The sequence below is a fragment of the Nocardia africana NBRC 100379 genome, assembly GCF_001612635.1.
Lineage (GTDB): Bacteria > Actinomycetota > Actinomycetes > Mycobacteriales > Mycobacteriaceae > Nocardia > Nocardia africana.
This window is the reverse complement of record NZ_BDAV01000006.1, coordinates 625,339-683,009: the sequence shown is the minus strand read 5'-3', so window position 1 is coordinate 683,009 and position 57,671 is coordinate 625,339. Positions and strand designations below refer to the sequence as shown.

The 57,671-nt window shown below is 68.7% G+C and carries 48 protein-coding genes, 2 tRNA genes and 1 pseudogene (2 of these 51 only partly in view); 24 read left to right on the top strand and 27 right to left on the bottom strand.

Annotated features, from left to right (window positions below; genetic code table 11):
• From NA3_RS11340 to NA3_RS11310, 7 genes are all read right to left on the bottom strand, one after another.
• A protein-coding gene (locus tag NA3_RS11340; RefSeq protein ID WP_062963459.1) for a YciI family protein crosses the window boundary here: on the bottom strand, positions 1-258 show its 5' portion. It extends 159 nt beyond the left edge of the window; only the first 258 of its 417 coding nucleotides appear in the window; its start codon is at positions 256-258; the stop codon falls past the left edge of the window.
• Positions 259-397: 139 nt separating this feature from the next.
• Positions 398-913: an anthrone oxygenase family protein gene (locus tag NA3_RS11335; RefSeq protein ID WP_062963458.1), complete on the bottom strand. Its 516-nt coding sequence runs from the start codon at positions 911-913 to the stop codon at positions 398-400.
• A 105-nt stretch (positions 914-1,018) separates the two neighbouring features.
• Complete coding sequence (locus NA3_RS11330; protein ID WP_062963457.1) at positions 1,019-1,978, bottom strand: LLM class flavin-dependent oxidoreductase; 960 nt, start codon at positions 1,976-1,978, stop codon at positions 1,019-1,021.
• Positions 1,979-2,035: 57 nt separating this feature from the next.
• Complete coding sequence (gene narI, locus NA3_RS11325) at positions 2,036-2,773, bottom strand: respiratory nitrate reductase subunit gamma (RefSeq protein ID WP_062963456.1); 738 nt, start codon at positions 2,771-2,773, stop codon at positions 2,036-2,038.
• On the bottom strand, positions 2,770-3,519 hold the full coding sequence (gene narJ / locus NA3_RS11320; protein WP_084491487.1) for a nitrate reductase molybdenum cofactor assembly chaperone: 750 nt from the start codon (positions 3,517-3,519) through the stop codon (positions 2,770-2,772). The genes narI and narJ overlap by 4 nt, the downstream gene beginning before the upstream one ends.
• A gap of 11 nt (positions 3,520-3,530) precedes the next feature.
• Positions 3,531-5,234 (bottom strand): nitrate reductase subunit beta, encoded by a 1,704-nt coding sequence (narH, locus tag NA3_RS11315; RefSeq protein ID WP_084491442.1) that lies wholly within the window; start codon positions 5,232-5,234, stop codon positions 3,531-3,533.
• A gap of 1 nt (position 5,235) precedes the next feature.
• The gene (locus tag NA3_RS11310; protein ID WP_062963637.1) at positions 5,236-8,988 is read right to left on the bottom strand and encodes a nitrate reductase subunit alpha; all 3,753 of its coding nucleotides are present in this window, start codon (positions 8,986-8,988) and stop codon (positions 5,236-5,238) included.
• Between the two features lie 424 nt (positions 8,989-9,412).
• Here NA3_RS11310 and NA3_RS11305 point away from each other — a divergent pair, with 424 nt between their 5' ends.
• Positions 9,413-9,859, top strand: a complete 447-nt coding sequence (locus NA3_RS11305; protein WP_062963455.1) for a hypothetical protein — start codon at positions 9,413-9,415, stop codon at positions 9,857-9,859.
• Between the two features lie 120 nt (positions 9,860-9,979).
• Positions 9,980-11,137 (top strand): FG-GAP repeat domain-containing protein, encoded by a 1,158-nt coding sequence (locus tag NA3_RS11300; RefSeq protein ID WP_062963454.1) that lies wholly within the window; start codon positions 9,980-9,982, stop codon positions 11,135-11,137.
• A gap of 12 nt (positions 11,138-11,149) precedes the next feature.
• Here NA3_RS11300 and NA3_RS11295 read toward each other — a convergent pair whose 3' ends face one another.
• The 5 genes from NA3_RS11295 to NA3_RS11275 all read right to left on the bottom strand — a co-directional run bounded on the left by NA3_RS11295 (position 11,150) and on the right by NA3_RS11275 (position 17,280).
• The gene (locus tag NA3_RS11295) at positions 11,150-13,447 is read right to left on the bottom strand and encodes an arylsulfatase (protein ID WP_062963453.1); all 2,298 of its coding nucleotides are present in this window, start codon (positions 13,445-13,447) and stop codon (positions 11,150-11,152) included.
• Positions 13,448-13,563: 116 nt separating this feature from the next.
• Positions 13,564-15,297, bottom strand: a complete 1,734-nt coding sequence (locus NA3_RS11290; RefSeq protein ID WP_084491440.1) for an NTP transferase domain-containing protein — start codon at positions 15,295-15,297, stop codon at positions 13,564-13,566.
• A gap of 102 nt (positions 15,298-15,399) precedes the next feature.
• Positions 15,400-16,137: a VOC family protein gene (locus tag NA3_RS11285; RefSeq protein WP_062963452.1), complete on the bottom strand. Its 738-nt coding sequence runs from the start codon at positions 16,135-16,137 to the stop codon at positions 15,400-15,402.
• Between the two features lie 91 nt (positions 16,138-16,228).
• Positions 16,229-16,528, bottom strand: coding sequence for an MGMT family protein (locus tag NA3_RS11280; RefSeq protein WP_062963451.1), 300 nt, complete (start codon positions 16,526-16,528; stop codon positions 16,229-16,231).
• A complete protein-coding gene (locus NA3_RS11275; protein WP_062963450.1) occupies positions 16,528-17,280 on the bottom strand; it encodes an alpha/beta fold hydrolase in 753 nt (250 codons plus the stop codon). Before NA3_RS11275 ends, NA3_RS11280 begins: the two co-directional genes overlap by 1 nt.
• Positions 17,281-17,666: 386 nt before the next feature.
• Here NA3_RS11275 and NA3_RS11270 point away from each other — a divergent pair, with 386 nt between their 5' ends.
• Together NA3_RS11270 and NA3_RS11265 are read left to right on the top strand one after the other, a co-directional pair.
• Positions 17,667-21,179 carry an ATP-dependent helicase gene (locus NA3_RS11270; RefSeq protein WP_062963635.1) on the top strand — a complete coding sequence of 1,171 codons (3,513 nt, stop codon included), beginning with the start codon at positions 17,667-17,669 and terminating at the stop codon, positions 21,177-21,179.
• The gene (locus tag NA3_RS11265) at positions 21,176-24,934 is read left to right on the top strand and encodes an ATP-dependent helicase (RefSeq protein ID WP_084491439.1); all 3,759 of its coding nucleotides are present in this window, start codon (positions 21,176-21,178) and stop codon (positions 24,932-24,934) included. The genes NA3_RS11270 and NA3_RS11265 overlap by 4 nt, the downstream gene beginning before the upstream one ends.
• A 13-nt stretch (positions 24,935-24,947) precedes the next feature.
• Here the strand turns inward: NA3_RS11265 and NA3_RS11260 are convergent, their stop codons facing one another.
• Positions 24,948-25,340 carry a DoxX family protein gene (locus NA3_RS11260; protein WP_062963449.1) on the bottom strand — a complete coding sequence of 131 codons (393 nt, stop codon included), beginning with the start codon at positions 25,338-25,340 and terminating at the stop codon, positions 24,948-24,950.
• A gap of 276 nt (positions 25,341-25,616) precedes the next feature.
• Here NA3_RS11260 and NA3_RS11255 point away from each other — a divergent pair, with 276 nt between their 5' ends.
• A complete protein-coding gene (locus tag NA3_RS11255) occupies positions 25,617-26,642 on the top strand; it encodes a potassium channel family protein (RefSeq protein WP_227995352.1) in 1,026 nt (341 codons plus the stop codon).
• A 57-nt stretch (positions 26,643-26,699) separates the two neighbouring features.
• Positions 26,700-27,626 (top strand): NAD(+) diphosphatase, encoded by a 927-nt coding sequence (gene nudC, locus NA3_RS11250; RefSeq protein ID WP_062963447.1) that lies wholly within the window; start codon positions 26,700-26,702, stop codon positions 27,624-27,626.
• A 20-nt stretch (positions 27,627-27,646) separates the two neighbouring features.
• Here nudC and NA3_RS11245 read toward each other — a convergent pair whose 3' ends face one another.
• The gene (locus tag NA3_RS11245) at positions 27,647-27,898 is read right to left on the bottom strand and encodes a mycoredoxin (protein WP_305781562.1); all 252 of its coding nucleotides are present in this window, start codon (positions 27,896-27,898) and stop codon (positions 27,647-27,649) included.
• 102 nt (positions 27,899-28,000) lie between these two features.
• Between NA3_RS11245 and NA3_RS11240 the strand changes: the two genes are divergently transcribed.
• The 5 genes from NA3_RS11240 (at position 28,001) to NA3_RS11220 (ending at position 32,585) form a co-directional block, all read left to right on the top strand.
• Positions 28,001-28,438, top strand: a complete 438-nt coding sequence (locus tag NA3_RS11240) for an SRPBCC family protein (RefSeq protein ID WP_062963445.1) — start codon at positions 28,001-28,003, stop codon at positions 28,436-28,438.
• Positions 28,439-28,479: 41 nt separating this feature from the next.
• On the top strand, positions 28,480-28,932 hold the full coding sequence (locus NA3_RS11235) for an EVE domain-containing protein (protein ID WP_062963444.1): 453 nt from the start codon (positions 28,480-28,482) through the stop codon (positions 28,930-28,932).
• On the top strand, positions 28,929-29,399 hold the full coding sequence (locus NA3_RS11230) for a MarR family winged helix-turn-helix transcriptional regulator (protein WP_062963443.1): 471 nt from the start codon (positions 28,929-28,931) through the stop codon (positions 29,397-29,399). The genes NA3_RS11235 and NA3_RS11230 overlap by 4 nt, the downstream gene beginning before the upstream one ends.
• Positions 29,400-29,503: 104 nt before the next feature.
• Positions 29,504-31,654, top strand: coding sequence for an ATP-dependent DNA helicase UvrD2 (locus NA3_RS11225; RefSeq protein ID WP_372464271.1), 2,151 nt, complete (start codon positions 29,504-29,506; stop codon positions 31,652-31,654).
• Between the two features lie 619 nt (positions 31,655-32,273).
• Entirely contained in the window at positions 32,274-32,585 is a 312-nt protein-coding gene (locus NA3_RS11220) for a WhiB family transcriptional regulator (RefSeq protein WP_308189552.1), read from the top strand.
• Positions 32,586-32,700: 115 nt separating this feature from the next.
• On the opposite strand, the gene NA3_RS11215 is transcribed toward NA3_RS11220, so the two are convergent.
• Positions 32,701-34,044, bottom strand: a complete 1,344-nt coding sequence (locus NA3_RS11215) for an ABC1 kinase family protein (RefSeq protein ID WP_062963633.1) — start codon at positions 34,042-34,044, stop codon at positions 32,701-32,703.
• Positions 34,045-34,286: 242 nt separating this feature from the next.
• Here NA3_RS11215 and NA3_RS11210 point away from each other — a divergent pair, with 242 nt between their 5' ends.
• Genes NA3_RS11210 through NA3_RS38545 form a run of 4 tightly spaced genes read left to right on the top strand, consistent with a single transcriptional unit; the run spans position 34,287 to position 38,431 of the window.
• Positions 34,287-35,306 (top strand): J domain-containing protein, encoded by a 1,020-nt coding sequence (locus NA3_RS11210; protein WP_062963442.1) that lies wholly within the window; start codon positions 34,287-34,289, stop codon positions 35,304-35,306.
• A 5-nt stretch (positions 35,307-35,311) separates the two neighbouring features.
• Positions 35,312-36,292 carry a hypothetical protein gene (locus NA3_RS11205; protein ID WP_062963632.1) on the top strand — a complete coding sequence of 327 codons (981 nt, stop codon included), beginning with the start codon at positions 35,312-35,314 and terminating at the stop codon, positions 36,290-36,292.
• Positions 36,293-36,328: 36 nt separating this feature from the next.
• Complete coding sequence (locus NA3_RS11200; RefSeq protein WP_062963441.1) at positions 36,329-37,591, top strand: adenylosuccinate synthetase; 1,263 nt, start codon at positions 36,329-36,331, stop codon at positions 37,589-37,591.
• 9 nt (positions 37,592-37,600) lie between these two features.
• Entirely contained in the window at positions 37,601-38,431 is an 831-nt protein-coding gene (locus tag NA3_RS38545; protein WP_062963631.1) for an NUDIX hydrolase, read from the top strand.
• 86 nt (positions 38,432-38,517) lie between these two features.
• Here NA3_RS38545 and NA3_RS11190 read toward each other — a convergent pair whose 3' ends face one another.
• Positions 38,518-39,423 carry a TOMM precursor leader peptide-binding protein gene (locus NA3_RS11190; protein WP_084491436.1) on the bottom strand — a complete coding sequence of 302 codons (906 nt, stop codon included), beginning with the start codon at positions 39,421-39,423 and terminating at the stop codon, positions 38,518-38,520.
• Positions 39,424-39,659: 236 nt separating this feature from the next.
• Here NA3_RS11190 and NA3_RS11185 point away from each other — a divergent pair, with 236 nt between their 5' ends.
• Positions 39,660-40,640 (top strand): FAS1-like dehydratase domain-containing protein, encoded by a 981-nt coding sequence (locus NA3_RS11185; RefSeq protein ID WP_062963439.1) that lies wholly within the window; start codon positions 39,660-39,662, stop codon positions 40,638-40,640.
• A gap of 33 nt (positions 40,641-40,673) precedes the next feature.
• On the opposite strand, the gene NA3_RS11180 is transcribed toward NA3_RS11185, so the two are convergent.
• Positions 40,674-42,179, bottom strand: coding sequence for a zinc-dependent metalloprotease (locus NA3_RS11180; protein ID WP_084491435.1), 1,506 nt, complete (start codon positions 42,177-42,179; stop codon positions 40,674-40,676).
• 50 nt (positions 42,180-42,229) lie between these two features.
• On the opposite strand from NA3_RS11180, the gene NA3_RS11175 reads away from it, so the two are divergent.
• Positions 42,230-43,255, top strand: a complete 1,026-nt coding sequence (locus NA3_RS11175) for a YlbL family protein (protein ID WP_218021802.1) — start codon at positions 42,230-42,232, stop codon at positions 43,253-43,255.
• Here the strand turns inward: NA3_RS11175 and NA3_RS11170 are convergent.
• Positions 43,252-43,899 (bottom strand): PPA1309 family protein, encoded by a 648-nt coding sequence (locus NA3_RS11170; protein ID WP_265337395.1) that lies wholly within the window; start codon positions 43,897-43,899, stop codon positions 43,252-43,254. The genes NA3_RS11175 and NA3_RS11170 overlap by 4 nt on opposite strands.
• A gap of 134 nt (positions 43,900-44,033) precedes the next feature.
• Between NA3_RS11170 and NA3_RS11165 the strand changes: the two genes are divergently transcribed.
• Positions 44,034-47,048 carry a UPF0182 family protein gene (locus NA3_RS11165; RefSeq protein WP_084491433.1) on the top strand — a complete coding sequence of 1,005 codons (3,015 nt, stop codon included), beginning with the start codon at positions 44,034-44,036 and terminating at the stop codon, positions 47,046-47,048.
• A gap of 92 nt (positions 47,049-47,140) precedes the next feature.
• Here NA3_RS11165 and NA3_RS11160 read toward each other — a convergent pair whose 3' ends face one another.
• Positions 47,141-47,692, bottom strand: coding sequence for a transglycosylase family protein (locus NA3_RS11160; RefSeq protein ID WP_062963436.1), 552 nt, complete (start codon positions 47,690-47,692; stop codon positions 47,141-47,143).
• Between the two features lie 643 nt (positions 47,693-48,335).
• Between NA3_RS11160 and NA3_RS11155 the strand changes: the two genes are divergently transcribed.
• A tRNA-Met gene (locus NA3_RS11155) sits at positions 48,336-48,409 on the top strand.
• 60 nt (positions 48,410-48,469) lie between these two features.
• On the opposite strand, the gene NA3_RS11150 is transcribed toward NA3_RS11155, so the two are convergent.
• Positions 48,470-49,285 carry an NADPH-dependent oxidoreductase gene (locus NA3_RS11150; protein ID WP_372464244.1) on the bottom strand — a complete coding sequence of 272 codons (816 nt, stop codon included), beginning with the start codon at positions 49,283-49,285 and terminating at the stop codon, positions 48,470-48,472.
• A 176-nt stretch (positions 49,286-49,461) separates the two neighbouring features.
• Here NA3_RS11150 and NA3_RS11145 point away from each other — a divergent pair.
• Positions 49,462-49,535 (top strand) — tRNA-Met (locus NA3_RS11145).
• Between the two features lie 76 nt (positions 49,536-49,611).
• Here the strand turns inward: NA3_RS11145 and NA3_RS11140 are convergent.
• Complete coding sequence (locus NA3_RS11140; protein ID WP_062963435.1) at positions 49,612-50,346, bottom strand: nuclear transport factor 2 family protein; 735 nt, start codon at positions 50,344-50,346, stop codon at positions 49,612-49,614.
• Between the two features lie 76 nt (positions 50,347-50,422).
• Here NA3_RS11140 and NA3_RS38540 point away from each other — a divergent pair.
• Positions 50,423-50,542 (top strand): annotated as a pseudogene (locus NA3_RS38540) (TetR family transcriptional regulator); the annotation flags it as partial.
• A gap of 44 nt (positions 50,543-50,586) precedes the next feature.
• On the opposite strand, the gene NA3_RS11135 reads toward NA3_RS38540, so the two are convergent.
• A complete protein-coding gene (locus tag NA3_RS11135; RefSeq protein ID WP_084491432.1) occupies positions 50,587-52,182 on the bottom strand; it encodes an FAD-dependent monooxygenase in 1,596 nt (531 codons plus the stop codon).
• 254 nt (positions 52,183-52,436) lie between these two features.
• On the opposite strand from NA3_RS11135, the gene NA3_RS11130 reads away from it, so the two are divergent.
• Positions 52,437-53,030: a TetR/AcrR family transcriptional regulator gene (locus NA3_RS11130; RefSeq protein ID WP_174561065.1), complete on the top strand. Its 594-nt coding sequence runs from the start codon at positions 52,437-52,439 to the stop codon at positions 53,028-53,030.
• A gap of 42 nt (positions 53,031-53,072) precedes the next feature.
• Here NA3_RS11130 and NA3_RS11125 read toward each other — a convergent pair whose 3' ends face one another.
• The 4 genes from NA3_RS11125 to cynR all read right to left on the bottom strand — a co-directional run bounded on the left by NA3_RS11125 (position 53,073) and on the right by cynR (position 55,706).
• Positions 53,073-53,573, bottom strand: coding sequence for a nucleoside deaminase (locus NA3_RS11125; protein WP_062963434.1), 501 nt, complete (start codon positions 53,571-53,573; stop codon positions 53,073-53,075).
• A 38-nt stretch (positions 53,574-53,611) separates the two neighbouring features.
• Positions 53,612-54,082, bottom strand: coding sequence for a cyanase (cynS, locus tag NA3_RS11120; protein ID WP_062963433.1), 471 nt, complete (start codon positions 54,080-54,082; stop codon positions 53,612-53,614).
• Positions 54,083-54,131: 49 nt separating this feature from the next.
• Positions 54,132-54,722 (bottom strand): carbonic anhydrase, encoded by a 591-nt coding sequence (locus NA3_RS11115; protein WP_062963432.1) that lies wholly within the window; start codon positions 54,720-54,722, stop codon positions 54,132-54,134.
• A 99-nt stretch (positions 54,723-54,821) separates the two neighbouring features.
• A complete protein-coding gene (cynR, locus tag NA3_RS11110) occupies positions 54,822-55,706 on the bottom strand; it encodes a transcriptional regulator CynR (RefSeq protein WP_062963627.1) in 885 nt (294 codons plus the stop codon).
• A 115-nt stretch (positions 55,707-55,821) separates the two neighbouring features.
• Between cynR and NA3_RS11105 the strand changes: the two genes are divergently transcribed.
• Entirely contained in the window at positions 55,822-56,292 is a 471-nt protein-coding gene (locus NA3_RS11105) for a nucleoside deaminase (RefSeq protein WP_062963431.1), read from the top strand.
• Positions 56,293-56,305: 13 nt separating this feature from the next.
• Here the strand turns inward: NA3_RS11105 and NA3_RS11100 are convergent, their stop codons facing one another.
• Positions 56,306-57,202 (bottom strand): cation diffusion facilitator family transporter, encoded by an 897-nt coding sequence (locus NA3_RS11100; RefSeq protein ID WP_062963430.1) that lies wholly within the window; start codon positions 57,200-57,202, stop codon positions 56,306-56,308.
• Between the two features lie 141 nt (positions 57,203-57,343).
• On the opposite strand from NA3_RS11100, the gene NA3_RS11095 reads away from it, so the two are divergent.
• On the top strand, positions 57,344-57,671 hold the beginning of the coding sequence (locus NA3_RS11095) for an NAD(P)H-binding protein (protein WP_062963429.1). The gene runs 518 nt beyond the window's last position; the window shows 328 of its 846 coding nt (coding positions 1-328); its start codon is at positions 57,344-57,346; the stop codon falls past the right edge of the window.

Sequence of the window (57,671 nt, the reverse complement as noted above, 5' to 3'; positions counted from 1 at the left end):
GGCGACGTTGAGCAGGTAGAACCCGCCGAACAGTTCCTTGGTCTCGCCGTACGGACCGTCGGTGACGACCGGGGTTTCGGAGTCGTAGTCGACCACCACACTGTCGGCGGGGTCGAGCCCCTCGGCCGCGAGCAACACGCCCGCCCGGATCAACTCGTCGTTGAACTTGCCCATCGTCTCCAGCACAGTGTCGAAATCGACCTCGCCCATGCTCGCGTAGGCCTCGTCCGTGGCGCGCATGATCAGCATGTACTTCATGGTGTGTCTCCTTCGTCTCGCGGATCCCCTCCGGACCCTCTCACCCCAAGGTCGAACGGCACCCACTATGGATCGACACGGCAGCCGAAATTTTTCGAAAGTTTTTTCCGGCCCGGATTATGGCAGGTAGGCGGGGTCCTCACCCCTTGTTCGTGGTGCGCAGGGCCCAGGCGAGGACGCCGAGGGCGCCGGTGTTGGCGAGGGCTCGCAGGATGTTGAGGGTGATCCAGGGGCCTTCGAACTGGTGGCGCAGGGTGGCGAAATCGCCGGAGGAGGTGTCGGCGAGCTGGTTGTTCAGGGGCACGTTGCCGCCCGAGGTGATGAGGAAACTGATCACGTTCAGGGCCAGGGCGAGCAGCACCCACCACAGCACGGTGCGCTGATCGGTGCGCCAGTACAGCACGGCGGCGAGGCCGGTGAAGGCGACCGAACCGAGGAAGCTCAGCATGAAGACCGGATTGACGATGACGGTGTTGATCCGGTTCATCACGTCCACGAAGGTGCGGTCGTCGAGCTGACGCAGCGCGAGCATCACCGAGCTGGCGTAGGCGTAGAAGACGCCGGCCAGCAGGCCGGTGGTGACGGTCGCGCCGATCAGGGAGCCGGTCGCGAAGCCGGAGGTGGTCGAGGTGGCGGTGGCGGTGGTCGCTGTCATGCACTCAGTACACCGGGAAACGGTGAGCGTTCCCATGGTCGGAACGCTCGCTCCCATACGCGAGCGTCCACGAATGCGGTGGACCGGCCTGAGAGAAGGGGTTGCTCAGTGCGCGAGGGCGTCCAGGGTCGGGCGGATGATGTCGTCGGCGATCCGGTGGGCGACTCGGTCCGGGTACGGGGCGGGCGGGTTCAGTACCAGGTGGGTGAATCCGGCTTCGATCAGTTCGAGCAGCGTTTCGCGTACGCGGCCGGGGTCGTCGTAGGAGATGGGCAATTGTGCCGAACGGGTGATGTCGGCGGGGTCGCGGCCGATCGCCGCGCAGTGGTCGTCCAGTGCCCGGCTGCGTGCGCGCAGCGTGTCGACGCCGGTCAGCGGCGGTCCGATCACATTCCACAGATCGGCGTGAGCGGCGACGATCGGCAGGGTGGACGCGCCCGAACCGGCGAGCAGGATCGGCGGATACGGCCGCTGGACGGGTTTCGGATCGCATTGGGCGCCGGTGAGAGGGAAATGGTCGCCCGGGAAATCGAACACCTCCTCGGTCCACATCCGCCGGATCAGGACGCAGGCCTCGTCCAGTCTGCTCACCGCATCGCTCCAGGTGCCGACCGGAATTCCGTACGCCGCGTATTCGGGCGCCACCATCGTCTCGAAGCGGGGATCGTTGCGCGGAAACCCGCCGACGCCGATCCCGAAATCCAGCCGGCCGCCCGAGATCACGTCGACGGTGGCCGCCATCTTCGCCGACAGCGCGGGATGGCGAATCCTGTTGTTGGCCACCAGCAATCCGAGCCGGAGTCGTCGCGTCTGCGCCGCCAGCGCCGCCAGCAGTGTCCAGCCCTCGAGGACCGGCCCCGCCGACCGAAGTCCTTCCCGCGGCACACCGTCGTGTCCCGGCAGCCCGACCGCCGCCCGCGGCAGCAGATGGTCGTACAGCCAGGCGTGCTCGATCTCCGGTATGCCGTCGGCCTCCAGCCACACCCGCAGGATGTCGGCATAGCCGACGTGCGCGGGTGTCGTCTTGATGCCGAAACTCGGTGTGGGCCTGCCCGAATCGCTCATACCGGCGAACCTAGACCGTGGAGTGCTCTCCAGGTCAAGGGCTGCCCAACAGCCGAATCAGCGCGACGGCGGTAGTACCGGGCTCTGCCAGGCGCGGGCGTACTTCTTCTTGTTCGCCACATCGACGGGTTTGCTGCGGTACACCACGTAGGGGCGGACCAGATAGCCGACGGGTGCGCTGAACATGTGGACCAACCGCGTATAGGGCCAGACGGCGATGAGCGTCAGCACGATGAGCCCGTGCGCCTGGAAGGTCCAGGGTGTGCCGACCATCAGGTCCGGTTGCGGATGCGCCGTGAAAAGGCTTCGGAACCACGGTGATACGGTCTCGCGGTAGTTGTAGGTGCCCCACAGCAGATTGCTGCCCACGGTATTGAGCAGCCCGGTGATCAGCGCGGCCGCGAGCAACACGTACATGAACGTGTCGTTGGTAGTGGTGGCCTTGCGGACGGCCGGGACACGCACGCGACGATAGGCGAGGATCGCGATACCGGCGATCACCGCCACGCCCGCCACCGTGCCCGCGGAGACCGCGATCAGGTGATAGAGGTGTTCGGATATGCCCACGGCATCGGTCCAGGACTCCGGAATCAGGACGCCCAGAACGTGTCCGCCGATCACACCGAGCATGCCGAAGTGGAACAGCGGACTGCCCAGCCGCAGCAGCCGCGACTCGTAGATCTGTGAAGACCGTGTGGTCCAGCCGAATTGGTCGTTGCGATAGCGCCACAGGTGGCCCAGCACGAACGAGGTGAAGGCGATGTAGGGCAGGGTCGCCCAGACGGTGGATGTCATCGTCGGTCTCCGGATCCGGCGAAAAGCCCTGCGGTGGACGAGTTCCCGGCGGCGGGCGGGGAGTACAGGTCGGGGTTCATGGCGGGATGCATCGGCTCGCCGTTCAGCGAATACGGTTCCAGCCCGACGTCCTCGTCCGGCGGGCCCTGCGCGGCCAGTTCGGCGATCCGGCGACGATCCGCCGTGGTGGGCGGGGGCAGGGTGGCGAGGACGGCGGCCAGGGCTCCGGCATACGGCGAATCGCTGTCGGTGAGCGACAACCGCAACATCTCCAGTACCGGGACGTGTTCGCCGAGCAGGCGTTCACCGCCGATCGGGTCGACGGTGGCCGCGAACTCCAGCAGCACCGGAAGATGATCGGGCAGTTCGCGATCCGACAACTCCGCCCCGGCGTGCCGATAGGCGTGCTTGAACCGCAGCAGCGCCATACCGCGCTTGCGGGTGTCACCGTAGGCGTAATAGGTCAGATGCAGACTGGCGCGCCGGCGCAGGTCGAAGGTTTCGACGTAGTCGCGCGCCAGGGTGAGCGGTGCGGTGCCGGACAGGTGGGTGAGCGGCCGGAGGAGATCGGTGCGCACCGGCTCCGGGAGGGCGGCCGCCGCCTCGGAGAGGTCGGCGAGGATGGCCAGGGTGTCCTCGCCGGGGTAGTCGAGCACGAGTGCCGCGATACGCCAGACCAGCCGGCGATCACGGTCGGACATCTCGACCACGGGTGTGGGCCGGCGTCTCAGGGTCAGTAGTCCCACGGTGAGCTCCCTCATCGGCTCGCCCCGGTCGGCTCGGGCAGCGTATCGTCGGCCACGTCGTGTGCGGGATCGCCGTCGTGCCCGTTCGTCTCAGGATGCCCGTTCGCGGCACCCTTTCCGTTGCGTTCCGGCACCAGCCCCTCGGTGGACCCGCCGTCCCAGTTCAGCAGATTGATCCGCGACGACTTCTGTTCCGGCGCAGCGGAATTGGCGTCTACGAGGGCGAACTTCTCCGATGTCACATCGAAGGCGGTCATTCCGGGTCCGCCGTCGCCGTCGAGGCTGCATCCTGTCGCCAGCGAATCCAGTTCGTGTGCTCGGGATGTCGCGCCCGAGGGAATCACGTACCGGTGTTCGTATTTGGCGATGGCCAGCAGCCGGTACATCGCCTCGATCTCCTCCGGTTCCAGGCCCACGGCTGCGGGGATCGTCAGGTCGGGTTCCTGGCCGAGGTTGATCGAGCGCATGAAAGACCGCATCCCGGCCAGCCGCTGCAACGCCGCACGGACCGGTCCGACATCCCCGGCGGTGAACAGTTCGGCCAGATACTCCACCGGGATCCGCAGTGAATCGATGGCGCCGAACAGATTCCGATGGTTCTCACCGTCGTGTCCGGTCTCGGCCAGCACATCCACCACCGGCGACAGCGGCGGCACGTACCAGACCATCGGCATGGTCCGGTACTCCGGATGCAACGGCAGCGCGATCTTGTAGTCGACGATCAGCTTGTAGACCGGCGAATCCTGCGCCGCGGCAATCCATTCCGGGGAGATCCCGGCGCGTTCGGCCTCGGCGATCACCCGCGGATCGTGCGGGTTGAGGAACACACCCAGCTGCGACGGATACAACTGCTGCGGATCGGTGACCGAGGCCGCCTCCAGGACCGCGTCGGCGTCGTAGAGCATCACGCCGATGTAGCGCAGTCGCCCCACACACGTCTCCGAGCAGACGGTCGGGATACCGACCTCCACACGCGGGTAGCAGAACGTGCATTTCTCGGCCTTGCCGGTCTTGTGGTTGAAGTAGATCTTCTTGTACGGGCAGCCGGTGACGCACTGCCGCCACCCGCGGCACTTGTCCTGATCGACCAGCACGATGCCGTCCTCGGCGCGCTTGTAGATCGCCCCCGAGGGGCAGGACGCGCCGCAGGACGGGTTGAGGCAGTGCTCGCAGATACGCGGCAGATAGAACATGAAGGTCTGCTCGAACTCGAGCTTCACCTGCTCCGACAACCTGGCCAGCAACGGATCCCGGCCGACCTGCTCCGGTCCCGAGCCGAGGTCGTCGTCCCAGTTCGCGCCCCAGGTGACCTTCGTATCCTCGCCGGTGATCAGCGATTTCGGCCGCGCCACCGGAGTGGTGTCCATGGCCGGCGCCGACAGCAGAGTGTCGTAGTCGTAACTCCACGGGTCGTAGTAGTCCGACACCGTCGGCAGATCCGGATTGGCGAAGAGGGTGAGCAGCCGCTTCCAGCGTGACCCCGACTTCAGGGTGAGGCGGCCGCGGCGGTCCAGCGTCCACCCGCCCTTCCACTTCTCCTGATCCTGGTACTGCCGCGGATATCCTTGTCCCGGACGGGTTTCCACGTTGTTGAACCAGACGTACTCGGTGCCGCCGCGGTTGGTCCAGGCCTGTTTGCAGGTGACGCTGCAGGTGTGACAGCCGATGCACTTGTCCAGGTTCATCACCATGGCCAGCTGTGCCATGACACGCATATCAGTACTCCACTTCCTGTGAGCGTCTCCGGATCGTGGTGACCTCGTCACGCTGATTTCCGGTGGGCCCGTGGTAGTTCAGGGCGAACGACTGCTGGGCGTACCCGCCGATCAGATGCGTGGGCTTGATCATGATCCGGGTGAGCGCGTTGTGGATGCCGCCGCGTTTGCCACGGCCCGCCCGCATATCCGGGGTGCCCTCGATACGCGGTACGTCGACCGCGCGGTCCTGGGCGTGATACATGAAGACGGTGCCCTCGGGCATGCGGTGGCTGACGATCGCCCGGGCGACGACCACACCGTTGCGGTTGACCGCCTCGATCCAATCATTGTCGGCCACACCGATTTTCGCCGCGTCGCGATCCGACATCCAGATCGCCTGCCCGCCCCGCGAGAGGGTCAGCATATGCAGATTGTCCTGATACGCGGAGTGGATGGACCACTTCGAATGCGGGGTGAGGTAGCGCACGGTGACGCCCCGTTCACCGACCGCGCCCACATCGGGTTCGCGGAACAGGGCCGACATGTCGAGCGGCGGCCGGAAGATCGGAAGTTGTTCGCCCAGTTCGATCATCCAGTCGTGGTCGAGATAGAAGTGCTGGCGACCGGTGAGCGTGTGCCAGGGCTTGAGCCGTTCGGTGTTGATGGTGAACGGGGAATACCGGCGGCCGCCGGTTTCGGATCCGGACCATTCCGGTGACGTGATCACCGGCACGGGCCGTGCCTGGGTATCGGCGAAGGTGATTCGCTTGCCCTCGTGTTCGGCCGCCAGATCCGCCAGCCGGGTACCGGTGCGGCGCTCCAGCGCGTGGAATCCCTCCACCGCCAACCGGCCGTTGGTGGTGCCGGACAACGCCAGGATGGCCTCCGCCGCGTGCACGTCCTTGGCCAGCGACGGGCGGCCCTGCGCGGCGCCGGAGACCACGGTGCCGTTGACTCCGCGCAGGTACTCGACCTCGGCGTCGGGAACGGTGGTGACGCCCTTGGTGGTGACCCCGAGCGTCTCGATCAGCGGGCCCAGCGCCGCCATCTTCTCGGCCAGCTTCGGGTAGTCGCGTTCCACCACAACGAGTTTCGGCATGGTGCGGCCCGGAATCGGTTCGCATTCACCCGCTTTCCAGTCCAGCACCCGCCCGCGCGCCTGCGCCAGGGCGTCGGCCGAATCGTGCTGCAGCGGCACCGCGACCAGATCCTTGCGCACACCGAGGTGTTTCTCGGCCAGCCAGGAGAAGCCGCGCGCGATGCGGTGGAACGCCTCGAAATCGGTTTTCGCCTCCCACGGCGGGGAGATCGCGGGCGAGAAGGCGTGCACGAACGGATGCATATCCGTCGAGGACAGATCGTGTTTCTCGTACCAGGTGGCGGCCGGGAGGACGATATCGGAGAATAGCGTCGTCGACGTCATCCGGAAATCCAGCGACACCAGCAGATCCAGTTTGCCCGTAGGCGCCTGGTCCGGCCGGCGCACCTCCTGCGGTATCACCCCGGCCGAATCGTCGGCCTGCAGATTGGAATCCGCGCCCAGCAGATGCCGGTGGAAGTACTCGTTGCCCTTGCCCGAGGAGCCGAGCAGATTGGCCCGCCACACGGTGAGCACGCGCGGGAAGTTCCGCGGTGCGTCGGGATCCTCGCAGGCGAACTCGAGATCACCGGATTTCAGGTTGTCGACCACATAGTCCTGCGGGGACTTGCCCGCGGCCTCGGCGGCATCGACCAGATCCAGCGGATTGCGGTCGAACGTGGGATACGTCGGCATCCAGCCGAGCCGCGACGCCAGCGCGATGTTGTCGGCGGCCGTGCGCCCGGCGAACGCGCCGGAACCCAGTGGGGAGGCGAAGGATTCGGACGTGAAGGGGTCGTAGCGCCACTGGTCGTTGGTCAGATACCAGAAGACCGTGCCCTGCATCTGCCGCGGCGACCGCTGCCAGTCCAGGCCGAACGCCAGGGTGGACCAGCCGGTGACCGGGCGGCATTTCTCCTGGCCCACGTAGTGCGCCCACCCGCCGCCGTTGACGCCCTGGCAGCCGGTGAGCAGCGTGAGCGTGAAGAAGGCGCGATAGATCTGATCGGAGTGGAACCAGTGGTTCGTCCCGGCGCCCATCAGGATCATCGACCGGCCGCCGGAGCGATCGGCATTGTCGGCGAATTCGCGTGCGATCCGAATCGCTTGTGCGGCAGGCACTCCCGTGATCGACTCCTGCCACGCGGGAGTGTAGGGCGCGCTCGGGTCGTCGTAGCCGGTGGGCCAGTCGCCCGGCAGATCCGGGCGCCCGACGCCGTACTGCGCGAGCAGCAGGTCGAAGACGGTCGTGACGCGGCGTCCGGCCACGACGGTGGTCGGCACCGAGCGGGTGACGACGCCGGTCTCGCCGTCGAAGCGAGGGAACTGTACGGCCGCAGCATCGTCGGTGCGGCCGTACAGGGTCAGCAGCGGATCGACGCCGCCGAGGTCCAGATTCCATCGCCCGGCGCCGGATCCGGAGAACCGGTCACCGAGGGTGCCGTTGGGCACGACGGGATTTCCGTCGGAGTCCAGGAGCACGGTCTTGTGCTCGGCGTTGTCCACGTCGAAGCCCGCGACGCCCGCGGCCGCGAGGTCGGCGGCGGTGAGGAACTTTCCGGGCAGCCAGGTGTGGCCGCGGTAGTCGCCCTCGCCGTTCCAGCCGCCCTCGCGTTCGTCCAGCGTGATGAGGAACGGGAGGTCGGTGTAGCGCTTGATGTAGTCGTCGAAGCGGGCGGTGGACCGGTCGACGAAGAACTCGCGCAGCACCACATGGCCCATCGCCATCGCCAGGGCGGCGTCGGTGCCCGGGCGAGCCGGCACCCATTCGTCGGCGAATTTGGTGTTGTCGGCGTAGTCGGGGGAGACCACCACCACCTTCTGACCGCGGTAGCGGGCCTCGGTCATGTAGTGCGCGTCCGGGGTGCGGGTGACCGGGACGTTCGACCCCCACATGATCAGATAGCCGGCGTCGAACCAGTCCGCGGACTCCGGGACGTCGGTCTGGTCGCCGAACACTTGCGGCGAGGCGACCGGCAGGTCGGCGTACCAGTCGTAGAACGACAGCATCGATCCGCCGAGCAGGGAGATGAAGCGGGCGCCGACCGCGTGCGACACCATCGACATCGCGGGGATCGGCGAGAAGCCCGCGATCCGGTCCGGCCCGTACTGCTTGATGGTGTAAACATGTGCCGCGGCGGCGATTTCGGCGGCTTCCCACCATTCCGCCCGCACGAATCCGCCCTTGCCACGCGCCGACTTGTAGGTCTTCGCCTGCTCGGGGTCCTCGACGATGGATTCCCAGGCCAGTACGGGATCCTTCAACCGGGCCTTCGCCTCGCGGTACATCTCGAGCAGCACGCCGCGCACATACGGATAGCGCACGCGCGCCGGGGAATACGTGTACCAGGAGAACGAGGCGCCGCGCGGGCAGCCGCGCGGTTCGTATTCCGGCTTGTCGGCGCCGACCGACGGATAATCGGTCTGCTGCGACTCCCAGGTGATCACGCCGTCGGAGACGTAGATCTTCCAGGAGCAGGAGCCGGTGCAGTTGACGCCGTGGGTGGAACGGACCACCTTGTCGTGGGCCCAGCGCTCGCGATAGAACTCGTCGGCCTCGCGCCCGCCGACCTTGTGCACGGTGCGCAGGTCACCCGAGACCTCCCCGCGCTGGAAGTAGCGGCCGACCTTCAGCAGCGCATCGGCCGCCGACTCGGCTACGCCGTTCGACACCGCGGCTACGCCGTTCGACACCGCGGCTACGCCCTTCGACTCGGACGAGGGGGCCGAACCCTTCTTGTGCGAAATGACCACAACGCCCCCATCGAGACACATGAACCGGGCTGACCAGTCCGAGAGTAAGGACGCTCGCGGGGGCGGCAAAACGATCCGCTCACACCGCGCGCGAGCCGCCGGTGAGCTGTGAGGCGGGGGAAACGTCCCGGTCACTGGGCAATTGCCGACCGCACGGGGTGGTTCGGCCGCGACCTGCGGCGATGCCGATTCTCACGTCGCCGGCGTGGTGGCGGAGAGCCGCTGTCCACACCTGTGGTGATGCTTTGGAAACCGGCGCTTCGCGGGCGTTTTACATTTGTTAACACATTCGCGCGGCGCCGAATCGAGTCGCACCGACCGCCCGGTACTTGTCGCGGGCAGGGCGGCTGCCTACGGTGTCACGATGGCAATGATTCCGACCGATGATCTGCCCACCCCGACGGCGAACGTCCTGCGGCGCCGGGCGCGCGCGGCCGGTCTGTCCATGGACGCCTATGTTCGCGGCGAGCTGATCGGACTTGCCTGCCGGCGCGTGCCGCTGGACGCTGTCGTGGAATTTCTGGAGGCCGAGCGCCCAGGCCGTCACGACGCGGAGATCGACGCCGACGCCATGGCCGTGATCCGTGACTACGACCTTCCGGCGCAGACCTGGAGCGTTCTCGCGCGTCGCGCGGGTGCGGCCGGAATGCCACTGAGCGCCTACATCCGTCAGGAGTTGATCACCTCGGCCCGCCGGACCACGGTCTACGACGTGGCGTTGGAGATGCTCGAGGTTCAGGAAACGAATCCGGGTCTGGTCATCGACATGGACGCGGTGGTGGCAGCGGCTCGCTACGTGCGCGCGGAGTAGCCGACGCCGGCCGGTGGTGCCGAACAGGTTCTCGTCGAGGGGAATCAGGGATAGCCGCAGCGATGCCGCCACTGGCGGGAAGACCATAGGCTGCCCCCGAATCCAACAACAGGAGAACCGATGTCGCGCTCTATCACCGTTGTCAGCGTTCTCGCGCCGCTGGCCCTCGCCGCTCACGCGGTGGTCGCAGGCCCTGTGGCGCAAGCGGATCCGGTGCCGCCGAATCTCATGGGGCCGGCGGTGCCGGCGATCGCCGATATCAACGGTGACGGTGTGCCCGATGTCGTCTTCAGTGATTACCTTCTCGGCGGGGGTGTCTCGGTCTTCCTGGGCACGCCGGGAGGTGGCTTGCGGCCGGCCGTGCACTACGCGACCGGCGGTCAGGCCGACTATGTCGCCATCGCCGACTTCAACCATGACGGCATGGTGGATCTGGCCGTCACGAACTTCGCCTCGAGCGACGTCTCCATCCTGCTGGGCCACGGCGACGGCACCTTCGCGCCCGCGGTGAACTACGCCACCGACTTCGCGCCGGGCGCCTTGGTCGCCGCCGATTTCGATCACGACGGAAACCTCGATATCGCCACCTCGAACCAAGCGCCGTCGTGGTCGCTGCTCCGCGGCCACGGCGACGGCACCTTCGCGCCCGCGGTGACCATATCGACCGCCGGCGGTGTCGGATCCGGTTCGGCCGATGTCGCCGACTTCGACGGTGACGGCAACCTCGACCTGCTCCGCGGCAACTACGTCAACAGCACGATCCAGATCTATCGAGGTCACGGAGACGGAACCTTCGACGCGCCGGTCACCTTCGATTCGGGGGCCTCGACCGCGTGGTACGGGATGGCACGCGACGTCAACGGTGACGGCAAACCGGATATCTTGTTCTCCAACCTCGTCAACGGGACCGTCTCGGTCCTCTCGAACCGGGGCGACGGCACGTTCTCGCCGGCCGTCGCGTACCCGACCGGTGGACTGCTACCGCAGTGCTTCGACGTCGCCGACGTCGACGGTGACGGGAAACCCGACCTGGTGGTAGCCAACGGCGGCACCTCGAGCATCGCTGTCCTGCACGGCCACGGCGACGGCACCTTCGACCCGCCGGCAGCGGTCTATCCGTCCGGCGGTCTGGTCCCGCTGTCCACTCCGGCCCTCGCCGACTTCAACGGTGACGGGAAACTCGACGTGGTCATCGGCAACACCGTCACGGGCAATATCACACTGCGTTACGGCAACGGGGACGGCACGTTCGGACCGGCGGTCGACTATCCGGCATAACCCCGGACCACGCTATTCGGCCACGAGTTCCGCCTCCGACTCCACCGCCCGCACCACCTGCTCCGGGACCTGTAGCGGCCCCGGGGTGTAGGTGACCGCGCGCAATCCACCGGTGTAGCGGAAGGGCCCGCGACGCTGCCGCACCTCCCAGGCGACGGGTCCGCGGGCGTCGACACCGACGGAGATGCCGGTCCACGGTGCCATGCCGACGAGTTGCACTCGGTCGGGCAGGGTCGCGGCCGGGTTGCCGTCGAGGGTGAGGGCGAAATCCCAGCGCAGGCGCGGGCGAACCGTCGCGTTCAGCGTGATCTCCCGGGTACCGGCCGGAAGGGATGCCGAGACCTCCGTGTAGCGGCCGAAGGAGTTGAAGCCGAAGGCGATTCGGCCGTTCTCGACGTACAGCAGATAGCCACCCTGCGGATCGCCGTGGGCCACCAGCACGCCCTGGTCACCGGGCCGATAACCGTCGAGTTCGGCGGTCACGGCGAAATCGCGGTAGGCGATCAGTCGTTGGGAGCGATAGCGTTCCAGCGTCGGGGTGCCGGGCAGGATGCGCAGCGGTTTCGACAGCCGCGCCTCCTCGGGCCGGCGGCGGGCGAGATCCTGTCTGGTCAGCAGCGGGAAGACGGTGTTGAGCCAGGCCGCCTCATCCCACGCTGCGGCGAGCTCCCGGACCTTGTCCGGGAATTGCGCTGCTACATCGTGCAATTCGGTCGGGTCGGCGCGCACGTCGAACAATTGCCAGCGTGGCGCGTCCACGTCGGCGCCGGGCTCGTGCAACGCGAGCAGTTTCCAGCCGTCCCGGTAGAAGCCGCGATGGCCGGTCATTTCCGAATACTGCTCGACATGCCGGGAGCGGGCATCGCGGTCGCGCAGCACCCGTGCCGCCGATACGCCGTCGAATTCCTTGGCCGGCAGTCCCTTTCGCACGGACGGACGCGAGACTCCGGACAGTTCCAGCAAGGTCGGCGCCAGATCGGTGACGTACACGTATTCGTCGCGAATCGCGTTGTCCGGCAGACCCTTCGGCCAGGAGATGATGAACGGCACTCGCACCCCACCGGCGAAGGTCTGGCCCTTGTAGAACCGGAACGGGGTGTTCGACGCTTGCCCCCAGCCCCGCGGATAGTGCACGCCGAGACGGGCGGTGCCGATCAGATCCTCGTCGTGCGGGACATCGCCCACCCATTCCGGATCGTCCACATGTACGAATTCGGCCAGATAGCTGCGCGTTCCGACCGGGCCGCCCTCGGCGGTGCCCCCGTTGTCGGAGGTGAACACCACGATCGTGTTGTCCAGTTCGCCGAACTGCTCGACGGTGTCGAGCACCCGCCCGAGACTCTGGTCGATGCTGTCGACCATCGCGGCGTACACCTCCATGTACCGGGCGAAGCGGCGCTGCTGCTCGGCGCTCAGCGAATCCCACTCCTGCGCTTCGTAGCCCGGTTCGGTGTTGCGCGGTTGCTGCTCGGTTCCGGGCGCGAACAGTCCCTGCGCCAGCTGGGAGGCGAATCGGCTCTGTCGCACCGCATCCCAGCCCTGCGCGTATCGCCCCCGATATTTCGCGAGGTCGATGTCCTTGGCCTGCAGCGGGCCGTGCATGGCGACATGGGCGAAGTAGAGAAAGAACGGCTTGTCGGCGTTGTGGGCGCGCAGATCCTTCAGGTAGGTGATCGCCTTGTCGGTCAGGTCGTCGGTGACGTAGTAGTCCTCCGGATACTGCTCGACATCCACGACGGAGGAGTCGGAGACGATCTGGTTCGGGTAGAAGAACGAGTTGAAACCCTCCAGCGAACCGTAGTACCGATCGAATCCACGCTGTGTCGGCCACGAATCACGGTGGGCCGCAGGGTTCATCGTGGCGTCGCGTACCAGATGCCATTTGCCGACCGCGTAGGTGGCATAGCCGCCGGCCCGCAACATCTCCGGCAGGGTCAGCACATCGTCGGCGAGTTCCAGGCGCAGCCCCGGGTAGCCGGGGTCGGCGTTGGCGACGAAGCCGAATCCGGCGCGATGGGAATTGAGACCGGTCAGCAGGGCCGCGCGCGAGGGCGAGCACAGCGGGGTGGTGTGGTAATTGGTGAGCCGGACCCCGCGTTCGGCCAGCCGGTTCAAGGTCGGCGTCTCGATTTCCGAGCCGAACGGGCCGATATCGCTGTAACCCATATCGTCGACCAGCACCACGATGATGTTCGGCGCCCCCGCGGGCGCGCTCGGCGGGTAGTCCCACGCCGGGGTGGATTCGGCGGTGGTCCGGCCGATCTCGCCGGTGAAGGCGTCGTATCCGCGGGCATACTCGGGCACTGGCATACGACCAGGGAACCCGCCGCGGCGTGCTGCCACCAGGGTTCGGCGCACGGTGCGCGCAACCGGCGTCGGCCGGGCACGGGGCGGCGGAATTCGAGGTTCGCCCGGTTGTCGCGGTGTCAGCCCGGCAGCGGCAGATATTCGACCAGCTCGCCGTCGGTGGCGTCGGGGGGAACGACGACCAGACCGTCGCGATCGAGCAGACCCGCCAGGTGAGCGGTGCGGACATGCCCGTCGGCGATCCAGCCGCCCTCGTCCGCGGCCCGCGCGGGCAGGATGCGCGGCACCGGGCCGGAGACGTCACCGGCGTTGCGGAGTGGTCCGGTCCGCACCCGCGCCGGTGTGCGCCCCGTGAGGCCGGAGACGATCGCCGGGGCGAGTGCCCACAGCGTCGCCACAGCCGCGTAGGGATTACCGGGCAGGCCGAGAACCACGGGGCCGCCCGGCAATTCGGCGACCACCGTGGAGCCGCCCGGGCGCATGCGCAAGCGATGCACCAGAATTCGCGCCCCGGCCCGGTCCAGCGCGCCACGCAGCTGATCGGCCGCGCCGCCGCCGGTCGCGCCGACCACGACCAGAAGATGGTCGTCGGTCGTATCGGCGAGCACATCGTCGAATCCGTTGGGTGTATCGCGCAGATGCACCCGGTCCGACGATTCGATTCCGTGCCAGGACAACAACTCCGGGAAAACGGGGCCGACCGAATCGCGGGTCTGGCCGCTGTGCAGCGGACCTTCGCTGCGAATCTCGTCTCCGGTCATGACGATTCGCGCGCACACCGGCCCGCGGACCTGGGCGGTGACCACTTCGGCGGCGGTCGCGACGGAGATCAGCGCCGCGTTGACGGGGGTGCCCTCGGCGGCGACGATATCGCCGCTGTCCCAATCCTCGCCGCGGTGGCGCACATCGTCGCGGACCGGTGCGTCGGGCAGTCGCCGCAGCAGCCCGTCGTCGAGCCGGACGAATTCGTCGCGCACCACGGTGTCGGTGCCCTCCGGGACGTGGGCGCCGGTGGCGATGCGGACCGCCTCACCGGCGAGCAGGCCCACCGGTCGCTCACCGCCGGCGAAGCCGACGTCGTGACGTAGCCGCCACGGTTCCGCGCCCGACACGGCGTAGCCGTCCATCGCCGACACATCGAAGCGCGGCAGCGGCGAGGCAGCGCGCAGCGGGGCCGCCAGCGCCGCGCCCCGCACCGCCGCCGGCCGGGCCTCGTGCACCGGCAGCCGCGTGATGCCGGTGCGCAGAATGTCGCGTGCCTGTGCCAAGGACAACGCCGGTGCGGCGGCCTGCGCCGCGCGCACCTGTTCCGGGGTGTCGCAATCGGTGATGCCGGACAGCGGCACCATCAGGGTGTCGACCGGAACCAGCGCTTTCATCGGCTGATTGGTCACCGAATCCAATTGCCGCAGTGCCGCGAGCAGCGCCGACCGCCGCCACACCCCGACCAGATACTGCGGACGGCCGGATTCGTCGGTCGCGAAGACCGCGTCGGCGTCGGAAGCGGTTGCGTGCCCGATCAATTCGCCGATCGCGGCGGCGGTGAGGAACGGCAGGTCGGCAGCCAGGACCACGACCAGATCGGCCGGAAAATCGCATTCCTCGAGGGCGCGCACCCCGCAGGCGACGGCCGCGACCGGGCCCGCTCCGGCCGGCACCTCCTGCACCTGCCGGATCTCGGGCGCCAGCTCGGGCCGATGCGGGCCGACCACCACCGTGCGCACGCAGTCGGCCACCGCGTCCAGCGCCACGGTGAGCATCGACCGCCCGCCGACCGCGATCGCGGGTTTGTCCACCCCGCCCATCCGGGTCGCCCGCCCACCGGCCAGCACGATCGCGTCGACGGTCGTCACAGCGGCTCACCCGGGAGGTTGATCATGGACCGATGGTAATCCGCCCACATCGGACGGCGAACGGCGCGGACGGGCGCGGGCCCGTCGTCTGCCGCGGCCGCGTCAATCGCAGGGCGCACGCAGCAACCGGAAGCGGTTGGTCTCCGGATCGGTCAGCATCGCCTGAGCCGGCGGATGCACCGCGGCGCCCTGGCAGGGGACGGCACCGGCGGCGGTGAGCCGGGCGACCTCGTCCGCGGGATCACCGGTCGAGTAGGTGACGACATCGAGGTGGACCCGATCGCATTCGCGGGCCGCGACCTGGGTGCGCAGGAATTCCAGCCACGGCCCCTGCCCGGTGGCCGAACGGATTCCGGACATGCGCGATTCGTCGTGGGTCAGCGGCCAGCCCGCGGCGGTCTCCCAGAAACGGGCCAGCCGGGTGGGATGCGGCGTGTCGACGACGATCGCGGCGACCGCGCCGGTATCCACGTATTCCTCGCGCGGTTCGAGGACACAGAATTCGTTGCCCTCGGGATCCGCGAGTACCGTCCAGGGCACCTCGCCCTGCCCGATGTCGATCGGCCGCGCGCCCAGTGCCAGCGCCCGATCCACCTGCATGCGTTGATGATCCAGCGAACGACCCACCACATCGAGATGGATGCGATTCTTCCCGGACTTGGGTCCGGCCGCCGGCAGGAACATCAACGACACATCAGCGGCATCCGGGTCGGAAGCAGCCACCTCGACCGCGTGCGGACGGTCCACGGTGATCTGCCAGTCGAGCAACTCCGCCCAGAACCGCGCCACGTTCCGTGGCCGGATCGCATCGAACACCACGCACGCCAGACGGGTGGTCATTCCTCCACGGTAACCGCCGAACAGGAGTAATGGGCGAATTCGGATATCCGCGGGTCGATCGCCCGGTCGGACGCCGGATTGTGCGGTGTGGTCAGGATTCGAATCGGTGCCGGGCGGCGGCCAGGTCGACGCGGTCGCCGCGGATCGGGCAGCCCTCCTCGGCCAGCCGGCGCAACTGGCGCTGCACCAGATGGGCGGCCGGAGTGCCGTCGGCGCGCAGGACCCGATGCCAGGGCAGATCGGCGGAATCGGTGCGCATGATCCAGCCGACGGTTCGCGGGGTCGACAGTCCGGCGGCCGCCGCGATATCGCCGTAGGTGGCGACTCGTCCGGGCGGAATGGCCGCGACCAGCTCCCGCACCCGCTCGATTTCGGCGTCGGAGGTCGGCATCAGAGCACCGACCGCACGACGTCGGCGGTCTCGGCGGGCCGGGCCTGGGCGACCATGTGATCGCAGTCGAATTCGTGCAGCGTGAAATGCGGCAGCGTGGCGAACGCCGCGAGAGCCGCGGGGGTGACGAACGGGGATTTACCGGCCCGGACCAGCACGGTCGGGATCTGCTGCGGCGGCAGGACCAGTGCGCGCGCCAGCTGACTCCAGTAGGAGGTGACGGCGGGCAGGCTCATCCGCCACGTGACCCGGCCCTCGGGAGTGGCGACCAGGTGTTCGGCGAGTTCGGCCTCGAGGAGTCCGGGGTCCACATCGGCCCAGGCCGTCTCGAGCTTGTCGTGGCGCGCCTCGGCGACGTCGGCGTAGTCGGGCCGGGCCAGACCCGCTTCGGCGATGTCGTGCAGCAGGACCGGATCGAGACCGATCGCGGGATCCAGCAGTACCAGCGCGCGGACCAGATCGGGACGGTGCCGGGACAGATGGATCGCGACCGCCGCCCCGAACGAATGCGCCAGCACGACGGCCGGTTCGGTGAGCAGTGGAACCAGGTCGTCGACGATCTGCTCGAAGGTCCACGGTGGTAGCGCACTCGCCCGCCCGTGGCCGCGCAGGTCGGGAGCGACGATGCGCACCTCGGGCAGGTGCCCCTCGGCCAGCGCGCTCCACCGCCGCCCGTGTCCGGTCAAGCCGTGCAGGGCGAGAACCAGTGGGCCGTCGGCGGGACCGAATCGATGAATATGGACGTCGGGCACTCGATCATTGTGCCGCCACCGGCCGGGCGGTGCGACCGCTGCACACCCGAGGATCCGGAAAGGTGTTGCCGCGCAAGCGAATGGTCGCGCGACTCGGCCGCGGGGATAGCCGGGGACTGGCCGTGCCGGTCAACTGGCGGGGAACGACTGCGGCGGTGAGATTTTCGGTCCGATATTCGCAGCGGCCCGGAAGCGCTGCCGTGCGGCAGCGCACACAAGCCTTCTACCAGGCATTACCGGTCACCGGCGGACACCGGCGCGAATTCGTGAATACCGCCCCGATGGGCGTGGCGCCGATCACAGCTCGGACACATCCGATGCACGGGGTGCGTTTGCTGTCACGGAATTCAATTTTGTCGGGGGTGTCTGTTGAAATAGCGCGTGTGATGCGATCGGATAGCTCGGTGCGACTGGTGCGCCGCAGTGAGACCGCACCCCGGCCACGCGAATGGGGTGCCGATGTCCGAACGCTGTTCGCGGGTGGGTCGGGTGCGGACCCGGGCTGGCGGCCCTGGCAGGTGCTGGGCGGCCCCGGCACCGGGAAGACCGCGCTGCTCACCGATCTCGCCGTCGATCGCATCGTCGCGGGTGCCGATCCGGAATCGGTGCTGGTACTCACCCATTCCAAACAGGCCGCCCTGCGGGTCCGCAACGCCCTCACCCGGCAGTTGGCCGCCCTCGCGCCCGAACTCGGCGGGGTGCCGGGCGCGAGCCGCGAGCCGATGGTGCGCACGGTGCACTCCTATGCGTTCGCGATTCTGCGCACGCATGCCGCCGCCCGGGGCAATCCGCCGCCGCGGTTGCTGACCGGCGCCGAACAGGACGTGGTGCTGCGTGAGATGGTGCGCGGCGAACTCGCCGACATGTCCGCCGGCGGCGAGGTGCTGTGGCCGCCGCGCCTGCACGCCGCCCTCGGCACCAACGGTTTCGCCGAGCAACTGCGCGATCTGATGTTGCGCGCCACCGAGCGTGATCTGGGACCCGAGGATCTGATCGAACTGGGGCGCCTGCACGAACGCGAGGAGTGGGAGGCGGCCGGATCGTTCGCGCAGCGCTACGAACAGTCGATGCTGTTGCGCTGGTCGGTCGGCGTCCAAGCCCCCGAGGCCAGCGCGCCCGCCCTGGACGCCGCCGAACTGGTCGGCGCCGCACTGGACGTGCTGATCGAGGACGACGAACTGCTCGCCGCCGAGCGCGAACGCCTCCGCACCCTCCTCGTCGACGACGCCCAGCATGTGGATCCGCTTGCCGCGCAACTGATTCGCGCGATCGGATCGGGGCCGGCGACCACCGTCGTGGCCGGCGACCCGGATCAGGCGGTCTTCAGTTTCCGGGGTGCGGACACCCGTTTCGTCACCGAACCGGACGCCCCGCCCGAACGCCGGATCATCCTGCACGACGATCATCGCTGCGCGCCGGCGGTTCACGACGCGGTCGCCCGGATCGCCGCCCGCATGCCGGGCCGAACCGAGCATCGCTTCGACGCGCGGACCGGCGGCCCGCATCTGCTCGGCGATCCGGCGGTCGACGGGCAGGTGCTGGTGCGGGTACTCACCACTCCGGCCAAGGAGGCGGCGCTGATCGCCGACCACCTCCGGCGGGCCCACCTCACCGCGGAGGTGCCGTGGTCGCGGATGGCGGTCGTCGTGCGCTCGGTGCCGCTGTCGCTGGGGCCGCTGCGCCGCGCGCTCACCGCCGCGGGAGTGCCGGTGCTGCAACCGAAACCGGATACCCCATTGGCCCGGCGGCGCGGCGCGGCCTGGATGCTGCAGTCGCTGCGCGCCCTGCTGGTGGTCGAACGTGGGCGCCCCGAGATGTTCTCCGAGGACGATGCGCTCGATCTGCTGCTGGGCCCGCTCGGCGGCGCGGATCAGATCAGTCTGCGCCGCCTGCGCCGAGGCGTTCGCCGCGCGCTGATCGAGCGCGGGTATCCCCGGGCCGAGCCGAACGTGAGTGGCCCCGGCGAGGCGGAGCCGGTCGCCGACACGGCAGCCGAATTACCCACGAGGACAGGCGAACCCGGTGACGCCGATTCCGCACCACCGGCGGGCGGGCCGGCGCGCGGCTCGTCGGCCGTCGAGGAGTCGTCGGAGGCCCCCGCACCCTATTCCGAACTCGACCGGTCCTCGGCGGTCGTGCTGCGCGACCTGATCACCGGAGTGGGCGATCGGGCGCTGCTGGACCGGCTCACCGAGGTCGAGGTGGCGCCGCTGGTGCGGGTCCTGCGGGCGGTCGACCGGGCGCGGCGGGCGCTGCGCCGCGGGGCCGGGGTCGAGGATGCGCTGTGGGCGTTGTGGACGGCGTCGCGGCTGGAGAAGCGCTGGGTGGCGCAGTCCGAGCGCGGCGGGCCGGGCGCCGTGCAGGCCGATCGCGATCTGGATGCCGCGGTGGGGTTGTTCGACGCCGCTGCCGCCTACGTCGACCGGCTGCCCGGTGCCTCCGTCGAGGGATTCGTCGAATATCTGGAACAGCAGGAGATCAACCAGGATTCGGCTCCGCTGACCGAGCCCGGTGACGCGGTCGCGATCGTGAGCGCGCACGCCGCGGCCGGCCGGGAATGGGATGTGGTGGCCGTTGCCGGAGTGCAGGAGGGGATCTGGCCCAACCTGCGTCCGCGCGGGACCCTGCTCGGTATCGAGGAGCTGGTCGACCTCGTCGGGGGTGTGGCCGATCCGGGCGAGCAGGTCAGCCGGGCCGCGCCGATCCTCGCCGAGGAGCGCCGGCTGCTGCTGCTGGCGTGCAGCCGGGCCCGGCACAGCCTGCTGGTGACGGCGGTCGAATCCGTCACCGGCGACCGCGATCTGGTGCCCTCCCGATTCCTGGCCGAACTCGATCCGGAGGCCGAACCGGGGGAGCCGGGACGCATTCCGCCACCGGTCGATCCGGGGCGCGCGCTGGTCGCACAGGCGTTGATCGCCGAATTGCGCGGCGTGGTCTGTGACGACGGCGCCGATCCCGCCCGCCGGGAGCGGGCCGCCACCCAGCTGGCCCGGCTGGCCGCGGCCGGTGTGCGCGGCGCGCATCCGGACGAGTGGTACGGCATCGCGGACCCGAGTTCGGAACTGGCGCTGTGGGACGACGGGGACGGGCCGGTCGCCCTCTCGCCGTCGACGGTCGAGCTGTTGCAGACCTGTCCGCTGCGCTGGGCGCTGGAACGGCACGGTGGCAGTGACGGGGACAACCCGCATGCCGTCAAGGGCAATCTCGTGCATACCCTGGTCCAGGCCCTGGCCGGGCGGGTGACCGAGGAGCAGGTGAAGGCGGCGCTGGTCAAGGCGTGGAAGGCCGTCGACCCGACGTCCGGGGAGGACGGCCCGCACAGCTGGCACTCCCGCCTGGAGTTGCGTCGCACCGAATCCATGGTCGACACGTTCCTGGCCTGGTTGCGCAACACCCGCGCCGAGCTGGCCGAGGTCGGTGTCGAGGTGCCGGTGGACTGCGTCCTGCCGGCCCGCGATCCGGACGAGGTGCCGGTGCGTATCCGCGGCCGGGTCGACCGGGTGGAGCGGGATGCGCTGGGGCGCTTCGTCATCGTCGACGTCAAGACCGGCAAGACCCCGATCTCCAAACAAGCGGCTCAGGACCACGCTCAGCTGGCCACGTACCAGGTGGCCGCCGGCGCGGGCGGATTCGCCGCGGAGGTGGACGGCGACCGGGTCGAACCGGGCGGCGCCCGACTCGTCTACGTGGCCAAACCCAGTCGCGACGGGGCCACCGAGCGGTTGCAGACCGCGCTGGATTCCGACGGTATCGCCCAGTGGCGCAAGGCGATTCACGATGCGGCGGCCGCCACCCGCGGGCCCGGATTCCTGGCGATGCGCAACGACGGCTGCCGGCACTGCCAGGTGGCGGGCAGTTGCCCGGTGCAGGACACCGGCCGCCAGGTGACGGATCGATGACGATCACGCCGGAGCAGCTGGCGCAGGCGCTCGGCCTGCCGCCACCCACCGACGAACAGTCCGCCGTCATCGCCGCACCGCTCGGGCCCACGCTCGTGGTGGCCGGCGCCGGCGCGGGTAAGACCGAGACGATGGCCGCCCGGGTGGTCTGGATGGTCGCCAATCGGCTGGTGGCCCCGGACGCGGTGCTGGGATTGACGTTCACCCGAAAAGCCGCGCAGCAGTTGACGACTCGCATTCGCACCCGTCTGGCGCGGTTGGCCGGATCGCCGCTGCTGCGCGAGATCGACAGCACCGGCCGCCTGCGCGCGACCCTCGTCGGCTCCGAGCCGGAGATCAGCACCTACCACTCCTACGCCGGGCGGCTGCTGTCCGAACACGGTCTGCTGCTGCCCGTCGAGCCCTCGGCCACACTGCTCACCGAAACGCAGTTGTGGCAGCTCGCGCATCGCGTGGTCACCGGCTGGGACGGTGATCTCGATACCGAGCGCACACCGGTGTCGGTCACCGAGGCGGTGCTGGCGCTGTCCGGGCAGCTCGCCGAACATCTGGTGGAGCCTGAGCAGTTGGCGGTGGCGCATCGGGAGCTGGAGCGGCTGGTGGAGACGCTGCCGCCCGGTCCCCGCCAACGCGGCGGGCCGAATCAGGAGTTGCGCGCGATCGTCAAGGCCCAGCAGGATCGGGTGGCGCTGCTGCCGCTGGTCGCTCGGCTCGGCGAGGAGTTGCGGCGGCGCGGCGCATTGGATTTCGGCTCGCAGATGTCGCTGGCCGCGCGGCTGGCCGCCACCCACGCCGAGGTCGGGGCGGCGGAATGCGAGCGGTTCCGCCTGGTGCTGCTGGACGAATATCAGGACACCGGGCACGCCCAGCGCATTCTGCTCGCGGCCTTGTTCGGCGATCGCGCCGCGGTCGGTATCGGCGCCGAGGTGCCGCCGACGGATTTCGCCACCCGCCCGGCGGTGACCGCGGTCGGCGATCCGATGCAGTCCATCTACGGCTGGCGCGGCGCGTCGGCGGCCAATCTGCCCCGCTTCACCACCGATTTCCCGGCTGCCCCGAATGTCGCCGCGCCGGTACTGCCGCTGCTGACGAGCTGGCGCAATCCGCCGGAGGCGTTGGATCTGGCGAATCTGGTCGCCGAACCACTGCGCGGCGCCGAGGGCGGGGTCACGGTCGACGCGTTGCGTCCCCGGCCGCAGGCGACGGCCGGAACCGTCGCGCTGGCTCTCACCGAAACCGTTGCCGACGAACGGACGTGGGTTGCCGAGCGGATCGCCGCGGAATGGGAGCAGTGTGCCGACGCCGGACGGCCGCCACCGACCTCCGCGGTGCTGGTGCGCCGCAACGCCGACGCGGCGCCGCTGGCCGAGGCGTTGCGCGCGCGGGGGCTGCCGGTGGAGATCGTCGGCCTGGGTGGTCTGCTCGCCACCCCCGAAGTGGCCGATATCGTCGCCACCCTGCGGTTGATCGCCGATCCGGCGGCCGGCAGCGCCGCGATGCGCATCCTCACCGGCGCACGCTGGCGGCTGGGCGTGAGCGATCTGAAGGCGTTGTCGGCACGGGCGCGCGAGCTGTCGATCGCCGGGGCGCCGGGACGCGCGGAACCCATCACCGATGCGGCCGGATTGTCGGAGGCGTTGCGGGCGGTGGCGCCCGAACCCGCCGAACAGGCCGGTATCGCGGACGCGATCGCCGATCCCGGTCCGGCGCAACGGTATTCGGAGCTCGGCTATGCGCGTATCGTCGCCCTTGGGCGGGAGCTGGCGGCACTGCGTGAGCGCAGCGGGCAGTCGCTGCCGGAACTGGTCGCCGATGTGGAACGCACGATCGGGGTCGGGGTGGAGACCCAGACCCGCCGCGCGGCCGCGGGCGCCGGTGCGGGGCGTGAACATCTGGACGCCTTCGCCGACGTGGTCGCGGGCTACGCCGGTGACCACCGTGCCACCCTGCCCGGCCTGCTGAGCTTCCTGGCCGCCGCCGAAGAGGTCGAAAACGGTTTGGAGCCGGGCGAAGTGGAGGTGGCCCACGACCGCGTCCAGGTACTCACCGTGCACGCGGCCAAGGGGCTGGAATGGGAGGTCGTGGCCGTACCGCACGTATCGCGGAGTCTGTTTCCCTCCGGCAACGCCGCCGCGACCTGGCTGGGCGCGCTCGCCGAACTCCCCACCTCGCTGCGTGGTGACCGGCAACGCGACGACGACGGTGGCACACCGGGTTCCGCGCCCGTGCGCGATGGCGTTCCGGTCCTCGATCTCTCCGAGCTGTACGACCGCACGGATTTGGAACGGGCGATCAAACAGCACAAGGAGGCGCTGGCCCGCCGCCGCCTCGACGAGGAGCGCCGCCTGTTCTACGTGGCGCTCACCAGAACCGAACGCGCCCTGTTCGTTTCGGCCCACCACTGGGCCGAAACCGGCTCCACGCCGAAGGGGCCCTCGGATTTCCTGCTCGAATTGAAACGGTGGACCGAACACCCGGAGTCACCCGGGCACGGCACCGTGCGCGTCGACGTGTGGGCCGACCCGCCGCCCCCGGATGTACCCAACCCGTTCACCGACAATCCCGCCGTGGCCGACTGGCCCCGCGACCCGCTCGGCGTGCGGCGGCGTGCGGTCGAAGCGGGCGCGGCCCGGGTGCGTACCGCGCTCGCGCACCTTCCGCCCGAGCCCGACCCTCGCGATCATCGCAAGCAGACGACGAACGGCCACACTCCCGCTCGGGCCGATGTCCCTCCGGTTCCCTCCCGCCGGGCCCAGGACGACCCGGACGAACTCGAATCCCCGCGCCAGCTCGACCTGTTCGCCGATCTGGCGAACGACCCGGCGGCCTCCGGCGCGAACGGTGCGGCGGCTTCCGGCAACGGTTCGGGCGAGGAGGAAGACGCGGCACCCGCCCAGCACGACCCGGATCCCGAAGGCTGGGCCGCGGATGTGGACGCCCTGCTCACCGAGCACTTCGCGACGGCCGAGGGCATTCACGAAGTGGAATTGCCCGCGCAGCTGCCCGCCACCGCGCTGGTGGATATGCGGGCCGATCCGGCCAAACTGGCGGCCCGGCTGCGGCGGCCGCTGCCGTATCCACCGAGCCCACTCGCCCGGCGGGGCACCGCGTTTCACGCGTGGTTGCAGCGCTGGTTCGGCGCGGTCGGGCTGCTCGATTTCGACGAACTGCCCGGTGCCGCCGACAGTGATGCGGGCGACGCCGATCTGATCCGGTTGCAGGAGGCGTTCCTGGCCTCGCCGTGGGCCGACCGCAATCCCATCGACGTCGAGGTGGGATTCGAGACCAGCATCGGCGGCACGCTCATTCGCGGCCGGATGGACGCGGTGTTCAGCGAACCCGGCGGCCGCTGGCTGGTCGTGGACTGGAAGACCGGCGCGGAACCGACACGCGCGGAGGAGCGCTCGGTCGCGATGCAGCTGGCCGTCTACCGGGTCGCCTGGGCCCGCATGATGGCCGCGCAGACCGGGGAATCCGAAGAACTCGTGCTCGACCGGGTCGGCGCAGCATTCCACTACGTCCGCAGCGGCCGGACGGTCGCGCCCGCCGAACTTCCGGGGCCGGCCGAGCTGGCCGAACTCATCGCCGAGGTCGCGCCCCCCTGGGCGCCGGGCCCGCGGGCGCAGGACGGTCCGGAACTCGCCGAGGACCCTCCGCCCGGCGAGGAGTTCGGCGCCGACCCGGGTGCCGAACCCCCGCCCGACCCGGACCTGGTGTCCGAAGCCGATTTCGCCCCCGACTACCTGTCCGAGTGAAACCTGTTGCGCCTCAGGCGGCTTCGCGGCTGATGCGCAGGGCCTGGGTGATCATCGGCACCTGGAACGGCAGCCGCAGCACCGACACCCACTTGATCGCCTTGGCCGCCTTCGGATTCCGCACCGAGTCGGCGGCGAACTGGATGTTGGCCGGGAAGACCGCGAGGAACAACAGCACCGCGAGCCGCCCCCCGAGCCGCCGGGTGCGCGGGGCCGCCAACGCGGCCGCCACGCCGATTTCGGCCACACCCGACGCGTAGGTGTAGGTGCGGGCCCGTCCGGGCAGGGCGGGCGGCACGATCGCATCGAAGGGCTTGGGCGCCACGAAATGCAGCGTGCCCATGCCGAACAGCGCGGTACTCATCAGCACCGCTCGCCGCTGCGAGGCCCGACCGGCGTCACTCATGCTGTGTCCTTTCTTCGCCCCGGGCCGCCGCGCTCTCTCCGCCGCGCGTGGGGTCACATCGTGGTGACGCTACGCCGCCGCCGCGCTCCTGCCCACTCACGCGGTGTCGGTCCTCGGGGTGCACGGGGTAGCCGCGCCGCCGCCTCCGCCCTCCACGCGCGTGCCCAGTCCGTCATGTCGGCATCCGGCCGGTACGCTGCGGATCTGTGGCACAGGTGAGCAACGACATAACCGGGGGATACCGTGTTCGGTGACAGCTCACAAGGTCTGGGCCGTTTGACGGATCGTCCCGACTACGCGCTGGTCGGCATTCTGCGCATTCCGGAAATCCGGACCAGCCCGTGGGTGTCGCTGGCCCGCCGGATCGCGTTCGCGGTGCTGCTGCTGGTGGCGGCGACCTTGGTGGTCTACTTCGGCCGCGCGGGATATCACGACAACCGCGGTGAGGAACTGACCCTGCTCGACGCCGCCTACTACGCGACGGTCTCGCTGTCGACCACCGGCTACGGCGACATCACCCCGATCACGGAGCAGGCGCGGCTGATCAACACGATCGTCATCACCCCGCTGCGCGTGCTGTTCCTGATCGTCTTGGTCGGCACCACCCTGCAGGTCCTCACCGAGCGGTCACGGCAGGCGTTCAAAATTCAGCGATGGAGGCAGAGGGTGCGTAATCACACCGTGGTCGTCGGATACGGGACGAAGGGCCGGACCGCGGTCGACGCGATGCTCGGCGACGGGGCGCAACCGGCCGAGATCGTGGTGGTCGACACCGACGCGACCGCATTGGACGCCGCGGCCAACGCCGGGCTCGTGACGGTGCACGGTTCGGCGACGCAATCGGATGTGCTGCGGCTGGCCGGAGCCCAGCATGCGGCCTCGCTGGTCATCGCCGCGAACCGGGACGACACCGCGGTGCTGGTCACGCTCACCGCGCGCGAACTCAATCCCAAGGCCAAGATCGTCGCCTCGATCCGGGAGGCCGAGAACACCCATCTGTTGCGGCAATCGGGTGCGGATTCGGTCGTGGTCTCCTCGGAGACGGCGGGCCGGCTGCTCGGTATCGCGACCACCACCCCCAGCGTCGTCGACATGATCGAGGACCTGCTCACCCCGGAGGCCGGATTCGCGATCGCCGAACGGGACGTGGAATCCGACGAGGTCGGCGGCTCGCCGCGGCATCTGCGTGACATCGTGCTCGGCGTGGTCCGGGAGGGCACGCTGATCCGGGTCGACGAGCCCGAGGTGGACGCCCTGGAAACCGGCGACAAACTCCTCTACGTCCGTCGCGTGCACAAATAGCCCGGACCGGGGATGCCTCCTCCCGGCATGTCGCAACCCCCGCGATACTCTCGAAGCGTGTCGGTATTCGAACTGAATGGTCTTCCACTGCTGTCGCGTTCCGCCCTCGATCGTGCCGAGACGTTGCGCTCGGACGAGCAGGCGTTGAAGCAAGGGTGGGTCGAGGCCAAACTGGTGCGGATGAACCGGCGGGGGCAGGTCCGGATCGACGGTGATCAGCTCGTGCTGGAAGCGGCGCTGGACTACGCGGCCGAGCCGGTGCCGGAGGCGGTCCTGCTGGGTGTGGTCGACGGCTCGCACATCTGGGCGGTTCGCGACAACGAGCTCGACGGTCAGCTGATGGATCTGCGGGTGGTGGGCAGCGCGCTGCACCTCGACGATGTGATCCTCGGCATCCTGTCCACCGCACTGGCGCTGCTGAACTGGCACGACCGCGCCCGATTCAGTGCCGTCGACGGCAGCCCCACCACCGTCTCGAATGCCGGCTGGTCGCGCGTCAACGCCTCCGGGCACGAGGAGTTCCCGCGCATCGATCCGGCCATCATCTGCCTGGTGCACGACGGCGGCGACCGGGTGCTGCTGGGCCGTCAGCAGGGCTGGCCGGAGAAGATGTTCTCGCTGCTGGCCGGTTTCGTCGAGGCGGGGGAGTCGCTGGAACGCTGCGTCGAGCGCGAGGTGCGTGAGGAGGTCGGCGTCGCGGTACGCGATATCCGCTATCTCGGCAGTCAGCCGTGGCCGCTGCCGCGCTCGCTCATGCTGGGGTTCGCCGCGGTCGCCGATCCCGATGCGCCGCTGGTCTTCTCCGACGGCGAGATCGCCGAGGCCCACTGGTTCACCCGCGACGAGGTGCGCACGGCGCTGGCCGCGGGCGCGTGGGGTTCTGTGACCGGCGACACCGGAAACGCCGAGCAGCAGCGGCTCCTGCTGCCGGGCTCCATCTCCATCGCCCGCACCATCGTCGAATCCTGGGCTGCGGCAGGCTGATTCGCCGCGGCCGCCGTCGGTCAGCCGATGGCGGCGAGGGCGCTCTTCACCTGGGCGAGGCTCGGGTTGGTCGCGGTGGACCCGTCGGAGTACTTGACCGTCGGCACGACGTGATTGCCGCCGTTCACGCTGCCGACGAACTCGGCCGCTTCGGGATCCTGTTCGATGTCGACGACGGTGTAGGTGATCCCCGCCTCGTCGAGTTGCTTCTTCAGGCGTCGGCAGTAGCCGCACCAGGTCGTCGAGTACATGGTCAGGTCAGTAGCAGTCACGCCTGATTGAACATCGAATCGGTTTTTCGTGTTCCCATAGCTGGCTGTGATGTCCGCCGGAGGGGACTTGCCACACAGATAGTAAGCGCGCATACTAAATGAATGACGCAGATCGCCGCAGCTCACGCCGTATCCGCCGCCGCACCCGCCGACTTCTTCGCGGTCTGGGCGGATATGGCCACCTGGCCGGAATGGAATGCCGACACCGAGTGGGTCCGGCTGGACGGCCCCTTCGTCGAGGGGGCCACGGGCACCTTGAAACCGAAGGGAGGCCCGAAGGTCGGGTTCGTGATCGAGAAGCTGACCGGCGACGAGTTCGTCGACGTCTCCCGGCTGTTCGGTGCGCGGCTGATCTTCGCTCATCGCGTGGTGGAGACGGCCGCGGGCACCGAGGTGTCGGTGACCATCTCGATGACCGGCCCGCTGCGCCGGCTGTGGTCCACGCTGATGGGCGGCGGACTGGCCGATTCCGTCCATCGTGACCTGGCGGCGCTGGTCGAGACGGCCGAGGCGCGCCGGGCCGTGCCGGGCACCCGCTGAATCGGTTCCCGGCACCCACTGAATCGTTCGAGGAGGACATCATGAACAAGTACTGGCTGGCCGTCGTCTCCCGCGATCACGTGCGTCGCGGGGTGGCGCTCGGCATCGCGCAGGCCAATCACGGCAAACGTGCCGCGGTCGAACGGATGCGACCGGGTGACGGGCTCGTCTACTACTCGCCCAGAACCGGTATGCGGGAAGGAGATCCGGTGAAGTCGTTCACCGCGATCGGCACCATCGACGATCGGCCCGTGTGGCAGGCGGACGATCGGGGCGGCTGCTTCCGGCCGTGGCGGCGCGCGGTGAACTACCGGCCGGACGCGCGCGATGTCGCGATCGACACCGTGCGCGGTGACCTCGATCTCACCAGCGTCCCCAACTGGGGCATCGTGCTGCGGCGCGGTGTGGTGGAACTGAGCGCGCACGACTTCGAGGTCATCTCCCGGGCCATGCTGGGAGAGGACGCGGGTGAGATGCCGGCGGCCGCCCGGTGAGCGAGGAAGCCCGTACCCTGCGAACGGAATTCGGCAGCGCCGACGAAAGCCCCGGCCTGTTGCTGTGGCAGGTGACCAACCGGTGGCAGGCGGCGGTGCGCGCGGCGCTGGCCCCGTTCGATCTCACCCACGTGCAGTTCGTCCTTCTGGCCGCGCTGACCTGGTTCGGCGGGTCGGATGCCGGTACCCCGATCACGCAGCGCGATCTCGCCGCCCATGCCGCCACCGATCCGATGATGACGTCCCAGGTGTTGCGCGCTCTGGAGAAGAAGGGCCTGATCGAGCGTCGGGAGCATCCGCAGGATCGGCGCGCGAAGTCTCTGGTCCCGACGAAAGCCGGTGTGGCACTGGTGAATCGCGCGATCGTCGCGGTGGAGGACTGCGACCGGGCGTTCTTCGGGCCGTTGCACGCCCGGACCGCCGACTTCGCCGCATCGTTGCGGACGCTGCGGGACGCGCGGAGCTGAGCGCCGGTCGCCCCCCGGCCGCGCACAGGACGGGTACGTACCCGCGGCGCCTGGCAGGTGGGGGCGTCGTCGCGGCGGCGCGTATGTCGGTGGTGCCTGTCATGATGGAGCGCGTGCTTGTCCCGACCTCATCGACCAGCCTGCGGCTCGACGGGCTCGACCCGGAGCAGGCAGCCGCGGTGCGGGCGCCGCGTGGGCCGGTGTGTGTGATCGCGGGCGCCGGCACCGGCAAGACCCGGACCATCACCCATCGCATCGCCCATCTGGTCTCGGCCGGGCATGTGCGTGCCGATCAGGTGCTGGCGGTGACCTTCACGGCCCGGGCGGCCGGTGAGCTGCGGTCTCGGTTGCGTGCGCTCGGCCTCGGTGGCGAGGCGCACACCGTCCAGGCGCGCACCTTCCACGCCGCGGCGCTGCGGCAGCTGAAGTACTTCTGGCCGCAGATCGTCGGCGACGTGCCGTGGAAACTCATCGACTCCAAGTTCGCGGTCGTCGCCCAGGCCGCCCAGCGCGCCGGCCTGCCGACCGCGACGGAGAATGTGCGTGATCTGGCGGGGGAGATCGAGTGGGCGAAGGCCTCGCTCATCGCGCCGGAGGACTACCCCGGCGCCGCCCAGCGCCACCACCGCGACATTCCGTATCAGGCGGACAAGATCGCGGCCGTCTACACCGGCTACGAGACGTTGAAGAACACCCCGGACGGCCTGCTGCTCGATTTCGACGACCTGCTGCTGCACACCGCCGCCGCGCTCGAGGACTATCCGGCCGTGGCCGAGGAATTCCGCGGCCGCTACCGATGCTTCGTCGTCGACGAATACCAGGACGTGACCCCGCTGCAGCAGCGCGTTCTCGACGCGTGGCTCGGCGATCGCGACGACCTGACCGTGGTCGGCGACGCCAACCAGACGATCTACTCGTTCACCGGCGCCAGCCCGGCCTATCTGCTCGATTTCTCCCGGCGGTTCCCCGACGCCACCGTCGTCCGGCTGGAACGGGACTACCGATCGACGCCGCAGGTGGTGTCGCTGGCCAATCGCGTGATCGGCGCCGCGCGCGGCCGCATCGCGGGGACCCGTCTGCAGTTGGTCGGGCAGCGCGCCGACGGGCCGGAACCGTCCTTCGCCGAGTACGACGACGAGGTCGCCGAGGCCGCCGCCGTCGCCAAGGGCATCGCCGGTCTGCTCGGGCGGGGTGTGCCGGCCGCCGAGATCGCCGTGCTGTATCGCATCAACGCCCAGTCCGAGGTGTACGAACAGGCGCTGACCGAGGCGGGCATTCCCTACCAGGTTCGCGGCGGCGAGGGGTTCTTCCAGCGGTCCGAGGTTCGCCAAGCGGTGCAGGCGCTGCGGCAGGCCGGAGCCCGCGACGATCTGCCCGTGGCCCGCGGCTCCGAGGTCGTGACGCTCGTGCGCGCGGTCCTGGCCCGGCTCGGGCTCACCGCGGAGGAGCCGGCCGGTGCGCAGGCCCGCGAGCGCTGGTCGTCGCTGGTGGCACTGGTACAGCTCACCGAGGAGCTCGCCGCCCACGATCCCGGCCTCGAATTCGCCGGACTGCTGCGGGAATTGGCCGCCCGTGCCGAGGCCCGCCACCCCCCGACCGTGCAGGGTGTGACCCTCGCCTCGCTGCACGCGGCGAAGGGGCTGGAATGGGATGCGGTCTTCCTGGTCGGCCTCACCGACGGCACCCTGCCCATCGCCCACGTGCTGGGTGAGGGCGGCGCGGTGACCGACGAGGCCGCGCTGGAGGAGGAACGGCGGTTGCTCTACGTGGGCGTGACCCGCGCGCGTGAACATCTGCGGTTGTCGTGGGCGATGTCGCGTGCCGACGGGCGGCGCCGCAACCGGCGGCGCAGCCGATTTCTCACCGGGCTGGTGCCGGAGGATTCCCCGGCGTCGATGGTCGCTCAGCAGGCCGGTGCTCGGGGTGGCCGCAGCCGCCGGTTGCCGGTCTGCCGGGTGTGCGGGCGTTCCCTGCTCAATTCCACCGACACGCTGCTCGGGCGATGTTCGGGCTGCCCGGCCGAGGTCGACACCGAACTGCTCGGCGCGCTGCAGGAGTGGCGGCGGCAGCGGGCCGAGGAGTTGCAGATCAAGCCGTTCGCGGTGATGAGCGTCAAAACGCTGACCGCGATCGCGGAACAGGTGCCGATGGACGAGGATGCGCTCGCCGCGATTCCGGGCATCGGACAGCAGAAGTCGCAGCAGTTCGGCCCGGAGCTGTTGGCGATCGTGCGATCACGGGTGCGCAACCGGTGATTCGACGAGGGCTGCCGGAGTGACGAAACCGCAGGTGAAAAATAGGTTGTGCGGTTGTGTATCGCACCCGTAGGGTGGTGATCACGCGCTGGGAGGGCATTCCGGCGCGCACAGTGATCAGTCGGATAACGAGTAGGAGGGAGGTAGACAAAATGAACAGCATCGTGACTCTCGCTTCGAGAAGCGTTGTGGCACCGGTGGTTTCTGTCGTGTCCGCCTCCCGGGGGGTCCTCGCCTTGCAGGGGACCGGTCTGTCTGTCGCAAGCATTAGCGGTGCTCGACCGCAAGCATCCGCATATGCAATTGCCGCAGACAAGTCCGAGTGGGGTTGGCACCCGGCACACGTCGGTTTCCACACCGGCGCAGCCCACGCCTTCGCAGTCGAAGCCGATCGTATGACGGCGAATCTGCAGGCAGCCCGCCTCCGCAACGCACACCCAGCGACCGTGATCAGTAACCGACATCGAAGTCGGTTCAGGTAGCACTCACTACCACAGCCTCCTGGCCACGGATCGCCCGACGCGAAACCGTGGCCATAGTTCTTTTCGGCCTCCAGCCATCGGCACCGGTTTCGCGGAAGACAACGAAACCACCGCTGCACGAGCTGAAGGAGCAAGACGTGTCCACCGCGACCGCTACTCGCGCGACATGCCGATCGACCCAGGCCTCGAGGCCGGCCCGCACCCGCGGTGTCGCGCTCGCCCTGCCCTGCCGAGTCGGTGACCCGGACCTGTGGTTCGCCGAAAGCCCGACCCAGCTGGAAGAGGCCAAGGCACTGTGCGCTTCCTGCCCCATCCGCAAGGGCTGCCTCGCGGCTGCCCTGGATCGCGCCGAGCCCTGGGGTGTCTGGGGCGGCGAGATCTTCGAACAGGGCGTCGTGATCGCCCGCAAGCGGCCGCGCGGCCGCCCGCGTAAGGTCGCACTGGCGTGATCGGCGCCGGTTCGGGCCGAGCGCGGATCCGCCTCGGCCACATCTGGGAACACGAACGAGCCCCGCATCTCATGTCGGATGCGGGGCTCGTCCCATATTCGGGGTGGGTGAACGATCAGCTGGCGCTTCGGTATTCGGCGTAGCCGGGCACCCAGTCGTGCATCAGCTTCATGAACGGCACCTCGGCGTCGAGCTGTGCGCAGATGCCGATCGACCCCATCAGCACCCGGAACACCATGATGTGTTCGGCCGGAAGTTGCAGCGACATACCCGTTTTCATCTCCGGGCGGCTCACGTCGGTGGCCTTGCCCGCCACGCGCTGCATCCACTTGCGGGTGAAGTGGAACGAATCCTCGCGGATGGGATCGGTGAACGGGCGCAGATAGTCGGCGATCTCGGCGTGCGTGACGGTGCGGCCGGGGATCACCCAGCCGTGGCTGTACATCAGCTCGGTCAGTTCCTCGAACCGATCCTCGACCGCCATCGCCACCATCTGGCCCAGCACGGGCGGGAACCCGTCGGGCAGGGGTGCGCAGGCGCCGAAATCGAGCACCGCCAACCGGCCGTCGTCGAGCATCATGAAATTGCCGGGGTGCGGGTCGGCGTGCAGCAGTCCGGCCAGGGCGGGGGAGGAGAAGTGGAATTCACCCATCAGCGTTGCCACGCGGTTGCGCAGCTCGACCGTGCCCGCCGGATCCTCCTGGCCGCGCTTGATGATCGCGGAGACCGCGGTGCCGTCGAGCCATTCGGTGACGATCACCTTCGGTGCCCCGGCCACCACCTTGGGGACCAGGAACCGCGGGTGGCCGTCGAAGGCCTTGGCGAAACGGCGCTGGTTGGCGGCCTCGGTGCGATAGTCGAGCTCTTCCTCGGTGCGTTCGGTGATCTCGGCGAGGATGGGTTTGACGTCGGCGCCGGGGACGACGGCCCCGATCATGCCGGCCATCCGATTGAGTGTCTTGAGGTCCGCGCGCAGCGCCTCGTCGGCGCCGGGGTACTGGACCTTCACCGCCACCGCGCGGCCGTCGGACCATTCGGCCTTGTGTACCTGTCCGATGCTGGCCGAGGCGGTGGGGGCGTCGTCGAAGGAGCGGAAACGCTTGCGCCAGGCCGTGCCCAGTTGCTGGTCCAGCACCCGGTGCACCGTGGCGGCAGGCAGCGGCGGGGCGGCGGCCTGCAGTTTGGTCAATGCCTCGCGATAGTGCTCGCCGAACTCCTCGGGGACGGCGGCCTCCATCACCGACAGCGCCTGGCCGAATTTCATTGCGCCGCCTTTGAGCTCGCCGAGAACCGAGAAAATCTGCTCGGCGGCTCTCTGATTCAACTCGGCATTGATCTCGCCCTTGTCGCCGCCGGCGAGTTTGCGGCCGAAGCCCACAGCGGCGCGTCCCGCGATACCGAGTGGAATCTTCGCCAACTTGGCGTTGCGGGATGAGCTACGGCGCACAATCTCAGACACACCCCCATCATGGCTGACCCACCGTGTGGCGTGCCATGTGAATTGCGTGAACTCCACCCCCGCACCGAGACGTGTCATCGGTCACAGTCGGGCCGGTCGAGACGGCGGTCGGTGCGCGCGAACGCCCGGGAATTGGCTGATCGGTGGCGGCCGTCGGGCGTCCGTCGCCAGTTCTAGTCTTTGCGACAAAAAGTTCGCCCAGAAGTCTGGGCCGCATACTTTTAGTCATATAGACTAAAAGTATGACGACAATGCGAGCAGCCGTGGCTGCACTCCGGGAGGCGCGGCGTCCGGAAGACCTGTTCGGCGCGGCGACAACGGATTCCGTGGCTCGCCGCATCGCGCATCGGACGTATCTGCGGCTGGCCGCCGTGCTGCATCCGGACCGGGTTTCCCCGACCGACGCCGAACGGGCCACCGCCGCCTTCGTCCGTCTCGGCGAGCTGTACCGCAGCTGGCTGGTGGCGGATCAGCGATTCGAGGTGTGTGGCACGCGGGGGCGGTATCGCCTCGGCGCCCTGCACGCCCGCGGGTCCGTCGCGGACCTGTACCGCACCGACTCGGCTGCCGTCGTGGTGAAGGTCGCACGGCGGCAGACCGCGAATTCGCTGCTGGCGAACGAGCGAAACGCGCTGACGGACATCGCCGCGCTGACCGGGGAGCACAAGTGGCTGGCGCCGTACTACCCGCGCCTGATCGACACCGTCGACCACACCGACACCGAATCCGGCGAGGTGCGTGCGATCAACGTGCTCGGCGCGCTGACCGGCGAGTTCGTGACGCTGGCCCAGGTCCGCGCCGCCTATCCGCAAGGACTCGACCCGCGCGACTACGCCTGGATGCACCGGCGGCTGCTGCGCTGCCTGGCCGGTGCCGCGACCGCGCATTGGGTGCACACCGCGGTCTCCGAGGAGAACGTGCTCATCCATCCCCGTCTGCACGGGGTGGTGCTGGTCGGCTGGTCGTTCGCGACCCGGCCCGGGCGGGTGCCGGCGGCCACGCCGGCCTCGATCGACCATCCGCCCGAAACGGGCAGCGGGGTCAGCCCCAGCACCGATGTCTATCTGGCCCACCGGCTCCTGCTCACCATGCTCGGCGACCGCGCGCCCGCACCGATGCGCGCCTTCGCCGAGGGCTGCCTGCACTCCGCGCCGCGGCTGCGGCCCGACGCCCGAACCTTGCTCGACGAATTCGACGATCTGCTCGACCGGCTGTACGGCGCCCGCCGCTTCCGGCCGTTCGAACTACCGAAAGGACAGTGATCACCATGGGATACGGACAGTGGGACGACAGCGCCTACGACGCCGCCCGCACCTTCCGCGCCGCCCGCGGACTCGACGACTTCGGCTACACCGCCGACATGCGGGCCAAGCCCTATACGGAATGGGTCGCGCATCCGCAGCTCGACCCCTTCGGCGTCGGAGTGCGCGAATCCCGCGACTCCGCCGAGCACGGCGCCTCGCTGCCGATCGCGGTGCTGTTCGACGTCACCGGGTCGATGGGGCGGGTCCCGCGGATCATGCAGGAGAAGCTGGCTACCCTGCACGGGCTGTTGCAGCGCAAGGGATACGCCGAGGATCCGCAGATTCTGTTCGGCGGAATCGGCGACGCCGACTCTGATCGGGTGCCGCTGCAGATCGGGCAGTTCGAATCCGACAATCGGATGGACGAACAGTTGCGCCTGATTCTGCTCGAGGGCGGCGGTGGCGGACAGAAATCCGAAAGTTACGAGCTGGCCGCGTATTTCATGGCTCGGCACACGGCCACCGACGCGTGGGACAAGCGTGGACGCAAGGGTTATCTGTTCATCGTGGGTGACGAGCTGAACAAATCGCGCCTCACCGCCGCACATGTGCGCCGGGTGATCGGTGACGATGTGCCACAAGACGTTTCGGTCCCCTCGATCTATCGCGAGCTGACCGATCGGTGGCATGTGTACTACATCCTGCCGAATCAGTCCCATTACTACACCGACCCGGAGATTCTCGAGCACTGGCGGGGAGTGCTCGGAGAGCGGGTGCTGCGCTTGGACGATCCGGCGGCGGTGTGCGAACTCATCGCGCTGACCATCGGCATCGGCGAGGACCGCGTCGATCTCGGTGCCGGCCTGGCCGATCTGCGTGATATCGGATCCGATGCCGCCGGCGTCGTCGGTAAGGCGTTGGCCCCGATCGGTGCTCCCGTCCGTCCCCGCAGCGCGGGCGCACTGCCGGCGGCGACCCCGGGTGACGACGACGTCCGGTTCTGACCCGGAACCCGATCCGACGAGCGAAGGGAACACGTCATGTTCGGCGACCGGCATGTGATCGTGGTCGATCTGGGATTCGGCGACGCCGGGAAAGGCGCCACCGTGGATTGGCTGTGCTCGCCACAGGCCGGCTTGGGGGTGGCGGCCGTCGTGCGCTTCAACGGCGGCGCGCAGGCCGCGCACACCGTGATCGCCGACGGCCGGCGCCACACGTTTCGGCAGTTCGGATCGGGCACGCTGTCGGGCGTGCCGACGATGCTGTCGCGGCATGTGCTGGTGGATCCGATCGCCCTGGCCGCCGAGGCCGAAGCGCTGACCGTCCTGGGCGTCGCCGATCCGCTGGGATCCATCGTCGTCGACGAGCGGGCGCTGCTCACCACTCCGATCCACGGAGCCGCCAACCGCTGCCGGGAGGATGCGCGAGGTGCCGCACGGCACGGTTCGTGCGGGATGGGGATCGGGGAGACCGTGCGCTACGCCCTCGAGCACGACGCCCCCCGGATCCGGGACTGTCGCAGCCCGGATATCTTGCGCCGCAAGCTGATCGCGCTGGAGCAGCACTACGCGCCGTTGCTGGCGACCGGGCGGCACGGCTGGGACCCGATCGACGCCCTCGTCGAGGCGTATACGCAATTCGCGCGGGCGGTGGCCTTGGTGCCGGGTGAGCAGCTCGCGGTCTTCGCCGCCGCGGGCCGGCTGATCTTCGAGGGCGCCCAGGGTGTGCTGCTCGACGAATGGCGGGGCCTGCACCCCTACACCACCTGGTCGACGGTGGAGCCCCGCCACGCCCGCGCCATGCTGGCGCGCCTCGGCGCACCGGGCACGGTACTGGGAGTGACACGCGCGTACCAGACGCGTCACGGCGCGGGCCCCTTTCCGACCGAGGATGCGGCATTGTCGATTCCGGAGCCGCACAATGCCCCCGGCGCGTATCAGGGCGCCTTTCGCGTCGGACATCTCGATCCGGTCCTGCTGCGCTATGCCGTGGAGGCGTGTGGGGGAGTCGACGCGCTGGCGGTCAATCACCTGGATCTCGTGGCCGGTCGTGACGACCTTCGCGCTGCCGCAGGGTATTTCACGCCGGACGGATACCGTGACCGGCTCGATTGCGGTTCCTGGCGGGATCTGGACCATCAGCGGTGGCTGACGGGTCTCGTCGCGCACAGCACCCCGGATCTCGTTCCGCTCCCGGCGGACGTTCCGGAATTCCTGGAACGCCGGCTCGGCGCGCCGGTGGTGCTGACCGGGCACGGCCCCGATCGTGCCGATCGTGTGGCCCGGGTCGCGGCTGCGGCATGATGGGTGGCCGTGGAGCAGCAATCCGCCGTATCGCTCGATGTCGTCGCACTGCGATTCGGCGCCGACGACCCTGCCGTCACCTTCGGGGTGGCGCCTCGGCAGTGGGACCCGTTCGCCGGCGAACTCGCCCTGCCCGGTGTGCTGCTCGGCCGCGGTGAGCGACTCGCGACGGCGGCCCGCCGCGCGGTACACAGCAAACTGGGCGTGCCCGATCAGCAGATCCTCGCCGTCGGTCAGCTGGTCACCTTCGATGAACCGCACCGCGATCCGCGCGGCCCGACCCTCTCGATCGCGATGTGGGCGGTTCTCGGTCATCCCGCACCACCCACCGGCGCCGGGCAATCGAGCACTGATGCTTCGGCCGGTTTCGAGCAATCGCACGGCGCGGAGTCCGGCGTCGTCGAGCAGGCCGGCACCGATGCTTCGGCCGGTGCTCAGCAGACGAGCGGCGATGTTTCCGGCAGAGCCGAGGGACCGACGGAGGGTGAAACCGATAGCGCTGCAGACCGTCTCGGTGTGCGGTGGGTTTCGTTCGACGAGGTCCCGCCGCTGGCGTTCGACCACAGCATGATCGTCGAGGTCGCCCGGGAACGGCTTGCCGACATGCTGTGGAAGGACCTCGCGTTCACCCGCGCCCTGATCGGTGAGCAGTTCCCCGCGACCCGCGCGGTCGCCCTCGCCACCGCGCTGTCGGGCACTCGTCCGGACCCGGGCAACCTCAACCGCACCCTCGCCGCGATCCCCGGGCTCATACGCACCGGAGAACGACTGCGGACCAAGGCCACCGGACGCCCCGCGGCTGTCTGGGCCTTCACCGACTCGTCCTCCGGCCCGCACTGAGCCGACCGGACCCGCCCGCCTCGCGGCCGAGAGAACGGCGGCCCTGCTCTGGTGCGCGCCAGCGGAGCGGGCCACCTGCGTCGCGTTCATGCGTGTCCTCCGGCGACGGATGCCGCGCGATCGTCGGCCGGCGGTTCGGTCACCGTGGCGTCCATTCGGCGGCAGGCGCAGTCCGCGTGCGGAGCCCAGCGGCGCCGGGCGACGCGCCTGGTGCGTGGATCGAATTCCAATGTGGTGTCCAGGGTCCGGGGCGGGTCGTCGGCGGCGTCCTCGATGATCGATTCGATTTCGCGCAGGGTCAGCGCGGCTGTGGCGGTGATGGTCGCGGGGGAGGCGTAACCCGTCCGGCCGAGCAGCTGCGCCGCCAGATGCGGCCATTCGGCGTCGAATTCGGTACGGGTCAGGTCGGCACATCGCAAGCAGCTGGTACCACCGGGCAGCACCAGCGGCCCGATCACGCCGTGCCCGTCGCGGATGCGGACCTGCAGGTGCGGAATCCGGCGTACCAGCAGCATGCTGACCAGTTCCGGCACCGGCACCAGCGCATCGGTGAGTATCACCAGATCGGTGCACGGCAGCGGATCCGAAGTACCGCTGCGGTATTCGCTCGACCGCGTCGGAGTGATTCCCAGTCGCCGGATGCCGTCGTGCAACGAATCCGCCAGGGGCCCGCGGCCGTGGACGTGCACCGCTCGTACGCGGGTGCGGCGTGCCCGCGGCCACACCAGGAGTCCGGCCGCATCGATATCTCGTAACAGTTCCAGGGCCACGCCCCCGAGACCCAGTTGCCCGGCCTCCCACAGCAGCTGAGGATGGCTGTGCAGACCGTCGAGCAGCCGGATGAAGGCGACGACCGCATCGGTGCCGGCGGCGGGCGGGTGCAGAAGTACCGCGCGTTCGGGATCCCAACCCAATTGCACCGCACCCGAGGGCCGGCGCAGAACCGCCACCCGCGGATGCAACATCGGTCCACGTGCGTGTGACAACGTCATGGGCCTCAGTATTGTCGTCGGCTCCGTTGGCACCTGCGGGAAAAGTGCTGGTTATCCACAGGTTCGGCGTTGTCCACAGGGCGCTTCGAGTCCGGTCGCGGCGGCCCCGTGAACGCACCGTTTCACAAAACTCGCCGCCGACGCGCCGTGAATTCTCCAGACCGGCGTCGAGAGTGCTAACGCCCGGCCCTCGGCGGCCGACAATCGGGTCGATTCGGGTCGGTTAAAGGAGCAATATGGTCAGCGCATCCCTCGACGTGCCGCCGGTGACGTCGCTGCACGGTGAACATCGGTTTCGAACCCGCGGCGATCGCCCGATCGCGGCGGACGAGATTCGCGAGTACGCCGGGGCCATAGGCGCCACCGACCCCATCCACTGCGACGAACGTGCGGCCGCGGCGCGCGGATTCGATGGCTTGGTGGCCCCGCCGACCTTCGCCACCACGGTATGGATGCGCGCCGAGGAGAGCACGCTCGACGCACTCGTGCCCGGTTTCCACAACGGGCGCGTCGTGCACGCCGACCGCACTCTGGAAATCGTGCGCCCCTTGCTGGCCGGCGACCGCATCAGCTGCGACATCGGATTCGAATCATTCCGCCACTACCGCGATTACGACGTGGTCTCGGTGACCACCCTGCTGCGCGACGACGACGGCCAAGTCGTGACCAGCGGATCCTCCACACTGCTGGTGCACACCCAGCCCGGAACCTGTGCGCGAAGCGGGACGCCCGGCCGGGCGCACGACCTCGAACCGGTTCCGGCGCAACGGCGTTTGCGCACGCCGCAGCGTGACCGAATCCAGCCGTCGCTGCCGCGCCCGCTCGTCGATCTCGGCCCGCTGGCGGTCGGCGCGAATCTGCCCGCCGACACCGTCACGGTCGCGGCCGACGATGTGGTGCGTCACGCCGGCGTCGTGGATCCGCGACGATCGGGCACCACGACGGGCGCGGTGCCCGGCATGCTGACGCTCGGCCTGGTCGCGGGGTATCTCGGCCGCTGGCTCGGCGATCCGACCGCGCTGACGAAACTGCGGGTGCAGTACGCGCCCAAGATGCACTATCTGCCCGTCGAGTCCGACGCTCCGGCGTCGATCCTGTTCGGCGGCCAGGTGGGCTGGCTCAGTTCGCGCCGCCGCATGGTGACCGTCGTGGTCGACGCATTGTCCAAGGGGCGCAAGCTGTTCGGCTACGCGACCGCCGAGGCGCGGCTGGGCTGAACCCGGCCGATCGGAGGCGGTGACGCCCGCCGGCTAGCGCTCCTCGTTCTCGCCGCCCTCGTCGCCGGTCTTGCCGTCCGTGTCCGGCGAATCCGCACCGGAAGCCGAATCACCCTGAGCGGCAGTTCCTTTCGCGCCCTGCTCGCCTGCGGCGTCCGTGTTCGGCCGCTCCTGTTGCGCCGCAGCGCCTTCGCGGCGTTCGCGGGCCTCGGTCTCGGCCAGCTGCGCCAGCGGATCGTCGAAAACAGTGGCGCCGCCACCGATCACACCGTCGATGAAGCCGCTCGGCTTGTCGAGATCCTCCGAACTGGGCAGCAGATCCGGATGCGCCCACACCGCGTCGCGCGCCGCCATCCCCGCGTCGGTCGTCAGCCGCTGCCACAGCGTGGCGGCCTCCCGCAGCTTGCGCGGACGCAATTCCAAGCCGACCAGTGTGGCGAAGGTCTGCTCGGCCGGACCGCCGGTGGCGCGGCGCCGCCGCAGCGTCTCGGCCAGTGCGCCCGCACCGGGCAACCGATCGCCGACCGCCTCGGTCACCACGACCTGAACCCAGCCCTCGATCAGCGCCAGCAGCGTTTCCAGCCGATCCAGCGCGGCCTTCTGCTCGGGGGTGGTCTGCGGTTCGAAGGTGCCCTGCGACAGCAGTTCCTCGAGTTTCGAAGGATCGGTCAGCGACATCGGATCGATGCTCTGCGCGGCCTCCTCTATAGCGGAGAAGTCCATGCGGATCCCGCGCGCGTAATCCTCGACCGCGCCCAGCACCTGCTGCCGCAGCCACGGCACATGGGCGAACAGCCGCTGGTGAGCGGCCTCGCGGGCGGCCAGATAGACCAGGATCTCACTCTCGGGACGCTCCAGGCCCTTGCTGAATTCGCTGATCGCGCTGGGCACCAGCGCCGCGGTTCCCGCCGGACCCAGCGGCAGCCCGATATCGGTGGAGGTCAGCACCTCCTGGGCGAGCTGCCCCAGCGCCTGACCGAGCTGCGAGCCGAAGGCCAGACCGCCCATCTGCCCGAGCATGCCGAGCATCGGCCCGGCGAACTGCTTGGCCTCCTCCGGGAGTGTCGAACTCCACATGCCCGACACCTGCTCGGCGACCGGATCGCAGAGGCGCTTCCACGTCGGCAGGGTCTGCTCGATCCAATCGTTGGGCGTCCACGCGACCGTCTTGGTGGCGCCGGCGGGCAAGGTGGTCGCCGTGTCCAACCACAGTTCGGCCAGATGCGCGGCATCGCTGACGGCGCGCTGGGCGCCGTCGGTGATCGGCGCGACCGTCGAGCCGAGTTGCTGGCGAGCCAGCCGCTTGGCGACGTCGTAGTTGACCGGACTCGCCTGGCCGCCCGGCTGGCTCATCGTGGAGAACATCTGCCCGAGCGAGGTCAGCATCTGCCCGAAGGCCGCGGGATCGAATCCGGCCGCGCCCGAAGCCCCCATGCCGAAGGCGAAGGGGTTGTTCGCTCCGGAACCGGCCTGATCGTCACGCTTGTCGCGGTCGGGATCGTCGTCGCGGTTCGAGAATCCGAAGGGCACGTCGCTCATGCCCCCAAGGCTACGCGGATGGTGATCGTGGAGCCGCTACTGTGGGCCGGGTGAATCGTCGGATCATCACCTTGATAGCGGCTCTGGTGCCCGTGCTCGTCCTCGGTGTGGTGGGCAGTGCGGTGACGGTGCCGTTCGTCGCTCTCGGCCCTGGTCCCACCTTCAATACTCTTGGCGAGGTGGACGGCAAGCAGGTCGTCGCGGTGCAGGGTGCCGCGGTGGATCCGACCTCGGGACACCTGAACATGACGACGGTGTCCGTTCGCGACGGGCTGAATATCTTCGAGGCGATGGGCCTGTGGGTGGACGGCCGCTACGGGCTGGTGCCGCGCGCGGAGGTCTACCCGCCCGGCGTGCCGCGCGATCAGGTGGACAAGTCCAACCAGGCCGATTTCAAGGAATCCGAGGACAACGCCGAACTGGCGGCGCTGAACTTCCTGAAGTACCCGACCAAGGTGCAGGTGCGCGTGGTGGCCGACGACGGGCCGGCCAAAGCGGTGCTGCAGAAGGGCGACGAACTGGTGAGCGTGAACGGGAAACCGATCACGACCTCCAAGGACGTGATCGACGCGGTGCAGGGCGCCGCCCCGGGCACGACGATCCCGATGGTGATCCGCCGCGGTGGCGCGGAACAGACGGTCGAGGTGAAACTCGGTGCGCGCCCGGACGATTCGAACAAGGCCTACCTCGGCGTCACCCCGCAGCAGGTGCCGGCCGGTCCGCTGCAGGTCGATTTCAACCTCGCCGATATCGGCGGCCCGTCGGCCGGTCTGATGTTCAGCCTGGCCCTGGTCGACAAGCTCAGCCCCGGCGAACTCAACGGCGGACGCTTCGTCGCCGGCACCGGGACCATCGATCCGCAGGGCAAGGTCGGCCCGATCGGCGGCATCCAGTACAAGATGATCGCGGCCCGCGACGCCGGTGCGGAGACCTTCCTGGTCCCCGCCGACAACTGCAACGAGGCCCGCCAGCGCACCCCGGACGGCCTGAAACTGGTGAAGGTCGACACGTTGAGCGCCGCGGTGCAGTCGCTGGACGACATCAACGCCGGACGCCCCGCCCCCAGCTGCGGCTAGTCCGGCTCGTTCTCGAGCGTGTGGCGCAGCGCGTCGACCAGGTTGGGAGCCAGGTTCGGCGCGGTGCGCAGATCCAGCTCGGGGAAGGCCTCGTCCTCCTCGGGGCGTAACTGCAACAGGCACAACGAGACTCCGTCGCGCAGCACGCCCGCATAGAGCCGGGCGTCGCGGCGCTCGGGATGCGTCTGCGCGGCGTCGCGGCCGGCTCGGTCGGCGGCGTCGCGGTCGGCCAGCAGCGGTGCGATGGCCTCGTCGAGCGTGCGTTCGGCGGTCGGCGGCAGCACCACGATCTGCTGTACCAGCACCACTCCCTCGACGGCGGGCGGCCAGCTGGTGGTGGCGAGGAATTCGTCGAGCGCCATCGAATCGCCGGTCAGATCGTCCGGAAGCGGTTCCTGGGCAATGGGCGTCAACGCGGCCCCGTCGTCGAGCTGATCCTCGAGCGTCGGCTCGGCGGCCACCAGGTCGGCGGTCGGCACCAGCGCGAACAACTGCGGCGGCTGATCCCAGCCCTCGGTATCGGCGAACTCGGCCACGTCCCGGATGCAGCGGTACAGGGCGGAGGAGGGATTGTCCACAGTCACGGCCGACACTGTACGTCCACCGCGAGCGCCCGCGTCCCCGCCACGGCATACCGGAGCCATCGCGATCCAAGCCGTCCCGTTTTACGTAGAGTGGGGCGCGAGAGACGGTCCGCAGGGACCGGACGCATCATCGGACTGCGGTGTATCGGCCGACAATCGCTTCGGTACGCCGCCGGACCTGGGAGAGTGGCATCGTGGGCATGCGCCCCCCGACAGGCTTACCTTCGCTGTCTCGACGCAGCCGGATATTGCTGATCACCGCGCTCGTGATCGCGGCGTTGCTGCTGGTCGGCCCGCGGCTGACCGACGCGTACACCAACTGGCTGTGGTTCGGCGAGGTCGGCTTCCGCCAGGTGTTCACCACGGTGCTCGTCACCCGGCTCCTGTTGTTCCTCATCGTCGCGATCGTGGTCGGGGCACTGGTCTGGCTGGCGCTGCTGGCCGCGTATCGCACTCGCCCGGTCTTCGTGCCGGTGTCCGGTCCCAGCGATCCGATCGCGCGCTATCGCACCACCGTGATGGGACGGTTGCGGCTGTTCGGTATCGGCATCCCGGTGCTGGTCGGCCTGTTGTCGGGTCTGGTCGCGCAGTCGAGCTGGGTCACGGTGCAGCTGTTCCTGCACGGCGGTTCGTTCGGGATCAAGGATCCCCAGTTCAACATCGACGTCGGCTTCTACGCCTTCGACCTGCCGTTCTACAAGTTGCTGCTGAACTGGCTGTTCGTGGCGGTCGTGATCGCGTTCTTCGCCAATCTCGTCACCCACTACATCTTCGGCGGGCTGCGGCTGTCCGGGCGTGAGGGCACGCTCACCCGCCCGGCGCGCATCCAGCTGGCGCTGATCGCCGGCACGTTCGTGGTGCTGAAGGCGGTCGCCTACTGGTTCGACCGGTATTCGCTGCTGTCGAGCACCCGCAAGGAGCCCACCTTCACCGGCGGTTCCTACACCGACATCAACGCCGTACTGCCGGCCAAGCTGATCCTGATGTCGATCGCGATCATCTGCGCCGTCGCCTTCTTCGCCGGTGTGGTGCTGCGCGATCTGCGCGTCCCCGCGATGGCGGCGGCCCTGCTGTTGCTGTCGTCGATCCTGGTGGGCGCGGTGTGGCCGCTGGTGGTCGAGCAGTTCGAGGTGCGCCCGAACGCCGCCACCAAGGAAGCGACCTATATCGAGCGCAACATCACGGCGACGCGGCAGGCCTACGGGCTCACCGACGACAAGGTCTCCTACGTCGACTACAAGGGGTCGCAGACCAAGGACCCGGGTTCGATTCCGGCCGATCAGCAGACCATCGGCAACATCCGGCTGCTGGATCCCAACCTGCTGACCCAGACCTTCATCCAGCGCCAGCAGCTGCAGAACTTCTACGGTTTCCCGGACCCGCTGGACATCGATCGCTACACCATCAACGGCGAGAAGCAGGACTACATCGTCGCGGCTCGCGAACTGGTGCCGCAGAACCTGTCGGGTAACCAGACCGACTGGATCAACAAGCACACCGTCTACACCCACGGTGACGGCTTCGTCGCCTCCCCGGCCAACCGCGTGAACGTGGCTCCGCCCAAGGAAACTCAGCAGGCCGCCACCGGCGCCGGCACCAGCAGTTCCAGCGGCGGGTACGGATATCCGGTCTTCAACGTCGGCGACAAGTCGACGGTCAGCGATCTGTTCACGCCCAAGGACAGGCAGGCGATCCCGGTCGATCAGCCGCGCATCTACTACGGGGAGATGATCTCCAAATCGGATGCCGACTACGCGATCGTGGGCGGGAACAACCAGCCGCCGCGTGAATACGACACGGGCACCGAGCAGTACACCTACACCGGCAAGGGCGGCGTCCCGATCGGCAACTGGTTCAACCGTCTCGCCTTCGCCGCCAAGTACGCCGAACGCAACATCCTGTTCTCCGGCGCCATCGGCTCGGATTCGAAGATCATCTACAACCGCGATCCGCGCAGCCGCGTGCAGCAGGTGGCGCCGTGGCTGACCACCGACGGCGACATGTATCCGGCGGTGGTGAACGGACGCATCCTCTGGATCGTCGACGCCTACACCACACTCGACAACTTCCCGTACGCGCAGCGGACCTCGCTGGAGGGAGTCACCGAGGACAGCATCGACCAGAACACCGGTCGCACGCTGCCACGCAAGGAGGTCAGCTACATCCGCAACTCCGTCAAGGCCACGGTCGACGCCTACGACGGCACGGTCAACCTCTACGACGTGGATCCCACCGATCCGGTGCTCAACGCCTGGCGCGGGGTGTTCCCCAACTCGGTGAAGCCGCAGAGCGAGATCTCACCGGAGCTGCGTGCCCACTTCCGGTATCCGGAGGATCTGTTCAAGGTGCAGCGCGAGATGCTGGCGCGCTACCACGTCAACGATCCGCGTGAGTTCTTCACCAACAACGCGTTCTGGTCGGTACCCAACGACCCGACCTCCGACACTCCGACCAACGCGCATCAGCCGCCGTACTACGTGCTGATCGGCGATCCGAAAACCGGTCGGCCGCAGTTCAATCTGACCAGCGCGATGGTCGGCTTCAAACGCCAGTTCCTCGCCGCCTACATCCAGGTCGCCTCCGATCCGGAGAACTACGGCAAGTTCACGGTGCTCAAGTTGCCGACGGATTCGCAGACGCCCGGCCCGCAACAGGTCCAGACGTCGATGACCACCGATGCCCGCGTCTCGAACGATCGGACACTGCTGACCGGTGGTAACACCAACAAGATCAAATACGGGAACCTGCTCACCCTGCCGATCGGCGAGGGCGGCATCCTCTACGTCGAACCGTGGTATCTGGAACGCAACAGTGGGCCGACCACGGCGTCGTTCCCACAGTTGGTGAAGGTCCTGGCCTCCTACGGCGACAAGGTGGGCTATCAGTCCACGCTGGGTGATGCCCTCAACGACGTCCAGGACGGTTTGGGCGCCGCGACCACGCAGCAGCCGGGCCAGGCGGCGATCAATCCGCCCGGCCAGCAGGGCAGTACCTCGCCACCGCCGTCGAATCAGAACACGCCGCCGCCGTCCACGACCGCGCCACCGCCCACGAGCGGATCGGCCGGTAAGGATGCCGCGGTCAAGGAACTCAACGACGCCCTGAAGGGTGTCGAGGACGCCCAGAAGTCCGGTGACCTCGGCCAGTTGGGCAAGGCGCTGGAAGGTTTGCAGAAGGCCATCGACGCGTACAACAAGGCCGGCGGTTGACGGCTGCTGGTGGTCGAATGACAACGGCGCCCCGGAATCATCCGGGGCGCCGTTCGCATGCTGTGCCGCGCGGGAACCTACCGCGCCGTGGCTCAGCGGCCCAGCGAGTCGATCAGACCGCTGTTCTGCTCGAGGATCTGCTGGAACTGGTGGCCCACACCGAACCGCTGCGCGGCCTGCTTGCCGGCGTCGGTGGCCTTGTTGATCAGATCCTGGCGGTCGTTCGGCAGCTGGACCGGGGCGGTCGGCTCGGGCTGCGGCGCCGGGGCCGGGGCCGGGGCCGGCTGAGTCTCCTCGGCGGGCGCGTAGCGCAGGTACTGGCCGCACACCGGCCAGGCGCCCGGCCCCTGGGTCTGCAGCACGTTCTCCGCGACGCGGATCTGCTCTTCCTTGCTCGCGTTCTGCGGCGAGCCGCTGCCACCGTTGGCGCTCCAGGTGGACTGCGTGAACTGCAGACCGCCGTAGTAGCCGTTGCCGGTGTTGATATTCCAGTTGCCGCCGCTCTCGCACTGCGCGACACCGTCCCAGTCGTGGGAGGGCGCAGCCGAAGCAGTGGTGGAAGCTGCGAACGGGACGGCAACAAGGGCGCCGGCGACGGCGGCGAAGCCGAGGGCGCGACTGCTGATCTTCCGGTTCTTGTTCATGGTGGTGTCCCTCCCTGCGCCCGCCGACCCGGCGATGTTCCGCCGCGTCCCTGCCCCCAGGAGGTCGGGGATCCCCGAACCGCGGGGCAGGGTTGCCGGTGTGCAACGGTTCGGGTCTGGATGCCCATCACGGGTTCGATCCGGGCCGCGTTCGACCATAACGAACAGATCTCGACAGATCACGTCTTGATAACAGAGACATTTGCATGAAGCGAATAACCGGATTCGAGCGTTGATGCAGGTTGGCTATGCAGTGAGCGGATATTCCGGTCGTTCGTTATGGGGCCGTTATGTGCGGTGAATCACGCATAAATAGTGGGCTGGGTCACGTTTTTACGGCTGCTTTTTGGAGACGCGCGCGTTTCCCGCGACGTTCTCCGTCATTCGGGGGTGAAGCGGTGCTTCCGTATCGAGTCGCCGGTTCGGCCGGTTCGGCACCTCCGTGCGGCGGATCCCGATGACCGGCGGGTCGATGTCGCCGTGATGCGTGAGGGTGGGTTCGCCGAACGTATTCCGTGGACCGAAAGGTGTCGTCCGGAGGGGCGGCGGTCGGCGCCGAGATCGTGTCGACGCTCCTCGAAACTTCCTCTGACCACCGGATTTGCTACGTCTGTCGACTCGTGTGTAATGTTGTGTTCACCGACGCGGGGTGGAGCAGCTCGGTAGCTCGCTGGGCTCATAACCCAGAGGTCGCAGGTTCAAATCCTGTCCCCGCTACTAGTGAAGAGGTCCCGGAACCAGATGGTTCCGGGACCTTTTTCCATTGCGAGCGGCGTCCTACACCGACGGAAAACCCTGACGCCGCAGATGTTCTCGCAGGCGATGCCTGCCTTTGAGGCTGTCGCGGTCGGCGAGGCGGTGGAGAACCGTGGCGATCCAGCCGATCGAGCGGCCGTGTTCGGCGTTGTATTCGGCCAGCCGGGCGTCGTACTCGTCGATCACCGCATCGGCAGCGGCATCGTAGACCTCGCGGTGCAGGACGGCGCGTTGCGGCAGCCGAGGTTTCACACCGGCTGGTTCGGCCGGGTCGGGTACGCCGACCGCCAATCCGAAGGCGGCGAATACTCGGTCCGGCAACTTCAGTTCGGCGGCGACGCCGTCGGGGTTGTTGCGGATCGCGCCCACGAAAACCGTGCCCAGGCCGAGCGATTCGGCGGCGATCACCGCATTCTGTGCCGCCAGCGACGTATCCACGAAGCCGAGGATCGTGGACTCGAGGTACTCGGTCGCATCCACCGTCGCCCGCCGGGCCTCCGCGAGCCGTGCGATGCGGCCCAGGTCGGCCAGCCACACCAGGAACAGCGGTGCGCGGCGGATGAAATCCTGGTCGCCCGCCAGCGTGGCCAGTCGATCGCGCCGCGCCGGATCCCGCACCGCGACGACGCTCCACGCCTGAAGGTTCGACGAGGTCGAGGCCGATTGTGCCGCCGCGACGATCGCGGTCACCTCGTCCTCACCCACGGGCTCGTCGAGGAAAGCGCGCACCGACCGGTGCGCGAGCTGCAACTCGATCACCGAGTTGGTCCGCGCCAGCGAGGTCAGCTCCGGATCGCGGTAGCGGCCGCGCACGGGATGCAGGTTCGTCGTCGTCACCCGACCAGTCTGGCGTCCGGCGGTGGGCGAGTTCCATCCTTGCGATCACCGTGCGCCGATCGCCCGCGGCGGCATCCCGGCCGGCGATCCAGGCAACCACCTCGACGTCCTCACCGCCACCTTTCACCAGGCGTTTTGGTTTTCCCCCTCGGGTTGCGTAGGGTTGAACATACCGACGCGGGGTGGAGCAGCTCGGTAGCTCGCTGGGCTCATAACCCAGAGGTCGCAGGTTCAAATCCTGTCCCCGCTACTAGGGAATACGGTCCCGGAACCCACTGGTTCCGGGACCGTTTTCGTCTCTCCGGTTCATGGTGTGCGGCCGTCCACTACCGTGCAATTCCCCACCGGGCCAGTAGGGCCGGCACCTTCGACGCGGCCATCAGGGCGCGGAACTGCCAGCTGTCGTCGCGCGGCAGGATTCCGCCTCGCTGGGTCGCGTCGAGGAAGTCGTAGAGGGTTTCGCCTTCTTCCATGAGTCCGTCGGCGTTGAAGTGGTAGCGATCGACCGCTGGGCATTGGATGAAGCGTCCGTTGCCGTAGAGCACGGGAGCGGATTCGTCATAGGGGTAGAGCCGGAGTGGACCGGTCCAGTGGCCGCTGCCGATGTAGCGGATGACGGTGCGGACGATGCCCTCGGGTGTCACGTCCAGGTACACCTGGTTCGGCAGCGGGTCGTAGCGCCAGTCCGGGATGGCGTCGAAGAAGGCGAAGTTGTATTTCACGAATTCGTCGATGCCGACGATGGTGCGCCCGAAGGTCGTGACGTCGGTGTAGCGGATGTCGGGTGCGTAGAGCTCGTGATTGAGGCTCATATCGCGGACGAGGAAACTCCACCAGTACTTCTTCGCCCACTCCAGCAGCCAGCTCACATCGACGCCGAGCTTGCCGTACCACTCCAGTTTGCGTTCGAACTCGCCGAACCAGGCGAGCGTGCTCGCCTGGAGTTCCGCTTCCGGGATCGCCCGAATCGGCACGGCGCGATGGGAATCCAGGAATTCCGGTACCGGTTTCGACAACCGTGGCTGCCGCAGAGCCTGCTGAAACTGTTCCTCGTCGAACATGGGGACCCTTTCACCCGACGAGCGCTACCACCACGATGTGAGGGTATTCCGCGCACCAAGGTGAATCACATGATTTGCGGTCACCATGCGGGCGGTGACGCGGCAGGCGAATCTGAGCCCGCGATATTTCTACGAAAGCTTCGAGAGCCGAGAGGCTGTGGTCACCGCCGTCTACGACCGCACCGAAGCCGCACTGCGCGTGACCGGCTCGTCGACGCCGCCGCGGGAATCGTCGACGGTCTACTCGGCGTCGCGTTCACACTCTGACCCGAGCCGGACTTCCGGCCGGTCCGAGTGGTCGGGGCCCTGTATGGGTGCGCCGAACCAGAACTCCATCGCCGCCCGCAGGCCGGATTCCGCGGTGTCCGCGTGCTCGCCGACGGTCGCCGCCCACGCTATGTGCGCATCCGGACGGATGAGGAGAGCGTCGGCGGGACGATCGGCGGTCTCGGCGGTGCGAATCTCGATGCGGTGTCCCCATTCTCGGGCCGCCGCGCGCAGCTCCGGCCGGTCGGCGAGGTCGAGCAGGACGGGCCGCGCGTCGTGGAGCAGCGCCGCGACGTCGGTGCTGCCCGCGCCGGTGCGCAGGGCCAGGTTCGGAGCGAAGGTACCGGTCGCGGGGTGGCCGTTCGGGTTGGGCAGTTCATAGCGGATGTCGGCACCGGCGATGAGGGCGCCCATGCGCCGCAGCGGCTGGTCGTCGGTGAGAAGCTCCTGAAAGACCGTCCGCAGCGCCTCGGCCGCGGGGTCGTGCCCACGCCGCAGCGCCACCTGCGCCCGGGTGTGCAGCATCGTGCGCGCCCCCGCGAAATACCGTTCGTCGTGGTAGCTGTCCAGCAGCCCGTCCGGTGCCCAGCCCTGGACGTCGGCGGCCAGCTTCCAGGCGAGGTTGACCGCGTCCAGCATGCCGGCGTTGAGTGCGACACCCGTGGCCGGGAACAGGTGGGCCGCGTCGCCGGCGAGCAGGACCCGGCCCTCGCGGTAGCGTTCGGCCTGGCGCGCCTTGAAGGTGAAACGAGACAGCCGATGTGTCTGCGCCACAGGAAGTTCCGCGCCCAGCACGCGGCGGATGCTGTCCTGCAGCTCGGCCACGGTCAGCGGTACGTCGTCGTCGTATTCGACGGACTCGTCCTCGATCGTGTAGACCGACAACACGTCCGAGGTGGGCGAGACGCCCATCCCGAACAGCCCGCGGTCGGTGCGCGTGAAGCCCGCCCGGATGATGCCGAAACCGTCGACGTCGAGGTCGCCGTTGTCGAGCCGGGTCACCGCATCGGCGACCGTGATCTGGGCCAGCCGGTTGACCTCCGGATAGACGGTGCCGGGGAACGGAATTCCGGCGAGGTCGCGAATCCGGCTGCGGGCACCGTCGCAGCCCACGAGGTAGCGGGCGCTCACCCGGTAGGCGCCGTCCGGGCCCCGCACCTGCGCGGTGACCGCGTCGGCGTCCTGCGTCACGTCCAGCACCTGGTGTCCGCGCCGGATGTCGACGCCGAGTTCACCGGCGCGTTCGCCGAGCAACAGCTCGAGCTGCTGTTGCGGCAGCGGCAAGGCGTGCATCGGAGACTCGGCGAGCCCGGTGAGATCCACATGGACACCGCCGAACGGGAACCGCGGAGCCGGTATCGGATCGGTGCAAGCCGCCTCGAACCGGTCGAGCAGGCCGCGGTAACGCAACAATTCGAGAATCTGCCCGCCGAGCCCACCGGCCTTCGGAGTGTCACGCGGCTGTGGTTGCCGTTCCAGTACCAGCGGCCGCACTCCCGCCGCTTGCAGTTCGGCGGCCAGCATCAGGCCGGTCGGGCCCGCGCCCACGATGATCACGTCGGTATGCATTCCACTCCTGTTCCGGCCGTTTCCGGCCGGTCGAACGATTCGGATACCTGGCACTGCTGGGCGCTACCGCGCCCCGTGCCTGTCGTGCCGGGGCCACCCGCCCTTGGAATGGATGACCGTGCGCGGAGGCACGGGACGGGCGACGAAGCGTCGCTGATCGGCCTGGGCAGGGAAGGTGCTGTGTTGCTTTCGCATATCGTTACCGCCTCAGGTGTAGTACTCTGAACGAAGAGTTTTGAACCGTAGTACTACGAATGGAGTGGTATCAAGTGGTGCGCACGAATCCGGAACGCCGGCAGGCTCTGCTGGACGCGTCCATCGAGGTCCTGGCCCGAGAGGGGGCGCGCGGACTGACCTTTCGCGCGGTGGACCAGGAGGCGGGAGTGCCGGCGGGAACGGCGTCCAACTACTTCCCCAATCGGGACGCGCTGCTCGTCCAGGTCGGCCATCGCTATTACGAGCGGCTGATCCCGAGCGAGGAGGCGATGGCGAAATCGCGCGGGCCGCAGACCCGCGAGAGCATGACCGAACTCATGACCGAGGTGGTCGACCGGGTCTTCCATTTCCGCACCGGCTATCTCGCGATTCTCGAACTCCGGTTGGAGGCCACCCGTCGTCCGGAACTGCAGGCGCTGCTGACCGAACGGGTGCGCGCGGATCTGGACTTCAACATCAGCAACTTCCGGGATTCCGAGCTGCCCGGTGACGAGGACGCCGTGGTGCTGCTGTACCTCGCCTTGAACTGGCTCATCCTCGAAAGACTCACGCTTCCGGGCATTTTCGACGAGCAGCGGGCGGCGGAGCTCGTCCGCACGATCGTGAACCGCGCCATCCCCGCCGCAGGGTGACCCCCGGGTGAACACCCGACGACAGGGACGGCGCCGCAGACCTCAGTCGGCCGTCGGCGCTCCCGCGACCCGGCGCTCGCCGTTGTTGCGCTCCTGCCAGCGGCGGTAGACGTCGACCGCGTCGGCGTGGGACTCGTGGCGCATCGGCAGGCGTCGCTGATCCCACGGCTTGGCGAATTCGTCGTAGAAGGTGTTCAGCTCGAAGTATTTCCGGTCGTCGACGTAGTGCGGAGCGTAGGCCTCGCGGGTGGTGAGGAAGACGACCTCGTCGGGGGAGCAGTAGTACAGCGCGCCCAGGCACATCGGGCAGGGGAGGGCGAGAATGTAGATCGTGGCACCGGTCAGATGTTCGGTGCCGAGGGTGGTGCAGGCCCGGCGGATCGCGAGGATCTCCGCGTGCGCGGTCGGGTCGTTGGTCTGGGCGACCAGGTTGGGGCTTTCGGCGAGAATTTCCCCGTCCTTGACGATGACCGTCGCGAACGGCCGGCCACCCTCCTCCACGTTGCGGCGGGCCAGATCGATGGTGCGTTGTGCGAAATCCATTGCACTCCTTGGTGAGTCGAGTTCCGGGCGACGGGCGCTCAGAAGGGTTTGGTGGGCAGGTACTTGCCGTCCAGCGTGATCACGGCGCGTTCGCCGCCCTCCGGATCGGGCACCTTGCGCACGTCGAGTTCGAAGTTGATGGCGCTGATGATGCCGTCGCCGAACTGTTCGTGGACCAGCGCCTTGAGGGTGGTGCCGTACACCTGCAGCATCTCGTAGAAGCGGTAGATCGTCGGATCCGTCGGCACACCACCCGGAATCGACCCGCGGGTCGGAATGGTCTGCAGCAGCGCCGCCGCGTCGTCGCCCAGGCCGAGCAGCGCGGCCACGGCTTCCGCGGACTGTTTCGGCAGCGGATGCTGACCGAGGATCGCCGCGGTCACGAAGGCCGTCGAATAGCCGGCGGTATCGGCGATCTGCTGCCAGGTGAGATCCTTGGCGATCTTCGCCTCGACCGCCGTGACGGCCAGCGCCTGACGGGCGGCCGGATCGAACTGTGCGTGCACCATAGGGTTTCCTTTCTTTCGACCGCCGTATTGCCCGGCGGCACAGGGGGTTTCAGGCGGCGATGATCCGGTCGTCACCGGCCGGATCGATCACCGTGACAATGCCGGTGCCGATGTCGAAGACCCAGCCCTCGACGGTGACGGCACCGGTCGACAACGCGCGCGCCACCGCGGGGTGGGTGGCCAGATTCGCCTGCTGGGCAACGACATTCGCGCGAATCAGCGAGGCGGTCGCCTGCGAGCCAGGGCGGGCCGCCGCGGCATCGGCATGCCGCAGCCAGGCGGCGACGGTCGGCATCGTGCTGAGATCGTGGCGTTCGGCCAGCGCCGTCATCGCCCCGCAGCCCGAGTGTCCGCACACCACGATGCGTTCGACGCCCAGCACCGCGACGGCGTACTCGATACTGGCCGCGACGCCGTCGGCGCCCGGCCCGTAGGCGGGAACGAGATTGCCGGCGGTGCGAATCACGAACAGTTCACCGGGTTCGCTGCTGGTGATCAGTTCGGGGACGACGCGTGCGTCCGAGCAGCCGATGAACAGCGTGGCGGGCGTATGGGTCGTCGTGAGCCGGGCGAACAACTCCGCCTTGGCGGGGAAGACGGCGTCGCGGAAGTGCGTGACGCCGGTGGCGAGGTCATGCATGGGGCGCTCCGTTCGGAGTGGCTGGGTGACTGAGACCAGCCTGCATGACCAGTGTCTATAGGGGCCAATACTTGTATTGGATCGTGATAATAGTTTGCATCAATAGTCCTGTGCCGTGGCGTGGATCGCGCGGGTGAACGCGCGGGCGGCGGCGGAATGGTAGGCGGTATGGCGGCGCAGTAGTTCCACGGTGCGAATCGGCAGGGCCGGGTCCAGGGCGATCGGGTGCAGATCGGCGTGAGCCCGCGTGATCGCGTCGGGCAGGACCGTGGCGAGCGAGCCGCGCCGGACGAATTCCAGCAGCGCGCTGATCGAATTCGCCTCGACCGCGATATCCGGAGCGACGCCGCATTCGTCGAAATACCGGTCGATGTGCAGGCGCGTCGCGAAGTCCGCGCTCAGCAATCCGAGCGGTACGCCGGCGAGTTCGCCGGCCGACAGTGGTTGCGCGGCACCGGCATACGGATGATCGGAGCCGACGACCAGTCCGAGTTTCTCGGTGAACAGCGCGGTGTGCTCGACCCCCGCGGCGTGCGCACCGGCGAAGGCGATCCCGAGATCGAGCCGATCGGCGAGCAGATCCGCCTCGATCGCATCCTGGGTCGTCTCGCGGAGGGTGAGGCTGATCCCCGGATGGTCGGAGCGGAACCGGTGTACCAGCGGGCCGATCAGATAGGCGGTGAAGGTCGGTGTCGTCGCCACCCGCAGATGGCCGCGCGACAGGTCCTGGACGTCGTGCACCGCGCGTTCGCCGGCCTCCAGATCGCGCAGTGCGAGCCGGGCGTGGCGCGCGTACGCCTGCCCGGCATCGGTCAGTCGGACCGTGCGGCCGGAGCGGTCGAGCAGTACCACGCCCAGGACTCGCTCGAGCTGCTTGATCTGCTGGGACAGCGTCGGCTGCGAGATGTGCAGGGATTCCGCGGCGCGGGTGAAGTTGCCGTGGTCGGCGACGGCCAGCAGGTACCGGATATGGCGCAGCTCCATCGGCCAACTATAGGTCGCACCAATGGCGATGATGGGGAGAGTGTCTTGGACACTATCGCCGCTGTTCGGCATGCTGGCGAGAGCACCCGCGCAGCCGATCGAATCGAGGACAGCGATGCAGCACGACAACGACCACCTGCGCCGGGCGATCGCCCTGGGCGAGGAAGCCGGCCGCCGGGGCAACCGCCCCTTCGGCGCCGTGATCGTGGCCGCCGACGGGACGACGATCGCCGAGGGCCGCAACGAGGTCGCGGCATCCGGTGTGGTCACCGCACATGCCGAACTCGCCGCCCTCACCGCCGCGGGCCCGTCCGCCGATCTCACCGGCGCGACCGTCTACGCCAGCGGTGAACCGTGCCCGATGTGCAGCGCGGCGCTCGTCTGGGCCGGTGTCGCCCGTATCGTTTTCGCCGCCGCGGAGGCGGATTTCGCCGCGATCATCGGCGGGCATCCGCGGTTCGCCCTCGGCTGCGCGGAGGTCGTCGGGGCCAGTGACGCGGAGATCGCGGTCTCGGGACCGCATCTGGGGGAGGAGGCGCTGGTCCCGTTCCGGCGCTATCTCGAAACCGTCGGCCCGGCAGCGTGATTCACCTGGCCGCTCAGCGTGCCCACTCCACCCAGTGGCGATCCGCGGTGAACACCACCGACGTCGAGTGGTGGTAGTTCCGGGCAGTGAGCTGTGCGTCGATGTCGGCGCGGATGGCATCGAAGGATTCGACCGTGCGTTCCGCGGTCCGAGGGCCGACGACGAAGGCGAGCTCCAGATCGAGGCGGCTGCCCACGGTGGAGGCGCGAACGAAGGATTCGGCGAAGCCGTGGGTGCTGCGGACGCGGTCGCAGAGCCGCTCGACGTCGGTAACCACCGATCGCGGGGCGGCCATGGTGAGAATTTCGCGAAATGCGGAGCGGAACAGCCGGATCGGGATCCAGAGATAGGCCAGGGACACGACGATCACCAGCGTGGGGTCGACGTACCGTGCGATGTCGTCGCGACCGGCGGCCTCCAAGGCCACCGCCGCGCCGAATCCGGCCAGGGTGATCAGGCTGAAGGCCGCATCGCCGCCCCATTCGGCGGCCTCGGCCCGCACCAGCCCAGGGCCGGAGCGTCCGGCCCGCCACAGCACCAGCGCCACCAGCACGCTGAGCAGTGACGCGGTGATCGCGTACGCCAGCGCGGAGACCGCCGACACGGCCCGGCCGCCGTGCAGGATCTCGCGCACGGCGTTCACCGATCCGTAGACGCACAGTCCGCCCAGCGCGGTCGAGCGCACCACGATCGCGACCGGTTCCCAGGTCTCGCGCCCCCACGGATACGACGCGTCGGCCCCCTTCGCGACGGTCCGCTGCGCCGCCACCGACACGGCCGAAAGCGCGATTCCCGCAAGCGAATACAGTCCGTCGAACACGATCATCTGCGATCCCGCGGCCAGCCCCCACGCCAGCGAGAGCACCACGAACACCACCGAGGCCCACATCGAGAACACGAGCGCGCGCATGCGCTCACGCTACGACCCGGCCGGGCCGGTGGACCGATTCTCCTGCGGAATCGCGGGCGCTCGTTCTTCGGAGCCATCGATTGACGAGGTTTCGTTAGCCGCCTAATGTCTATCGATAGGCGGCTAACGACTGGGAGTGAAATGATACTGGTGACCGGCGCGACCGGACATATCGGCCGAGAGCTCGTGGCCGAACTCGACAGCGCGGGTGCCGCGATGCGCTTGTTCGTCCGAGACCCGGCTCGCGCCGCCGATCTCGTGCCCTCCGCCGAACGCGTGGTCGGCGACCTGACGGACCCGGCGGCGTTGCGGGCGGCGTGTGCGGGGATCGACTCGCTGTTCCTGCTCGTTCCGGGGCTGGCGGTGGAGCCCGCGCGCCATGCGGTGGCGGCGGCGCGGCAGGCGGGGATCCGGCATCTGGTGCTGGTGTCGTCGTACAACGTGCTGGGCGATCCGATGCCGGCGATGG

Excerpts from the sequence above, each read along its gene's own strand:
- cynS (WP_062963433.1), bottom strand. The coding sequence starts at position 54,082 with ATGGTGCACGCACAGTTCGATCCGGCCGCCCGTCAGGCGCTGGCCGTC.
- NA3_RS11240 (WP_062963445.1), top strand. The coding sequence starts at position 28,001 with ATGACGCAGATCGCCGCAGCTCACGCCGTATCCGCCGCCGCACCCGCC.
- NA3_RS11100 (WP_062963430.1), bottom strand. The coding sequence starts at position 57,202 with ATGCGCGCGCTCGTGTTCTCGATGTGGGCCTCGGTGGTGTTCGTGGTG.
- NA3_RS11130 (WP_174561065.1), top strand. The coding sequence starts at position 52,437 with ATGGAGTGGTATCAAGTGGTGCGCACGAATCCGGAACGCCGGCAGGCT.
- NA3_RS11295 (WP_062963453.1), bottom strand. The coding sequence starts at position 13,447 with ATGCCAGTGCCCGAGTATGCCCGCGGATACGACGCCTTCACCGGCGAG.
- NA3_RS11280 (WP_062963451.1), bottom strand. The coding sequence starts at position 16,528 with ATGCCGACCTCCGACGCCGAAATCGAGCGGGTGCGGGAGCTGGTCGCG.
- NA3_RS11210 (WP_062963442.1), top strand. The coding sequence starts at position 34,287 with ATGACGACAATGCGAGCAGCCGTGGCTGCACTCCGGGAGGCGCGGCGT.
- NA3_RS11125 (WP_062963434.1), bottom strand. The coding sequence starts at position 53,573 with ATGGATTTCGCACAACGCACCATCGATCTGGCCCGCCGCAACGTGGAG.
- NA3_RS11305 (WP_062963455.1), top strand. The coding sequence starts at position 9,413 with ATGGCAATGATTCCGACCGATGATCTGCCCACCCCGACGGCGAACGTC.
- narH (WP_084491442.1), bottom strand. The coding sequence starts at position 5,234 with ATGCGTGTCATGGCACAGCTGGCCATGGTGATGAACCTGGACAAGTGC.
- NA3_RS11270 (WP_062963635.1), top strand. The coding sequence starts at position 17,667 with ATGCGATCGGATAGCTCGGTGCGACTGGTGCGCCGCAGTGAGACCGCA.
- NA3_RS11115 (WP_062963432.1), bottom strand. The coding sequence starts at position 54,722 with ATGCATGACCTCGCCACCGGCGTCACGCACTTCCGCGACGCCGTCTTC.
- NA3_RS11200 (WP_062963441.1), top strand. The coding sequence starts at position 36,329 with ATGTTCGGCGACCGGCATGTGATCGTGGTCGATCTGGGATTCGGCGAC.
- cynR (WP_062963627.1), bottom strand. The coding sequence starts at position 55,706 with ATGGAGCTGCGCCATATCCGGTACCTGCTGGCCGTCGCCGACCACGGC.
- NA3_RS11205 (WP_062963632.1), top strand. The coding sequence starts at position 35,312 with ATGGGATACGGACAGTGGGACGACAGCGCCTACGACGCCGCCCGCACC.
- NA3_RS11185 (WP_062963439.1), top strand. The coding sequence starts at position 39,660 with ATGGTCAGCGCATCCCTCGACGTGCCGCCGGTGACGTCGCTGCACGGT.
- NA3_RS11170 (WP_265337395.1), bottom strand. The coding sequence starts at position 43,899 with ATGGCTCCGGTATGCCGTGGCGGGGACGCGGGCGCTCGCGGTGGACGT.
- NA3_RS11265 (WP_084491439.1), top strand. The coding sequence starts at position 21,176 with ATGACGATCACGCCGGAGCAGCTGGCGCAGGCGCTCGGCCTGCCGCCA.
- NA3_RS11140 (WP_062963435.1), bottom strand. The coding sequence starts at position 50,346 with ATGTTCGACGAGGAACAGTTTCAGCAGGCTCTGCGGCAGCCACGGTTG.
- NA3_RS11190 (WP_084491436.1), bottom strand. The coding sequence starts at position 39,423 with ATGACGTTGTCACACGCACGTGGACCGATGTTGCATCCGCGGGTGGCG.
- NA3_RS11160 (WP_062963436.1), bottom strand. The coding sequence starts at position 47,692 with ATGAACAAGAACCGGAAGATCAGCAGTCGCGCCCTCGGCTTCGCCGCC.
- NA3_RS11330 (WP_062963457.1), bottom strand. The coding sequence starts at position 1,978 with ATGAGCGATTCGGGCAGGCCCACACCGAGTTTCGGCATCAAGACGACA.
- NA3_RS11285 (WP_062963452.1), bottom strand. The coding sequence starts at position 16,137 with ATGACCACCCGTCTGGCGTGCGTGGTGTTCGATGCGATCCGGCCACGG.
- NA3_RS11180 (WP_084491435.1), bottom strand. The coding sequence starts at position 42,179 with ATGAGCGACGTGCCCTTCGGATTCTCGAACCGCGACGACGATCCCGAC.
- NA3_RS11260 (WP_062963449.1), bottom strand. The coding sequence starts at position 25,340 with ATGAGTGACGCCGGTCGGGCCTCGCAGCGGCGAGCGGTGCTGATGAGT.
- NA3_RS11135 (WP_084491432.1), bottom strand. The coding sequence starts at position 52,182 with ATGCATACCGACGTGATCATCGTGGGCGCGGGCCCGACCGGCCTGATG.
- NA3_RS11335 (WP_062963458.1), bottom strand. The coding sequence starts at position 913 with ATGACAGCGACCACCGCCACCGCCACCTCGACCACCTCCGGCTTCGCG.
- NA3_RS11235 (WP_062963444.1), top strand. The coding sequence starts at position 28,480 with ATGAACAAGTACTGGCTGGCCGTCGTCTCCCGCGATCACGTGCGTCGC.
- narI (WP_062963456.1), bottom strand. The coding sequence starts at position 2,773 with ATGACATCCACCGTCTGGGCGACCCTGCCCTACATCGCCTTCACCTCG.
- NA3_RS11105 (WP_062963431.1), top strand. The coding sequence starts at position 55,822 with ATGCAGCACGACAACGACCACCTGCGCCGGGCGATCGCCCTGGGCGAG.
- NA3_RS11225 (WP_372464271.1), top strand. The coding sequence starts at position 29,504 with ATGGAGCGCGTGCTTGTCCCGACCTCATCGACCAGCCTGCGGCTCGAC.
- NA3_RS11300 (WP_062963454.1), top strand. The coding sequence starts at position 9,980 with ATGTCGCGCTCTATCACCGTTGTCAGCGTTCTCGCGCCGCTGGCCCTC.